The following is a 57,671-nucleotide window of genomic DNA, read 5'->3' on the forward strand; positions in this document are numbered from 1 at the left end:
CTCAGCTCTGTAGTATTGTATTGTTTTTCGTAACCTTTTTCGGGTCTTACCACATATTGATAGATCTCGCCCAGTCCTGTAGAAATGGGTCCTAACTGTGGTGTTCCTATACCTTGAGGAATGACGGATTGAACCTGCTGAAGCCTTTCCGCAACCTGTTGCCTCGCCCAGTACACATCTACATTATCCTCGAAAACTATCGTTACCAACGACAGACCGAACCTGGAAAAGCTCCGGATTTCCTTTAATCCCGAAATATTATTATTAGCCTGCTCTATCGGGAAAGTTACGAGCCGCTCTATATCTGTAGCCCCAAAAGAGGGCGCAATGGTAATAACCTGTACCTGATTGTTGGTAATGTCGGGTACTGCATCTATCGGCAGCTTGGTTACCTGATAAGATCCTACGCCTATCAGTCCCAAAACCAACAGTGCAATAATGAGTTTATTCTTTACAGAAAACTCAATGATTTTTGTAAGCATAAAAATTTATTAATCTTGATGAATATATTATGTCCCGATCGAAGCATCATCTGTAAACAGACATATTACTTATCGGAATAACTTCCGTCATTTTGAATGAGGAAGAAGAAAATCAAAAAAATTAACAAAACTTTGGCGGTTGCCAGATAGAATTCAGGATTTCCAGATTATAAAAATTACTTTTATAAAAAGATTTTTTGGACGGTATTACCTGCAGAATATTTTTAGGAAAGTGAAGCGTAAATGGTGATGCTAAGGTAAAAACTACAACAAGATGACATCCATGTGAGATAAAAGGTAGTTGCTGATCGGTCTTATAATCCGCATCTTTCACCGGATTGTCATAATGCATTTTAATAAAAGAAACCAAGGTGATTTTTGGGTTTTCTCCTTTGTGCTCTAAATAATGTTCTATCAACACCGGCATTTTCAAAAACTGATACAGCTCGGTTGTAGAAACCAAGTATAACGACAATAACAATATTGCAATCAGTTTTTTCACTGATCAAAATAAACAAAAGTTCTGTTAAGAATGATTTTAAATTGATATAATTAATCTAACCGGCTTATTATAAACATCTTGCTTGAAATAAAAAAAGTGAAACACATGGTTTCACTTCTCATTATTATGCGGATCAATTTGATTAATATCCAAAGATCTCTTCAAGACTTACCTCTTTGAACTCTCCCATTTTGTTGATAGAATCCATATTCAGGTTTTCTTTTTTTCCGATGATTGCGGTATTGTATTTCAATGGTTTGATTTCGGAATTATAAAAAGATGTCAGTTGAGGCAGTGTCAAAGATTGTATCTCAGCATAAACATCCTTTCTGACATCATAATCCAGCCCTAATTTTTGTAACGCCAATTGGTTATAGAAGATATTAGTCCTGTTGATTCTGTTGGATGCAATTTGCTTCAAAGCAGAGCCTTTTGCGTTCTCGAACTGAGCCGGAATCTGAGGAAAATCTGCCATCAGGTCACTCATTGCAGCTACGGCTAAAGGTAATTTGTTGGCTTGTGTTCCGATATAATTGGTGACATAATTAGGATGATTTTTTTCCGTGGCATTAGCATAGGAAACATAAGCAGAATAGGCCAAAGACTTACTTTCGCGGATCTCCTGGAAAACGATAGATGATAATCCACGTCCAAAATATTCATTAAACACATTGGCTTTTCCAAAATTAGCAATATCTACATTTCCAGCTTTTGCTACCTTAGACATTTCCATCTGTACCATATCATAGTTCGTAAAATATACCTTGCCTTCTGTTGAAGGTTCTGCATATTCCTTAGCTTTTGAAGGCTGCAGTTTTGTATTAATAATAAAAGGTTTTACGGCTTTTTCAAGTCCTTTTTGGTTCTCTCCGTAAAGGAAAACTTCATAAGGATATTGATTCAGGGTTTTGATTTTTGACATCAACTCGTTCACATCAATATTTTGCAGACGTTCTTTGGAAATTACATCCGTCATTCTGGAGTCTTTTCCAAACTTAGCATAGTTTGCTAAAGCTGCCATGATTTTATTCTTATCTTTTTTAGCCACTTCTCTGGATTCCAGAATTGTTTTCACTGTCTGGTCATAGATGCCTTTATCGGCTTTTACGTTATTGATCCAATGATTCATCAATTCTACTCCTTTTGGCATATTGCTTTCCAGCCCACTCAGGGTAATAATCATCTGATCATTCGCTGTTCTGAAAGTATTAGAAATTCCCAGTTTGTAAAATTCTTCTTTCAATTGTTCCGGCGTATATTTATCAGTTCCAAGATACTGCAACACAGTTACACCAAGAGCCAGTTCCTTGTCATTATCTGTTCCGAAAGGGAAAATATAATTAACCTGAGCCACTTCGTTATATTTATTTTTAACGAAGCTGATTTTCTTGTCTTTGATTGTAGAAGTAGCAATTGCTGTTTTGAAATCAATGAACTGAGGCTTTATATCAGAAGATTTTGTATTAATGATATCTTTCAGGAAAGGCGATTGCGCTTCTCTGTTTAATTTGATTGGTGTGATGCCCGGGTTTTCTACACGAACTAATTTGTCATTAACACCTTTTTCTTTGTAAACGACTACATAATTATCCTTGAAAAAATCATTAGCAAATTTCACAACATCCGCTTTTGTAATGGCTTCATATTGGTTGATCTCATCCAGTTCCTGCTCCCAGGTTCTGTTGCCGATATAAGTAGAATATAATGTAGTAGCTAATCCGTCAGCAGTTTCCCAACGTTTCATTCTCTGAACTTTCAGGTCATTCACGATAGCATTCAGCATCCAGTCCGGGAATTGCCCTTTTTTAACCAGATCGATTTGCTCTAATAATAATTTCTTAGCCTCATCAAAGCTCTGCCCATCTTTCGGAACAACACTTAATACGAATGCACCATAAGTTTTGAAAGGTGATTCATAAGCACCGGCACCAAGTGTTTTTTGTTTCTGATTGATGTTAAGATCAATCAAACCAGCGTCTCCACTGTTACTCAATATTTCGGCAACAACATCAGCTAATCTGGCTTCCTGTGTTCCATTAGAATCTGTTCTCCAGGCCATGGTCATTCTTGGTGCAGAAGGACTTTTTACCGTTCTGGAAACAATGCTGGTCATTGGCTCCTCAGACACCATTTTCTTCATTGGTAATTCTTTGTATTTGAATGTTCCAAAATACTGATCCACCAGTTTAATGGTTTTATCAAAATCCAAATCACCAACTAAAACGACTGCCATATTATTAGGCACATAGTAAGTATCGAAATATTTGTGAATCGCTACCATAGAAGGGCTTTTCAAGTGTTCCGAAGTTCCAATGGTTGTTTGCTGACCGTTTGGATGTTTAGGGAACAATGCTTCCATCATTGCATAGTTGACCAATCTTCCGTCGTTATCCTGCGCACGGTTATATTCTTCGTAAACAGCTTCCAATTCTGTGTGGAATAATCTCAAAACCAATTCGGAGAAACGCTCATGCTCCACTTTCAGCCATTTTTCCAGTTCGTTGGACGGGATGTTGTTTTTGTAAACCGTTTCGTCTAACCAAGTGTGCGCGTTGGTTCCGGTTGCTCCAAGAGAAGAGATCGCTTTATCATACTCATTAGCGATCGCATATTTAGAAGCTTCCTGAGAAACCTCGTCGATTTTCTTGTATAAAGCTTTTTTCTTTGCAGGGTCTTTCTCGGCTTTGTGCTGCTCATACAAATCAGAAATCTGCGCTAGCAAAGCTTTTTCCTTTGCCCAATCGCTGGTTCCCAATTTAGAAGTTCCCTTGAAAACCATATGTTCCAGGTAATGTGCTAATCCTGTATTATCGCTTGGGTCATTGTTGGAACCAGTTCTTACAGGGATATAAGTCTGGATTCTTGGTGCATCATCATTTTTAGCAAGATAGACTTTCAGTCCGTTTTTTAAGGTGTAAACCCTAACGCCTGACTGGTCGTTTTTTACCGTCTCGTAGGTATAACCCTGTTTATCTGTATTGGTTTGTGTTTCAAATTTCTGTGCCATTGCATTCATCATAAATAATAGTGAAATCGAAATAAATAGTTTTTTCATAGTAATACTTTTATTTTTTCGGAGCGTAATTTACGCAACATTTTATTAGTTGCCAATTGTTGGGGATTGTTACTTATGAGAAGGATAAAGTTCGTGTAAAATTTCCTTCGTTTCAACTCATTAGCATTTTTTAGTTTTTTTTTAAATTGACAAATAAAAGTTTATTTGATTCATCATAATCATTATAAAATTTTTCATTAATGTAATCCGCAAGTTGAATTATATCGTAAGTGTAATCGTCACAATGATTATACTTTCTGATTAATACATTTTGAAGTTCATTATCAATATAATCTTCTGAATTATAATATTCATTACTGCTCTCTTGATTTTCTATTTTCAATCTAAATTCAGGAATCAGTTTTTTATAATTATCCACAATAATTTCTGTTCCAATTTCAACACTTTTAATATCTGAAATTATTTTCTTTGAGCGTACTTGCATAATTCCATATGTTTTTTCTTTGGATGTGAATAAACTGATTAAGTACTCAATTAAGCGATAAATTTTAGGTCGATTGAAATTTTCGTGAATTATAATTGCATAAATAATTTGTTTTAATCGAACATTTCCATTAACAGCAGGATTAATTATTTTCGAGTATTTTTTTTCAATGAATTTGTACATCGATTTTATATATTCAAACTTTCTTTTTTCTGCACCCGAATTTGATGTTGGTAAATTATTAATTAATGTATATAAAAAAATTAAAATAATTATCCACAGTTCATTAGCTATATTGCTAAAATCAGGCAATAAATTTTCTTTTGTTATAATAATTTTTTGATAGATAAAATATGAAATACCAATTATGAAAATGCTATAAAGTACCTGTTTTTTCCAGTTAACAAGAAAACCTCTTCCAACCAATATATTAAAAAGAATTCTAAAGGCTACATAAAAAATATTTACGAAATATATATCTATAACGAATTTATCCAAATCAAAATAATATAATATTGCGCTTAAAATTATAATAAAAACAACTGGTGTTAAAACTCTGAAACTAAAATTGAAAGCAGGAGCTTCATCTGTTTCTAAAAAACTTGAAATCTGAAAGTATTTTAGATCTGTTGGAGTATATCGACCAATAATGTTTATTAAAAAAAATAAAAATATAGATATTGTAATTTGTATAATTATTATCATTATTTGATTTTTTGAGGGTTAAATTTTCTTTTGATTATGTAAAATATCCAAATATAAGTATTGAATCAATAACATATATTATATTAAACAAACAAAACCACCCTCACCCACTTCGCAAGTGGCTAAGGGTGGTTATCATAGTGTCAATCACAGGTTGGTCAAGTGTCTGCGAGTACTTCTTCAAGTAGCAATTGGCATTTGGTTAAATGGTTGCAGGCGGTCAGCTATAGCCTGTTAGCACTTAGGTAAATAGCTGCCAGCACTTATGCAAGTGTCTGTGGTTACTTATACAACCTATTGCCGACACTTGCCCAACCTGCTCTAGGCATTTCGGAAGGTGAGATACCCCCTCCCGAACCACCCCTATGAGGTTTTGTCAACATCTGTATTGGGTGGTGTAATGGGTGCTCCTGCGGTAAAGAACTGCTTCATATCTTCATAGACTACCGTAGTTCCAGGCATATCCTCCCTAGATAAAAATTTGAGGTTACGATAGAAAGTGATGGAGTTATGGTAGTTGTCAAAATCCAGCAAAATCTTAGTGTCGGAAAACTGCTCGGTCAAGGAGTTGAGTCTTTGCATACGGCTTTCCATCTGTTGCCTTGCCTCGTAATCTTTGTCATACTCTACCTTGTCCAAAAACGGTGGAACATATTGCGGATACTGCTCCATATAGCCTTTGGCTTTGTTCACAAAGAGTTTGTTCTGCTCGGCGATACTGCCGTACTGCTGGCGTTGTTCGGGCGTCAGGTTGATGGTTTTGCCTAGCAATACAGATTCGATCATGCTGATAGCGTCATCTAGTTTTGTAAGTTCTGCATTCGTGAACTCTACACTGATTAAATTTTCTAGTGCCATTTGTCTTTTTGTTTTTAAAAATTAATATTAAAGTGAATTATAAAGAATATACAGCAAGTGGCATTGCTTGCCGGTATATCAATTATCTAAAGTGTGATTGGGAAATCAATTACGTCATTAATCTCCGGAAATACTCCAAAGACTGTCTGAGATGTAATGTTGAGGTTGGATTGTTCTGCTGTTGCAGGTGTTGCCAAAAGTAAAGCCTGGCAAAGCGGGGATTTTGTAATCATTTTTAATATCATTTGTGTCTAGGACAAATATATTTAAAAAATTGATACAGTAATGCTTGATCCAAAATATTTGGATAATTATATAAAAAGCACTGATATATAATCAGTGCTTTTTGTTTCTGTTATAAGTGTTCTAATTCTAGACGATGGATTTCAACAGATGCCTTTTGGTTGGTTGCTAAGATTTCAAACCCTAAATAATATTTGTCCGGAAAATAATTTACATTTCTTGCCGTCACGAAATATTCTGAGAAATCTTTATCATTTAATCTACAAGTAAAGATATTTCCTTTTTTCTCTATTTGGATTTGTACAACTTCATTGAAATTTTTATCCAAATATTTCCTTGCATCAAAAGATAACTGCTCACCATAACTTCTGGACAACAGATAAATTCCTTTATTCTTGTCCCATATCTTATCTTTCTTTTCTAATGTTGTACCTTCTGCAGTAGTGCTTAAAACTCCAAACTCGTTTGTGATATCATATCCTATTGGTGTTACAAAAGTAATAGTGTTACTCGGATGTTTCCAAATCTCAAACTGAACTCCCTTTCCTATATGGATCAAAAATCGGTCATTTTTCAGAACATTTATATTCAGTTTGACATCTAATGTCATTTTAAAGTCTTTTGAGAAATCAAACTTTTCCAAGTTTTTATAAAATCTCGCTTTCTTATAGATTACTTCCTTGCTAATACCTAGATTAAACCAATCTCCGGAATTATAATTTTTGGTACTGATAGTAAGATAATTGTCTTTGATTTCTGTAAGATTGGTTGTAATAATATATGTAGAATAATTACTAAGAGGAGGGTTTGTAGTTATTGCCCAATTTCTACCGGATGAAAAATCATCAATAATTTTAAGCTTTGTGTAAGGTAAAGTAGAAGCATTTAGTTTTGTGAGTGTGGGTGTAATATTTTTAATCTTTTGATTAATTAGTTTCCATTGCTTATTGCCTTCGTGCAACATCGTAAAAAAATCGAAAATTTTAATACCCATTCCAATGGCATTACCGGTAATATTACCTTGTGTCACGTCGTAGATCCCATTATAAAACATCAATCCATCACTAATATTTTGAGATATTTGCTGGAATTTTTGATTGGGGATTGCATTCAGCAAAGAAGAATTGACAAGTTCAACATATTGTAATGTATTTAGATTTGTAGAATTTATGGAATTTAGATTTGTAGAAAAATCGGCATTCTGAAGATAATCATTGACATCTGTATTGTATCCATAAACGGTTGCCAAATATGCTTTGGCGTTATCATTATCCAGTTTTCCATCAACAAGCAAACTTTCCAATAATGTCCCGAACTCTTCGTTAACCAGTTTTTCAAAATTACTATTTTGTTGCGCATTGAAGAATATGAGGTTGCAGAAAAACCAAAGAAAAGTAATTTTTGTTCTCATAATTTCTTGTTTAATAATTAGGAACCGCATCCCACTCAGACTTTGAAATCACATCTTCACAAGGGCATCTGTTTTGATCCTCCAAAATAGCTTTTAGTCCTGCAATAATGGTTTTATTATATGCCTGACTTGCCTCAGTATTGTATGTGCACTTAGCAATTGCAGCAGCGCCGCAAAAGGTCCACGCTTGAACTTCAGCCGGATCTTCCTGGCTCAATTTCAAATATTTATCATACAGAGGGCAGTTATCCACAGATTCTATAGCTTCACTAGGATTGGTACTGGAAAGAGTAAACAGAAACTCATTACCATCATTTTTACCAGAATAGAATTTGTTGTTCCCAACAAGTCTTATATAGTATGTATTATACTTTGGCTCTGTATGGTAATAGTAACCTGAGGTTGTTTTCTTATAAATATTTGATTTGTTAGGTTCTGTGAGACTAATCTCATCCCCATTTTGTTCAATACTTACAGTATAATTTCCATCGCTTGATGTATAATTGCCTGTTTGCAACGTTTGTGCATTGAGCATACAACAGGTTAAAATTAATAAGATGAAATAAAATTTTGTCCGCATAATTTTACTTTTTAATTCAGATTTAAAATTAGGGCAGTTAATTCAGACCTGAAATACCCTGTTTAAGGTATTTTAATTCTTTACAAACAGGAAATAGCAATTATATTCTGGAAGATTTTATTTCAAAATGTCCAAAAAAAAGAACTTAAACTAATTGATGAGAAATTGAAGCAGAAATTCTTAATTACAAAATATAAAAAACGGAGTCTTGCGACTCCGTTTTTTATATAACACTTTAGGTAATAATTATACCACACTCAAAAAAGCCATCGTATCCACATTATCGGCATAAGTATCCAGTGAAGGATTTTGCGTTTCTCCAAAACCGATTGATTCTAATCCCAGCTCCGGTTTTGCAACAATGGTCTGTATCTCTTCTTTGTAGTTTTCTAAAAATACTTTCACTTCTTCCGGACTTTTATAACGGGAAAAATTAATCACAGATAACGGACTGAAGAGTTTCTCATCTTCCTTCAGCATCACAAAATTATTATCCCAGAACTGGTCTTGGTTCAAGAGATAAATGGCTCTGTTGTAATCATAATTATTCGCATATTTGTTATGATTGATAACATCTTTATAATGGATGAAATTCTCAAACAATCTGTCCAATTTCATATCACCTGGAATCATGATCCGGGTTACATTTCTGCAGCCCAATCCGAAATAACGGAAAATATCATCAGCTAACAATTGTAATTCTTCATTAGTTTCATCGCCTTTCAAGACTGCGACAGACGTTCTGTTTTTCCTGATGATGCTAAGGCTGTCTTTGAAATAATATTCCAGATATCTTGCTGTGTTATTACTACCTGTTGCAATCACAGCATCGAAGTTTTCTAATTTTTCAACAATATGATATTCAATTTCATTATTGGAGAACCCGTTCCAGAGCTGCAACATAAAAGGTAAAACCAGACGGTCTTTTGAAGATAATTTGATGACAGGAGTATGATTGCTCAAAACCACCGAGATCACATCGTGGAAACCAACTAAGGGGATATTACCCGCCAATATCAGTCCTACTCTTTTTGGTGTACCGGACAACTGATATTTGGAAAGCCATTCTTCTATAGCCTCTCTGGTAAAAAGACTCGCCCATTGTTGCAGGTTATAACGTTGATTTTCTTGGGTGAACCATGGATTTTCGATTTCAGAACGTGTCATCAGATAAGCTAATCGTTCTTCCTGTTCATTATAATCCTCATCATTTTTTTGAATGAAATCATTAATGAAAATTCCTAATTTTTCGAGCCCCAAAATTTTGTTTTTGTTCAGCATAGCTGGCTTTTTTTTTGTAATTTTGCACAAAAATATAAATAAATATAGCAATGGCTATCAAGATAACAGACGAATGTATAAATTGTGGCGCTTGTGAGCCGGAATGTCCGAACACTGCCATCTATGAAGGAGCTGTAGACTGGAAAGCATCAGAAGGAACCTCACTGAAGGGAATGGTGGTTTTGTCGTCAGGACTTTCTGTAAATGCTGATGCCGCTCAGGAACCTGTTGCGGACGATTATTATTTCATTGTAACAGACAAATGTACGGAGTGCAAAGGATTCCACGAAGAGCCGCAGTGTGCTGCCGTTTGCCCTGTTGATTGCTGTGTTCCGGATGAGGATCACGTAGAAACCGAAGAACAACTTTTAGCAAAAAAAGCATTCCTTCATAACGAATAACAATCAGCCAACAGCTTCACGCTCTTGACTTTAGAATTAATAAGCCTAATACCTAATTACTTATAACTAAATGAAAAAACATAATTTTAGCGCAGGTCCCAGCATTCTTCCTGAGGAGGTTTTTCAAAAAGCAGCAGATGCCGTTCTGGATTTCAACGGTATGGGATTATCTCTTTTGGAGATCTCTCACAGGAGTAAGGAATTTGTTGCTGTAATGGATGAAGCCCGTGCTATTGTAAAAAGACTGATGAATCTTGGAGATGATTACGAAGTATTGTATCTGCAAGGTGGCGCAAGTCTTCAGTTTTTGATGGTACCTTATAACCTTTTATCCGTAAATGGAAAAGCAGCTTACACGAATACCGGAACTTGGGCATCAGGTGCTATCAAGGAAGCTAAAATGGTTGGTAATGTAGATGTTGTGGCATCTTCAAAAGAATCGAATTATAATTATATTCCGAAAGATTTTACAGTAGGTTCGGAATACGATTATTTCCATTGTACTTCCAACAATACGATTTTTGGGACGCAAATGAAATCTTTCCCGAAAGTAGATACGCTTTTGGTTTGTGATATGTCTTCTGATATTTTCAGCAGAGAATTGGATTTTTCTCAGTTTGATTTAATTTATGCAGGTGCTCAGAAAAATATGGGTCCGGCTGGAGCAACTTTGGTTGTGGTTAAAAAATCGATTCTTGGAAAAACAGGAAGACAGATTCCAACTTATCTGGATTATGCTGTTCATATTGATAAAGAATCGATGTCTAATACACCTCCGGTTTTTGCTGTTTATGCGTCTTATCTGACATTGAAACATCTTGAGGAAAACGGAGGAATTGCAGCCGCCGAAGCCAAAAATAATGCAAAAGCTAAATTGCTTTATGACGAGATCGACAGCAATCCAAACTTCCAGGGTGTAGCAGCTGTAGAAGACCGTTCCTTTATGAATGTGACTTTTACTTTGACAGATGAGTCTAAGCAGGAAGCTTTTGACGCAGCCTGGAAAGCAGCAGGAATCAGCGGACTGAACGGACACAGAAGTGTTGGCGGTTACAGAGCAAGCATCTACAATGCAATGCCGATAGAAAGCGTACAAGTTTTAGTAGATGTGATGAAAAGTATCTAAGTACTTTTCTCATTATAAATTATTAAACGTCTTCAGCTAATTGAGGACGTTTTTTTGTTAAAATAATGTTAATCAGAAGAAAAAGTCGTATCTTAGCCCACCTTGATTTTTAACTCAAACATTTCAAGGAAACTCAGTAACTAAAGGATTTTTGAATTAAACAATGATTGTATTAGCCAATGATGGAATCTCCGAAAAAGGGGTTCAGCTTTTGAAAGAGGCAGATATTATGGTTTTGGAAGCCAGAGTATCTCCTGAACACCTGAGCAAATTCATCAATGACAATAATGTTGATGTTCTTTTGGTGAGAAGTGCTACTCAGGTTAGAAAAGACCTGATTGACGAATGTCCCAATCTTAAGATTATCGGCCGTGGCGGTATCGGGATGGACAATATTGATGTGGAATATGCTATTGACAAAGGCATTTATATCATCAATACACCAAAAGCTTCCTGCAAATCAGTTGCAGAGTTGGTTTTCGCACATTTCTTTTCATTAGCAAGATTCCTTCACGAGAGTAATAGACTGATGCCTTTGGAAGGCGAAACTAATTTCAATGCACTGAAAAAATCATTCAATAATGCGACTGAACTTTCCGGAAAAACCTTAGGCGTTATCGGAATGGGAAATATCGGCATTGAAGTGATTAAAATGGGAATTTCTCTCGGAATGAAAATCTTAGCTTACAACAGAACACCGAAAACTGAGAACATTCAGCTTAGCTTTTTCGATGGTCAATCTTTGGATTTTGAAATTAAATCAGTAAATTTAGATGAAGTTTTAAAAAACTCAGATTTCATCAGCCTTAATACAGGTAAAACAGATGAATATCTTATCGACTCCAAAGAACTAAAATTAATGAAGGAAGGTGTTTTCATAACGAACACTGCAAGAGGCGGCGTTATCAACGAAGTTGCTCTTTTGGATGCCATAGAAAGCGGAAAGGTTTACGGTGCTGCCTTAGACGTTTTTGAAAAAGAACCAACGCCGGAAGTTCTGATTCTAATGAATCCCGCTCTTTCGCTTTCTCCACATGTTGGTGGCAATACAATGGACGCCCAAAACAGAATAGGAGAAGAATTAGCACAACAAATTATAAAAATAAAAGCTCAACTATAATATATATGCCAGTATTTAAACCATTTAGAGGAATCAGACCAAATCCTGATTTTATTGAAGTTTTCCCTACTTATTCTTTGGATAATTTTACGCAGGAAGAAATCAATAAAAAAGCTCAGGTTGATGATTCTTATATCCAGATGATAAAGCCTGCGGTTGTAAGTAAATCAAAAGATGTTGACAGGAATCTGAGAAAAATAAGGTCTAATTTCGAAGAATTATTGGACGAGAAAAAGTTAACTCAAGACGATTCCGCTTACTATCTATATGAGCAGACGCTTCCTGACAAAACAAGCTTCAGAGGGTTAATGGGTCTTGTAAGTGTTGATGACTTCTGGGAAGGAAAAATCAAAAAACACGAATCCACCATCACTGAAAGAAGAATGAAAATGGCACATTATCTTGAAAAAGTAGGTGTGCAGGCTGAGCCAGTTCTTTTGACGTATCATTCTAATTCCAAAGTGGAACTTCTGATGACACACGAGCAGAAGAATGTTCCTATCATCAATTATACCGATGATAAAAAAGTAAGACACAAGATCTGGAGAATCGACAACCGCCTGAAACTTCAGCAATTCAAAGAGGTTCTTGATCCAATTGATTCTTTTTATATCGCTGACGGACACCACAGAATTGGTTCTGTTGCAGAATATGCTAAAAAGCAAAGAGATAAATACAAAAGATCTCACGGTACGGAACATTATAATTTTGTTTACAGCTTCATTGTTTCCAACCAATCCATCAAGATCAACGATTACAATCGTCTTCTCAAAGATCTTAACGGGCTGTCCGATGAAGACTTCTTAGAAAAACTAAAAGAAGATTTTCAAATCCACGAAAAAGGCGAAGCACCCTATTTCCCTTCTCAAAAATTTCACATCAGTATGTATCTTGGCGGTAAATTTTACAGTTTACACGTAAAACATAGTATTCGTGAAGAGCATAAAAATGGTAACGATCTGGATCATCATTTGGTGGATAAGTACATTTTTGAGAATATCTTAGGAATCGAAAATGCAAAACATACCGATAAGATCACTTATCAGAAAGGAACTTCCGATATCAATGGTATTTCTGAATTAAAAGAAAAAGTGGATAGCGGAGAATATAAAGTCGGGTTTGGTATCTACCCTATCAGCTTTTCGGATCTGTTGAAAATTTCTGATAAAGAAATCAAAATGCCCCCAAAATGTACCTTAATTGAACCTAAACTAATTACAGCTTTGATAATGTACGATATGAAATAGATAAATGACAAAAAGGAACAATTTTTTGTTCCTTTTTTATTACCCATACATGAACATTTTAACTTTTTATATTGAATTTCAATAATTTAAACAATAAAATATTAATGAAAACAGCAATAATCAAATAAAATTAACATTAGTTAATTTTAATGTTTATCTTTACTCAGCAAAACACAAAGGGTATATCAATTTAATCATCAAATATGTATCCGAAAGAATATATCAATTGTGACCAAGAACCAATTCATATTTGTGGAGAAGTTCAGAGCTATGGTTTTTTGCTTGGGACGCAAAACTCCAGAGTTATTTTTTACAGTGAAAATATTTTAGATTTATTTTCTCTTGATCCTTCCATTTTGGGAAAAGATATTCAGGTATTATTTAATAATATTGGAATTGATGTCAATTGGGAGAACTATTCCAACACAGAAGATCTTGCAATACAGCACATTAATTTTAGAAATATAGAATATACTTTAAGTATTCACACCAACGGTGGGTTCACCTTTTTTGAAATGGAAAAGGTAATCCCTAATCATAAGATCAATAAAGAATATGCGGCAATACAGCATATTCTTAGAAATTCTAATGATGAAAATATTTGGAAAGTCTTGTTAAAAGAGATCCAAGATGTTATTGATTATGACAGAGCAATGATCTATCAGTTTTTATATGATGGCAGCGGTCAGGTCATAGAAGAATTGGTTAAACCTAACCTAGAAAGCTATCTCGACCTTCATTATCCTGAATCTGATATTCCTGCACAAGCAAGAGCACTTTATCTCAAAAATCCCGTTAGAATCACTTCACACGTTTCCGGGCAGACTTACCCTATTGTTGGCTTAGTTCCTAAGGAAGAAATCGATTTAACTTATAGTATTACGAGAGCATCCTCACCTGTTCACAGAGAATATCTGAAGAATGCCAAGGTAGAATCCAGCTTCAGCACGTCCATTATTGTCAATGGAGAATTATGGGGAATGGTTGCCTGCCAGAATGCTGAACCCAAACATCTTGATCTCCAATCTAGATTATTGGCAGAGACATTGACAAGAACTTCTGCAAATACATTTGCTTCTTACAGATCTTTGCAGACTTTGGAAGAATACCAGAGAATAAATCTAAGTAACATCTCCCTTCGTCAAAATCTTTTGAGTGAAGAAGATTTTGGAAAAGCTTTGGAAACTAATATCAGGGATATTATGGATAGCTGTGCCGCGGATGGGATGATTATTAAAATTAATAATGAAATCTTAACTGCGGGGAGTGTTCCCAATCACCCTGATATTGAGAAAATCATCAATTGGAGCAAAGAGAATAACCTGAACTTTGAAGAGAATATTTATATCTCCAATACGCTTTGTCAAGATATTAATGTAGAATTGGACAATCCGGAAAAAAGCTGTGGCATTATCATCAGCGTTCTGGGAAATAATACATCAGATATGCTGATATGGTTGAGAAAAGAACAGGGACAAAAAATAAAATGGGCCGGAAAGCCTGAAAAAGGTATCATTTCTGAAATAAAAGACGGTGTAGAAATCATCAAATTTTCTCCCAGAAAATCTTTCGAAGTCTGGAAAGAATATGTCAAAGGCACTTCTCTGCCCTGGAAAATCAAGGAAATTGAATCCGCAAGATGGATCACATCTGTTATCCTGAAAGCTTCTCATACCAAATCTTCACAGATTGTTGATCTTAATAATCAATTAAAGGAGCTGAATCAGGAACTGGACTCATTCTCGCACACTATTTCTCACGATCTTAATACGCCACTGACTGTTATAAAACTAAATGCACAACTGGCGCAAAAAATTCCTGATCCGGAAAATGTTCAAAAAACATTGAGTAATATTATTACCCAGGTGGATACAATGAGCGAAATGATCCGAAATGTTTTAGAATTAAGTAAAATTAAAAAATCAGAAATAGAGCTAAGGAGAGTTGAAGTAGACTCGCTAATTAGTAAACTTGCAGAAGATTCCAAGATCAGCTTTAATTCGCCGCATACCGAGATTGTCATTGAAAACACGCCGGAAGTTTTAGGCGATAAAACAATGGTTTATCAGGTCTTTGTTAATGTGATCGGCAATGCTGTCAAGTATTCTTCAAAATCCAGCAAACCAATGGTGAAAATCGAAGGTGAGGTTTATGAAGACGCTGTAACTTATAAAATTACTGATAACGGAATTGGGATTGATAAAAAAGAATCGAACAAAATGTTCAAGATTTTCAGCAGGATGAATAATGCGAAAGAATTTCACGGAAATGGCGTTGGTTTGAGCATCGTCCATCATCTGATGGAGAAAATGGGTGGAAAAATCAGCTATGAAAGTGAAAGCGGAAAAGGAACAACCTTTACATTAAAATTTCAAAAACCAAATTATGATTTCAGTATTTCTTAAAGAACAAACAAAACAGCAACACGACGAAACAGAAGCCAACTTACAATCGCAGAAAATATTCGATAAATCTTACACACTTGATGATTACAAAAATCTCTTGATCCATAATTATAAATTGATCAGCAGATACGAACCGCAAATCCATGAAAAATTAAAAAATTACCCGGAACTTAAGCTGGGATTAAGGTCCAAAATTGATGCTCTTAAAACTGACTTAAACAAACTTAATATCCTGACCGAATCAGAAACTCCGGCTCATAATCTGGAAAACGAAGCCGAAGCATTCGGAGCTTTATATGTTATGGAAGGTTCTACTCTTGGTGGGAATGTCATTGCAAAACAGCTTAAAAAAAATCCGGAATTTGAGAATGTAGATTTCAACTATTTTGGAGTTTATGGAGAAAACACAGGATCTTATTGGCAGGAATTCAAATCAATAATCGATGAGAAGATATCAGAAGAACAATATCAGGATTGTGTGAAAGGCGCTAAAAAAGCTTATCAATTATTATCATAAAAAAACGGAGCGAATAATGTCGCTCCGTTTTTTATATAAGTTCAGATTACTTTTCAATCTTTACCAGCTCAACGTCAAAAACCAACCATGCATTTGGCGGAATAACACCTCCTGCTCCTCTTTCGCCGTAACCTAAAGCTGGCGGAATCAGCAACGTTGCGGTTTCACCTTCTTTTAACAAAAGAATTCCTTCGTCCCAACCTTTGATTACCTGCCCAACTCCGATCGGAATATCAATTGGCTGTCCTCTTTTAAAAGAGTTGTCAAACTCTTCCCCATTAACCAATTTTCCTGCATAATGAACAGCAACCGTTTGTCCTGGCGTTGGATTAGCTCCGGTTGAAGTTTTAGTAATTTTGTAATAAAGACCGGAAGGCGTAGATTGCATTCCTGCCTTAAGACCATCAACCAGCTTTTGTTGATTGGCTTTGAATTCTTCTTCTTTTTTCTTCTTATCAGCCTCAGCTTTTGCTAAATAAGCTTTGTTGTTTTCCTGGATTTTTGCCTTTCCTTCATTGAAGATTTTTTCAGCATCGTAATGTTTGTATTTGTCACCTTTGCTGAAGATGGCAACTTTGTTAAGCACTACGTCTGTTTTTGGTTTGTCCTGAGCCCCTTTTTCTACATTTGCAATAGAATCGATCACAGCTTCACCTTTTACAACCTTACCAAAAATTGTATGCCTTCCGTCTAGCCAAGGTGTTGCAACTTCTGTGATGAAAAACTGGGAACCATTGGTATTAGGGCCGGAATTAGCCATTGATAGGACTCCTTTCCCTGTATGTTGAAGGTCATTTTTCTCATCATCGAATTTGTAGCCCGGATCTCCCATTCCGGTTCCTTGCGGATCTCCACCCTGGATCATAAAATCTTTGATTACTCTGTGAAAAATAGTCCCGTCATAGAATGGCTCGCCTTTTTTCTTAGATTTATTTTCGATTTTACCTTCAGCAAGACCAACAAAATTAGCAACAGTAACCGGAGATTTTTCATCTTCGAATTTGACCAAAATGTCACCTTTACTTGTTGTCAGATTTCCATAAAGTCCGTCTGGCAGACTCTTGTAAGTTTCTTTGTCTATTTCCAATGTTTTACAGTTTAATAATGTTAATAATGTTATAGATAATGCTATAAATTTCTTCATTTTATTTATGCGTTAATTTTTATAATACTTTTACTTTGATGATTAATGGCATATCATTCGGAACTTTTTTATTATCACCGTAAGTTCCGTAAGCCAAAACCGAAGGCACCAGTAATTCTGCCTCCTCTCCTTTTTTCAGATATCTTATTACATCTTCTACCGCATCCATTTCTTTAAAATGACCAAATTCCACATTGATGTTTTCTATTGGTGTGTCGTATAGTTTTACCCTGTCAAAATCGTAAATATAATATTGATAAGAGACTTTTTCACCATTATTCTTACGGTAGTTTTTCTCTAGATTTTCTATATTCACCCAATAGTTCATCCCCATAGGATAATATTTTACATTCTGAGATTTTATCCAATCCTCGATTTGATTTCTTTCAAGAGTATTGAGTTCTTTTGTACGGTTTTTAGAAACTTCCAGTTCGCTTTCTGACATAAACTGTTCTTCAGGATGCTGCGCAGGTGTTTGCTTGGCACAAGAAGCGGTAAGAATTAAAATCGATATGTAAAATAATTTGTTCATTCTGTAATGATATTTCTAAAATGCTCGAAAATCTTTTGCGAAAATAAGGATTTTGCCAGACTTAATTGTTATCAAAAAACAAAAACCGGAAGCAATTTTCCGGTTTTCATTCTTTCAATTTATCTTTAATTATTTAATTCTAAAGACTGTAAACATGTTCTTCTACCAAAACTCTCCATCCAAAAGGATCTTCGGCTTTATTAGTCTGGATATTAACAAGATCATTTTTAAGTAATGAAGCATAACTTTCTTCTTCAGAAAGCTGTGGTAAAACCAAATGCTCGCCTTGATATCCCAAGGCCTGAAAAACACTTGTAACCACTGCAGTCCCTACTCCCCAGACTTCTTTCAAAGTTCCATTTTTCTGAGCTTCTATGACATCGGAAACTTTTACATTACCGATAACAACTTCAATTCCTCTATTTTTTGCAAGCTGGATAAAGCTGTCTCTTGTAACGCCATCCAGGATTTTATCTGAAGTTTTAGGTGTATAAATTGTATCGTTGATTCTTACAAAAACGTTCATTGTTCCACTTTCCTCAAAATATTCGTGTGAACAATCGTCTGTCCAGATGATCTGCTCATATCCTTCTTCTATCGCCAACTGGGTTGGATAGAAAGAAGCAGCATAATTTCCTGCCGCTTTTGCAGCACCTACACCTCCACTTGCTGCTCTTGAGTAGTGATCGGCAATCTTAACAGAAACCGGAGCGGTATAATAATTTTTTGCTGGCGTTGCCACAATGGCAAACATATACTTCTCGGAGATTCTCGCTTTCAGGGCTTCTTCTGTTGCAAACAGCAAAGGTCTTAGATATAAAGACATTCCTTCTCCGTGAGGAATCCAGTCTCTGTCAATATCCACAAGAGCTTTTAATCCGTCCATAAACATTTCTTCGGAAATCTCAGGAATTGCTAATCTTTTTGCGGATTTGTTAATACGCTCAAAGTTCTTTTCCGGACGAAAAAGAAATACCTGACCATCTTTATCCTTATAAGCCTTCATTCCTTCAAAACAAGCCTGTCCGTAATTGACCCCCATCATAGCAGGGGTAAAACCGATAGGACCATAAGGAACCAATTGAAGATCCCCCCATTTCCCATTTTCGTATTCACAAATAATCATATGATCTATAAAAGTGTTTCCAAAAGAAAAATTATTAGGATCAAATGATGAAATTCTTGGATTTGAAGTTTTTTGAATTATCATTTTTTAATTTTTTGTTGAGGTATTACAAATATATAATAATTTTTTAATAATCAAAATTTAGTTTAATTTTGTAAAAAAATACTTTGAAAAGAGAATTAATCAGCACCAGCGACGGTAGTAAAACTTTATTAATCAGTGAATTAAAAGAAACATACCATTCTAAACACGGTGCACTTCAGGAAGCCAATCACGTATTTATCAAAAATGGACTTAATTTGATAAATAGTTGTGAAATTAATATTTTAGAGTTGGGTTTTGGAACAGGTCTTAACGTTTTGGTAACATTTGATGAATATTTGAGAAATGACAAAAATCATGTAATCAATTATTTTGGTGTGGAAAAATATCCGATTTTTTTGCAAGAAGCGACCGAATTGTCTTATTCTGAATTATTTCCGAACCCAATTGTCCAAAATATGTCTCTTAAAATCCATGAAACAGAATGGGAAAAATTAGTTGAACTAGATGTTAATTTTTATCTTAAAAAAATAAAAGACGACTTCTTTAATATAAAAAACATGGACTTACCTCCTGTTGATCTGGTTTATTTTGACTGTTTCGGAGCCAGAGTACAGCCTGATCTTTGGGAGAAAGAATTATTTGAGATTGTTGCTTCCAAAATGAAAACAGGAAGCTTGCTGACAACCTATTCTTCCAAAGGAAGTGTGAGACGAGCCTTGCAGGAATTAGGATTTGAAGTAGAGAAAAAACAAGGTCCTCCCGGAAAAAGAGAAATGATCAATGCCTGGAAAAAATAATTTCCCTAAATTAGGCACTGCAAATCACAATATATGATAGACAAAATCAACATTCGGGTGTATGCACTTTGTATAAAAGACAACAAAGTTCTTGCACTTCACGAGGAATATGCCGGAGATCATCTTCTTAAATTGCCCGGCGGCGGATTGGAATATGGAGAAAGCACTTTAGAATGCCTGAAGAGAGAGTTCCAGGAAGAACTGAATCTTGAGATTGAAATTAAAGACCACTTTTATACACAAGACGATTTTCTGGTTTCCAGATTCCGGGATAATGAGCAATTGATTACAATTTATTACTTGGTTGAAATCTTAAATGAAGAAGATTTACTAATCTTAGATCCTTGCATAGAAAAGACAGAATGGATTCCGTTAGAAGCTGAAAATCCTTTTCCATTACCAATTGATAAACGCGTTTTCGACATAGCAAAACAAAAATTCCTGAATTAAAATTCAGGAATTTTTTATTTAATTTCTTTATAATTATTTTACTTCAACGAAATTAACATCGCCTTCGTATTTTTTATCAATAATCAAAATCATTGCAGTTTGAGTTGTGTAAGATTGATTTTCTCCAACCAATTTTCTGTATTTAACCTCAAGAATATTTGCGTTCTTTCGGATTGAAACCGGCTTTAGTTCTACACTTTGGTTTGAAGGATCTTCGATTTGTGCGATGACAAATTCTTTAGAAAAATCAACTGGCGTTGGTTTTCCGTTCTCTCCCATTGTTGTTGCCATTCCAAAAACCTGGTCGAATTCTCCCTGCGTTTCAAATTTCGGATTGTCAATCGCAGCATCAATGTTATTTTTAACGAAATAATTTTTCGCTTCTCTGTAAGGGATTTCTTCATTAAGAGTTGAGTCTCCTGATTTAACTGATGAATTGCAATTAATTAAAATCAATAATACTCCAATGAATGGGATCAATTTTTTTATAATCATGACACTTGTTTTTTCATTCTTCTTTCTAATTCTTCACGCTGATAGTCTCTAACGGTTTTACCCGTTCCGTCGTGTCGCCAGCCTGGAGAATAGAAAAGATATTTTAGTTTATCTGTAAATTTTAAGTCAGGCTGTTTCAGGTCTTTTGCAATTTTTTTCCATTCGTAGAAAACTAAATTCACAGGACCTTTGTCCTCCATTTTGGGATAGATTCCGTATTTGATCGGAACTTCGGGAACTTCTTTTTCAAATGTTCCAAAAATTCTGTCCCATATAATCAGCGCCATTCCCATATTCCTGTCCAGATAACGAATGTTGCAGGCGTGATGAACTCTATGATGTGAAGGTGTAACCATGAACCATTCCAGGAAACCAAGATTCTTAACAGTCTGCGTATGCACCCAAGTCCCATAAACCTGTAAAACCGAATAGGCAACCATAATATGCCAAGGATTGAATCCTAAAAATGCCAATGGCGAAAAGTACAAATACCTGTATAACGGTTGTAAAACAGGACTTCTGAAGCCTGTTGTTATATTGAAATGATCCGAACTATGATGTGTAATATGAACTGCCCAAAATGCCCTGGAATGATGATCTACATAATGCAAAACATAATAAGCAAAATCCTGCAAAACAAAAACAGCTACAAAATACCAAACATTGAATTCCCAAGTAAAAAGGCGATGATGGTAAAAGAAAAACATCACAGCCATAGATACTCCTTTCATCAGAAGATCTAATCCATAATTGAGAATAGCCAGATAAACATTGGATAAAACGTCTTTGGTCTCGTATAATTTTTCCCGGTTGAAATGACTGTAGATCATCTCGCCTAAAATGACAATAGCATGGATTGGGATAGACCACATATAAATAATCCCCTGACCATTTTCACTGAATATTTCGTCTAACATGTTTAATTAGTTCTTATAAATTCCCAAGAAGATCTTCGTATTTTTTCAGGATAATCTCTTTGGAAAATCTGGATTTAATAGATTCTTTAATATTTTCTCTGTTATTATTTTTATAAACAGCGTGTTTTATTCTATCTGCAAAGTTATCATAATCCTCGATATCAGCTATTTCGCCGTTGATTTGATCAATAATAATTTCGTCAATCCCGCCGGGACAATTATTGGTTAAGGAATAAATTCCACAAACTCCTGCTTCTAAAAGGACATTAGGAAAACCCTCGTAACGTGATGACAAAATGAAAAGATCCGCAAACTTGAGATATTGATAAGGATTACTTTTTTTACCATGAAAAATAACATGATCCAAACCGAACATCTCTTTCATCTGAATCAACATTTCCTTGTCACGTCCATCTCCCAGAATATGAAGCAAAATATTCTGATTTTTAAGTCTTGAAAAAACTTTCAGAAGATTATCAAAACCTTTTCTTGCTGATAGATTTCCAATGGCAACCACATTTTTGTGCTGATGAGAAAATTCTGCCGGACGTTCAGATTCATTAAGTTTTTCTTCAATAAAATTAACATCCACAGGATTATTGATCTTAACCAATTTCTTTTTTTTGATGCCGAAATTTTTGATCAGATCATTTTGCATATCATTACTTTGAGCAATGATTTTATCATAACTATTATAGAATTTATAAAAAAATCTGATCTCTTTCCTCGTCACGTGTTGCGAGACAACATTAGTCTCCCGGGCAATGAATCTTGTATTCGGAAATAATCTTGTAAACAAAGACAAATATGCATTTATTTCTCCAAAACCCGAAAAGACAATATCCGGTTTTCTTCTTTTTATTTCTAACAGAATCGGTTTGAGAGAATGTCTGATTCTCGGAGTCTGGATATCGATAATTTCAACATCGGGTTTCAGAAAATCAAGATAAGCGCCTTCTTTTCTCAACAAAAGAATAGAAGGAGAAAACCTGTCCCTGGGAAGATGATTGGCAATTGTTGTCACAATTCTTTCCGCTCCTCCAGTTTCCAAATCGGGTAATATGAAAATGATTGACTTTTTCATACGTAGATGCTCATTTTTTTCAATGTTGATCTAAATCACTATTTGTTTAGCGATTTCATCAATCAAAATTACAAAACCAAAATGGGAATTCCTATAAATAAAAATGCCGGAAAGTTTTCCGACAATTATTATATTTAGTTAGCAACATCACTGATAAATTTGATCCGGAGAACTCTCACTTCATCATCTGTGAGATCATCGCCATATTCAGCCAGTAGTGTTTTCATACTGTCACTCTCTGAGTTTTTCATAAAATCCATAAAATCATCTACAACATCTTCGTCAAAATTTTCTTCAATGTAATAATCGATATTAAGCTTTGTTCCTTGGTAAACAATACTTTCCATTTCAGAAAGAAGATCGCTCATTGATAGATGCTTTGCTTTTGCGATATCCTCCAGATCTATCTTTTTATCAGTATTTTGAATAATAAAAACCTTGTGGCTGGATTTATTGGCCACCTGTTTCATTACAAGATCCTGAGTTCTTTCTATGCCGTTATCCTCAACATATTTCTTTATAAAATCAGCGAATTCTTTTCCGTATTTTCTGGCTTTACCTTCACCTACACCGTAGATTTTCGCAACTTCCTCCACTGTTATAGGATATTGTACTGTCATATCTTCCAGGCTTGGATCCATAAAAACCGTATAAGGCGGAATGCCGTGTTTTTTAGCCACAGTTTTTCTAAGATCCTTTAACTGCCCGAATAACAACTGATCCAGTCCGCCACCAGCCTGAATCTGAACTTGCTCACTGTCAGTTTTTTGCTTGATCTGAGTCAGATCATATTCTCTGTCTTCAGCAATCAAAAACGGTTCTTTGTATTTTCCTGAGATCACATCATTTCCTTTTTCAGAAATTTTCAGAACACCATAAGTTTCGATATCCTTTCTAAGAAAATCCTGAACAGTCGCTTGCCTGATAATCGACTTCCAATAGTTGTCCGTTTCTTCCTTTCCGAATCCAAAGAATTCTGTCTGCTCCAGTTTATAAGATTTGGTAACAGCCGTTTCTTTACCGGCAATGATAGTGATGAGGTCTTTTGTACGGAATTTTTCTCCCAAAGATTTGATCATTTCCAACACTTTTTTCAAATCCCTAGCTGCATCCTTTAACTTGGGCGGATTCTGGGAATTATCGCACATCATTGCACCTTCGCCTTTCACCGGATCGAATTTTTCTCCAAAATAATACAGCAGATATTGTCTTCTACTCATGGATGTTTCTGCATAACCAACCACTTCATTCAGAAGCTGTAGTCCGATTTCTCTTTCGGAAACAGGTTTTTGAGCCAGGAATTTTTCTAATTTTTCAATATCTTTCGGATCATAGAATGCCAGGCAATAACCTTCTCCTCCGTCTCTTCCGGCGCGTCCGGTTTCCTGATAATAGCTTTCCAAAGATTTTGGAATATCATAATGAATTACAAAACGAACATCAGGCTTGTCAATCCCCATTCCGAATGCAATAGTTGCAACAATCACATCCACTTCTTCCATCAGGAATTTGTCCTGATTAGCAACTCTTGTTTTTTGATCCAACCCGGCATGATAAGGTAACGCATTGATCCCATTAACCTGTAAAAGCTGAGCAAATTCCTCCACCTTTCTTCTGCTGAGGCAATAGACAATTCCGGATTTCCCTTTATGCTGATTGATGAATTTGACAATCTCTTTATCAACATTCACTTTTGGACGAATCTCGTAATATAAATTAGCTCTGTTGAAACTTTCTTTGAAAACTAGAGCATTGTTCATTCCTAAAGTTTTCTGAATATCATCCTGAACCTTTGGCGTTGCAGTAGCCGTTAAAGCAATCACGGGAACATCCGCGATCTTATCAATAATGCCTTTCAGGTTTCTGTATTCCGGGCGGAAATCATGTCCCCATTCCGAGATACAGTGGGCTTCGTCAATGGCAACGAAAGATATTTTCACATCTCTCAAAAATTCGAGATATTCTTCTTTGATTAAGGATTCCGGAGCAACATACAACAGCTTTGTTTTGCCAGCCGTAATATCATCCATCACCTGTTTTGTCTGGGATTTGTTAAGAGAAGAATTGAGAACGTGAGCCACACCTTCATCCGAAGATAAACCGTTTACAGCATCTACCTGATTTTTCATCAATGCAATTAATGGAGAAACAACGATGGCTGTTCCTTCAGAAATCAATGCCGGTAACTGGTAACAAAGTGATTTTCCACCACCAGTCGGCATTAAAACAAACACATCTTTTCCACCTAGAAGTTCCTGAATAATCTGCTCCTGTTGTCCTTTGAACTTTGAAAATCCGAAATATTTTTTGAGTTCCGCAGATAAGTTGATGTCTTTTGTGCTCATCCTTTAATATAGTTTGCTAAATTTGCATTTTATTGAAAGGTTATACATTAATGGTAAATCCTGAATTTTAGGGATAAAAAAATGAAGCTAAAAAACTTCATTTTGCTCTGTTAAATTATTAGCGTGAAGATACAAAATAAATATTATTAAAAAAAATAATTAAAAATTTAAAATTTTGGATCCAAAAGGAATAATCGCAAACGCCCACCAAGCGCTGGATATAGAAATAAACGAGTTGACCAATCTCAGAAACCGATTGAATGACAGCTTCATAAAAAGTGTTTTAACCATCAATGAATCGAAAGGGAAATTAATTATTGTGGGGATTGGAAAATCGGCTCACGTTGCCAATAAAATTGTTGCAACGCTTAATTCTACCGGAACGCCGTCTCAATTTTTACATGCTGCAGAAGCGATCCACGGCGATCTTGGTGTGATCCAGAAACAAGACGTAATATTGTGTATCTCCTATTCCGGAAATTCTCCGGAGATTGTCAATCTTCTTCCATTTCTGAAAGATTACTCATCCGCTTTAATCGGGATGACAGGAAATCCTGAAAGTAAATTAGGAAAAGCTGCAGATATTGTTCTCAATACACACGTTGACAAAGAAGCATGTCCTAATAAATTAGCTCCGACAAGTTCAACCACTGTTCAGATGGCTTTGGGTGATGCTTTAGCCGTTTGTTTGATGGAACTTAATGGATTTAAAGATATTGATTTTGCTAAATTTCATCCAGGTGGAAGTCTCGGTAAAAATCTGACTGCAAAAGTTGAACAATTTGTTTCTCAAAATAAGCCGCAAGTTTCTCCGGAATCAGGAATCAGGGATGTCATCATCTCTGTCAGCGGTTCAAAACACGGAATTACCGTAGTGATAGAAAACGAAACAATTGTTGGCGTAATTACAGACGGAGATATCCGAAGAATGCTTCTAAATCAGGATGACATCTCAAAGGTTAAAGCGTCTGACATCACAAGTAAAAACCCAAAAACGATTAACAAAAATAATCTTGCAAAAGAAGCGATGCAAATTTTGAAAGAATTCAATATCGGTCAGCTTGTAGTGACAGATCAAGGCAAATATTACGGGATTATCGATATCCATACTTTATTGGACGAAGGTATTAATTAAGTGTAAATTTTTGAATCAATTATCAATATATCATTAATATAGAATAATGAGCGAAGAAAAGGAAATGTCCTTCCTTGGACATATTGGAGAGTTGAGGTCACATCTTGTGAGATCTATTTTAGCAATTGTTATTTTAGCAATTGTAGTTGGTTTTAACATCAACTGGGTAATGGATCATATCTTTTTTGGTCCTACAAGAAATGACTTTTTAACTTTCCGAATTGTGAATCATTTTTCCAGAGAATTGACCGGCAATGATAGTTTTATTTTACCGGCTCACTTCAGTGTCCAGCAGAAGCAGTTGTTCCAGCAATTCAATGTGATGATGGCGGTTTCAATTTTCTCGGGTCTTGTTCTAGCTTTTCCTTATATCATTTGGGAACTGTGGAAATTTATCAGCCCGGCTTTGATGCCCAATGAGAAAAAGAATTCGATCTTCTATATCAATTCGATCTGGATGCTTTTTATGGCTGGAGTCTTAACAGGTTATTTTTTGATTTTGCCTTTTGCAATTAACTTCGGATTGTTGTTCAAAGTTTCCGATAATATCGTTCAGCTGTTTGACTTGTCAGATTACACTACTCTATTTTTACAGGTCACAATGGGGATGGGTGTGGTTTTTCTTTTTCCAATTGCAGTTTACATTTTAACATCAATTGGAATTCTGACTCCAAAATTCCTGAAAACTTACAGAAGGCATGCCATTGTTTTAATAATGGTTGTTGCAGCGATTATCACACCGGCAGATGTCCTGAGTATGATGGCAGCAGCATTGCCTTTGGTAATTCTTTATGAATTCAGTATACTGATGTCGAATATTGTTTATAAGAAAATCCAGAAGCGGGAACTCAAAAAAGAAATTTAATTAAAAACTAAATCAGTAATTAATATTGCTGATTTTTTTATTAAAGATAAATTAACCCTTCACGATTTCCTTTCTGATTCTGCTGAGTGATGTATCCGTGATCCCCAGATAGGACGCTACATTTTTAAGTGGCGCAAATTTCAGAACGTCAGGTTTTTCTTGAATTAAGTCTAAATAACGTTCTGTTGCCGATTTGGTAATCATTTCCACAGAACGGTTTTTGAGATAAAACAACTGATAAGACATCCACGCTCTGCCCCATTCTGTCAACGCCGGAATACTATGAAACAGTTCCTGGAAATCATCATAGCTGATTTTCCAAACCGAGCAATCCGTCTCTGCCTGAATATTTTCTATCGAAGGGATCCTTTGAAATAATGATGATGCTTCTATCACAATATCAGATTCTGTAAAGAAATTAATGGTGATGTCGTTAGAATCAATATCATAAACGAAAGATCGCACAACACCGCTTTCTAAAACAAAATATGAATTGAGGATGTCATTTTCCCTTAAGAAAAAATCACCTTTTTTATAATTGATTTTTTGATGTTTGCTGAAGATAAGATTAAGATCTCCTTCGGAAAATGCAGGATGCTGATAGATACTTTTTAATATGTCCATAAATGAAAAAACGGAAAATCTAAAATAGTAGATTTCCCGTTATAAAGAATAATTTTATTCGAAATTTTATTTCAAGGCATTTACAGCCGCTTCGTAATTTGGTTCCTGACCTATTTCCGGAACTTGCTCCGTGTAAATTACAGTTCCTTTTTCATCCAAAGCAACCACAGCTCTGCTCAATAATCCTCTCAAAGGAGAATCATCCAAAGTCACACCATAATCTTCTCCGAAATTACCTCTGAAATCTGACAACACTTCTACATTATCAAGGCCTTCAGCAGCACAAAATCTGTTAAGAGCAAAAGGTAAATCTCTGGAAACGTTTATAACAACGGTATTTTCCAAAGAACTCGCTTCCTTGTTGAATTGTCTTGCAGAAGCGGCGCAAACGCCAGTATCAATGCTTGGGAAGATATTCAGCAACACTTTTTTTCCTGTATAATCCGCCAGATGCTTTTCCGACAGATCTGCTCCAACTAATGTGAATTCCTGAGCAACAGTTCCAACTTCCGGCAAACTGCCTACAGTATGAATAGGATTTCCTTTGAATGTAATTTGTGACATTGTTCTATTTTTATTAAGATTCAAAATTAGATATTTTTAATTTAAATAACATTAATAAATTTCATATTTTCGCAGCCAAAATTATATACACGATGAAAAAAATCAATCTTAGTGTATTACTGGTTTTTCCCTTGTTGGCAAGCGCTCAGTCGGTCATTGGTAATATCAATTCCGGTGCAGTTTCTGAGAATTCCTTTAACCATTCTGTTGGAGAAATCTATGTAATAGCGTCTAATCCGGACGATGCCAGTTCTGGGACACTGGGAATCTTGTACCAAACCACTTTAAAGGTTTTGGGAATCAATGAAATTTTAAAAGACGATGTCAAAATCTATCCGAATCCAACAGCAGATTTTATCAATCTGAAATTGAGTTCGAAAAATAAGATAGATGAAGCGGTTATCTACGATAATTCCGGCAGAATGGTTTTTAAAACAAAAATAAAATCGGATAAGATAGATTTACGTTCCCTAAATACAGGAATTTATCTGCTTTATTTCACAAATACAGACATTAAACCTATAAAAATTATAAAAAAATAAAAACCAAATGAAAAAACTCTACATCGCTTTTAGCTTATTTTTAGCTTCATTAGCTTATTCGCAAGTTCCCCAGGCTTTCAGTTACCAGACCATTGCTTTCAATTCTGCTGGTGCACCAATTGCTAATGGAAACGTCAACTTTAGAATCAGCATCCTGGACAATTCTGCAACAGGAAATGTTTTATATACTGAAACTCATACTAAAACAACCAATTCCAAAGGTTTGGTTAACCTTAATATCGGACAAGGAACTGCAACTACAGGAAACTTCGGCGGAATCAATTGGGGAACGAATCCGAAATTTGTAAAAGTAGAAATGGATCCAGCTGGCGGAAGTAATTATACAAATGTTGGCGTAAATCAGTTGATGAGTGTGCCTTATTCCCAAGTTAGTAAAACGGTTGTGACTGGACCTGGACAAGGAATTACTTTGGTCTCTCCGAACGGAACTCCTTATGAAGTGAAAGTAAATGATGCTGGACAACTATCTTTACCAACTTCAAATTCATCAAGCACAAGTCCATCAAACTTATATTTATATGGTTCTTTTAATAATTGGTCTGCGACATCTTCGATTGAATTTGGCAAAAATATTCAACCGTTTGGTTCTGGTTTTAATGGTTTCATTTATCTAAAATCAGGAGACCAAATTAAATTCTTAGCAGATCAAACAGGAAATGTAATTTTAGGTAGTAGTGATGGATTATCCGGAAATTTAACTCAAAACGGTAATGCCATCAAGATTCCTTCTAATGGATATTACAGTATTTCGGTAAGTCAAAGTAATTACTATCAGATTTCTCCTATAAATATTTCGTATGGAGGTGTAACTATGAATTATGATTATACCAATTATACTTCCACTAATTTTAATTATAAAAATACTTACCCTACGACCATCAACAATTCTATAAAATTAGGAACATATACTTTTGGAGACAATTTGAATGATGGAAGTTTAGATTATAATGGATCAGATATATATACTCCGACAAGTAATGTTTTGAAAACAAAAATTAATTTTAATGGCTCCGGAACTTATCAGACTGTTAAGACCTTCACACCTCCTGCAACTCTTTATACAAAAGTTTACTACACTGATGGAACAGTAGGAAATCAATCAATAACTATGTCTTCATCTTCGAATATATTTACAGGATATTTCACCACTACTAATCCTGCGGTGATATATTTTACAGATTCATATACTGGAAACGGCACAATTCAATATGGAGGAGAAAATAATATATTAACACTTGCTAGTCAAGGTTTCATTAATGTTCCAGAACCTGGCAATTATTCTGTAAAATTAGATTTCAATACATCAAGTTATATAGTTCAAAAACAATAATTATACACGAGGCTGTCTTAAAAGACAGTCTTTTTTTATTCTAATCAGTTGAAAAACACTCAAAAATCATATTTCTGATGTTAGAAAATTATTATAAAAACACTAAATTTGTCTGTTTTGAAAAAACAGTAAATAAAATCAACTACTATAATGTCAGAAAAATCAAAAATTATCTACACGCTTACGGATGAAGCGCCAATGCTTGCAACCCATTCTTTTTTGCCTATCGTTAAGGCCTTTACTTCGGTTGCAGACGTTAACATCGTTCCAAAAGACATTTCACTTTCAGGGAGAATCCTGGCTAATTTTCCAGAATTCTTGACTGATGACCAAAAAATCGGAGATGCTTTGTCGGAATTGGGTGAATTGGCAACTACTCCGGAAGCGAACATTATTAAATTACCAAATATTTCTGCTTCTGTTCCTCAATTAGATGAGGCTATTGCAGAATTGCAATCAAAGGGTTTCGCAGTTCCAAATTATCCTGCTGAACCAAAAAATAACGAAGAAAAAGCAATCAAAGCTAAATATGCTAAAGTCTTAGGTTCTGCTGTAAACCCTGTTCTAAGAGAAGGGAACTCAGACAGACGTGCGCCTAAAGCAGTTAAAAACTATGCAAAAGCAAACCCGCACAAAATGGGTGACTGGAGTGCTGACAGCAAAACAGATGTGGCGCATATGACCAGGGGCGATTTCTACGGAACAGAAACTTCTACTACGGTTGAAAAGGATTCTAATTACAGAATTGTATTCTTCGGAAATGACGGTTCTGAAAAAGTTCTGAAAGATTTTGCAAATCTTAAAGCTGGTGAAGTAATCGATTCTTCTGTAATGAACCTTAACTCATTGAAGGCTTTTGTTCAGACAGCAATCGATGAAGCAAAACAAAGAGGTGTCATTCTTTCTGCGCACTTGAAAGCAACAATGATGAAAATCTCTGACCCGATTATCTTCGGAGCTATTGTTGAGACGTTCTTCAAAGATGTTTTCTCTAAATATGCTGAGACTTTCAAATCTCTGGATATCAATCCAAACAACGGGTTACAAAATCTTTACGATAAAATTGCCGGAATTCCTCAGGAAGCGGAAATCAAAGCGGACATTGATAAAGCGTTAGCCGAAGGACCAAAAGTAGCGATGGTCAACTCGGACAAAGGCATCACTAATTTCCACGTTCCTTCCGATATCATCGTTGATGCTTCTATGGCGGCATTGATCAGAAATGGCGGAAAAATGTGGGACAAAACCGGTGCGGAAGATGATACGGTTGCTATTATCCCGGACCGTTCTTACGCAGGATTCTATCAGGCTGCCATTGATGATATGAAGGCTAACGGAAAACTGGACCCAACAACAATGGGTTCTGTTCCTAATGTTGGTTTGATGGCTCAAAAAGCGGAAGAATATGGTTCGCACGATAAAACTTTCCAGGCTGAAGCTGACGGAACTGTAAAAGTTCTTGACGAAAACGGAAACGTTCTTTTGGAGCAAAAAGTTGAGAAATCTGATATTTTCAGAATGTGTCAGACCAAAGATGCTCCAATCCAGGATTGGGTGAAATTAGCTGTCAACAGAGCGAGATTATCGGACACACCTGCTATTTTTTGGTTAGATAAGGCAAGAGCGCACGATAGAGAAATCATTAAAAAAGTTGAGAAATATCTTAAAGATTACGACACAACCGGGCTTGACATCAGAATCCTTGATGTGAAAGACGCAATGACAGAAACGCTTAAAAGAGCAAGAGAAGGCAAAGACACGATTTCGGTTTCCGGAAATGTTTTGAGAGATTATTTGACCGACCTATTTCCTATTTTGGAATTGGGGACTTCTGCAAAAATGTTATCTATTGTTCCATTGATGAATGGCGGTGGTTTGTTCGAAACCGGAGCCGGTGGTTCTGCACCTAAACACATCGAGCAGTTTATCGAGGAAGGTTATTTGCGTTGGGATTCTTTGGGTGAATTCTTAGCATTGCAGGCTTCTTTGGAACATTTGGCTCAGACTCAGAACAATCCGAAAGCACAGATTTTAGCAGATGCTTTGGATGAAGCAAATGCTAAATTCTTAGCAGAAGACAAATCTCCGGGAAGAAAATTAGGAACAATTGATAATAGAGGTTCACATTTCTATCTGGCAACTTATTGGGCAGAAGCTTTGGCAAACCAGAGCAAAGATGCTGATATTGCTGCGAAATTTACTCCAGTTGCAAAAGCATTGACAGAAAACGAAAGTAAGATCAATGAAGAATTGATTGGTGCTCAAGGTAAGCCTCAGGAAATTGACGGCTATTACAGACCGGATTTTGATAAAACTGATTCTGCAATGAGACCGTCTGCAACACTTAATGAAATTGTAAACGGAATCTAATCTTATTCCTGTTAAAATTAATATAAAACCCTTAACAAATGTTGAGGGTTTTCTTTTGTTTAATTAATTTGCAGAAAGAAATTAAAATTAATATTTATGACGCTTTTTGATATGAAAAAAATCTTTATTTTTTTTATCTATGTTGTTGGGATTTTGCAGTTTAAAGCTCAGGGAAGAATAGATAAAGCTATTCAGAATCTGGAACAAAATTATTCGCAGGAGAAAGTCTATGTTCTATTGGACAAAGACAATTATGTTGTCGGCGATAATATCTATTTCAAATCTTTTGTTTTCGATGGCTACAGACGCTCAACCATTTCCAATACTTTGTTTGTCGAGTTATACGACCACAACAAAAATCTAGTTGATAAAAGAACTATTGCGCTTAAAAACGGCGAAGGCGACGGCTCGTTTGTTCTAACAGAAGCTTTAAAAGAAGACATATATTTCTTTAGAGCTTATACAGCTTGGATGGCTAATTTTCCAGAGGAATTTAATTTTATGAAACAGGTTCCGATTTACAATCCTAAATCCGAACAAAGATTAATTCTTGATAAAAACACCAAATGGACAGCTAATGCTTTTCCGGAAAGTGGAACTTTTATTGAGAATATTAATACGAAAATTGCTGTAAGATTATTCTCTCAAGGTATTCCTCCTGCGAGCTGGAGCGGTTATGTCATCGATGCAGAAAAACCCACTGAAAAATTAATTAGTTTCAAAGGATTGGATCAAAACGTCAGTATTTTTAATCTAACACCAAAAGCCGGGAAAAATTACAAAGTGATTATTGAGGATAATAAAGGAACTAAACAAACTGTTGCTTTGCCAGCTGTAGCTAATTCCGGGATTAATCTGCAGATATCAAGCGGTAACGACGGAATCAATTATACATTAAAGAGCAGCAATCTTCCGGAAGGTTTAAAAGGTCACAGTATTGTTGGAATCATTAATAATCAAATGGTTTACAGAGCTAACATCAAAAATGCTTCAGTAGAAATTTCCAGTAAAATTCCTACAAAAATCAGTGATGATAAAAATGCGGTGTTGCAATTGGTGATATTCAATGATAAAGAAGAAGTTGTTGCTAAAAGATTGTGTTTCGTTAAACCAAAAAATCTGATGATTGAGCAGCCTACTTTTGCATCAACATCTCTTAATAATGAGCCTCGTGCCTTCAACAGCTTTGAATTAGAACCTGATACAGATTATCCAAGTTATACAGTTTTAGTAAAAGAAAACACCAAAACTGAAAGTACAAATGATAATAATATCCTAAGTGCGCTTTGGCTGACAGGTGATATCTCATCTCCTATTTTTTCACCGGCTCAGTATTTTTCCAAGAATGCCAATGCAGATGCGTTAGATGCTTTATTAATTTCAGAAAGTTGGAAAAGATTTGATTGGGATTCTCTTTTAACCGGAAAAACGCCTGAAATCAAATATAAACCCGAATCCAATTTATCGTTCAAAGGAAAAGTCACTAATAATGGTCGCATCATTCCAAATAAAAGCGTCAATCTATTATTTAATGCAGGAGGAATAGATAAAGGAATTTCTCAGGCTGTAACGGATGACAATGGTTTTATCTATCTCAACAATATTTATTTTGATGAACCTTTGATTATTTCTTATTACTTGAATCAGGATAAAAGTAAAGCTTCCGAATCTGACAATGTCAATATTTATTTTCAACCGTTGACAAACAATATTATCTACAAAGGTAATTTACCGGCAACCAATTATCGTTTGGCAGAATCTTCACAAAATGCTCAAATGAGTTCCGATGTTGCCAAAGCACTTCAAAACAAAAAAAATCAACAGATATTAAAAGCTGCTAACGAAGAAACTCAGATTGAAGAAGTCCAAGTTACTGCAAAGAAAGTTGATTTGAAAGAAAAATTGGATAAAGAATTATCAAGCGGAAGATTCAGTGGAATGAACGCGACTATTTTTGATTTGGTTAATGAAAATCAGGATGCGCAAACTTCTCTCAATATTATGCAATGGTTGCAAGGCAGGGCTGCAGGATTGACCTTCACAATGGATAGTTCCGGTAATTATATTCCAAGTATCCGTGGCTCACAAGCTAAATTATATTTAGATGAAATGCCTGTTGATGCAAGTATGATCAATTCTCTCCCTGTCAGCAATATTGCAATGGTGAAGATTTTGAAAAATGACGGACTGGTTGGTAATGCTGTTGCAATCTATACAAAACGAGGCAATATGTTAGCTGCCGAAAATGACAAAAAAGAACTGAACAACAAAACAATTTTGAGAGGTTATGATAAAGCGGTTGATTTCGAACAACCCGATATTACCAGCGATGCTTATAAAAAAGTCGTAAAAGATACACGTGAACTTCTCTATTGGAATCCTAATCTAACTCCAGAATCCGGACTTCCTGCAAGAGCCATATTCTTTAATAATGATGAAGCTAAAAATCGGGAAATTACGATCATTAGTTTTGATAAAGATGACAAGCTTCTTTATTACGATGAAGTGAAATAAGATTATTTTTTTAAAAAAGAATATTTATATAATTTGAAAATAAAAAAAGACTGAAAAATTTCAGTCTTTTAATTTATAACATTTTCAAGTTGTTAACTTCTTGTTCCGTAAGGATTCTCCAATGCCCTCGTTTGATATTTTTCTTAGTTAATCCGGCAAACATCACTCTGTCGAGCGCTTCCACTTCGTATCCGAGCTTTTGGAAAATTCTTCTGATGACTCTATTCCAGCCGATGTGGATTTCGATTCCAACCTCATTTTTCGGTTTTCCTTCGATGTAGGAGATGCTGTCCACTTCTGCAACACCTTCTTCCAAACGGATGCCTTCTGCAATTGATTTCAAATCTTCAATGGATAATTTTCTATCCAGTGTCACGTGGTAGATCTTTCTCATATTAAAAGACGGATGCGTCAGCTTTTTCGTCATATGTCCGTCGTTCGTCAAAAGAATAACGCCAGTTGTCTGTCTGTCGAGTCTTCCTACAGGGAAAATTCTGTATGGCGACGCATTCGCCGTCAGATCCATTACCGTTTTTCTCGCTTTCTCGTCTTTGGTGGTCGAGATATAACCTTTTGGTTTGTTCAATAGAACATAAACCGGTTTTTCCGGCGTGATATTTTGTCCATCGAAAACTACTCTGTCTGTTTTCTGAACCTGGTAACCCATTTCGGTCACCACTTTCCCGTTCACTTCCACAAGACCTTGTGTAATCAGTTCGTCCGCTTCTCTCCTGCTGCAAATCCCGGAATTGGCAATATATTTATTAAGCCTTATGGATTCTTTCGGAACCGATTTGCTTATTTTATCGAATCTTCTTTTCTGGATAAAAGATTTCGTTTTATTTTCGTCTTTTTCAGTTCTGCTAAAAGGTTTTTTCGGACCAAATTTTCTATCGCCGTTTTCATATTTGTCTCGGCTGTCAAAACGGTTTCCACCTCTTGTAGTTTTTGGACCTTTTGAATTTCCGAAAGATTTTCCACTTCCAGAATTTCCTCTGCTATCACTGGAGCTACGGGAGTTTCCGGAAGGTCTGCTGCCTCCAGATGGTCTTGGTTTTCTGTTTCTACCTGATTGATTTCCGTCTCCGCTCATTTTCTAAAATTTTTGCAAAGATAGTGAATTAGTTAAGAAATCGCCATTATTTGGAAATGCAAACGTCAATGAAGATATAGCAATTGCATATGAGAAATAAAAAACAATAAATATCTACATATGAATTCCGAATTATGGATTGATTTTAACGAAAATTGAAAATAATGTAATCTTAATTTTTTCTTTTAAAAAATATATAATCAGTAGCAATAGGTTCCAAACCTGCTTCCTTCATCAGCATTGCAATCTGACCACGATGATAAGTGGAATGATTGATAAAATGAAATAAAATCCCCTGAATCGAATTGCTGAATTCCTGTCCCTTAGATGTTTTATAAGTAATGATTTCATCAAGGTTTCGTTCATTAAGAATTTTACAGCTATGATTGTAATTATCTGAATTAATATTCAATAATGAATTATCAGCATTAATCTGCCAAACTCCGAATGTAATTTGATTAAGGATTCTTGCATTCCAAATCTGATGCGCATTCAGAATATGATTGAGGAGATTTTTGCCTTTTTCCGGCCACACAGAATTATTCTCCAAAAAATCCTGAATCAGTAATTGATTAAAATGCAGGTTATATTCTAAAAGATCTTGGAAATGTTCTTTCATTACTCAAACATTTCTGCCAAACGAACTTTCTTAATTTCATCAGCATTATAAAGCTCATCAACTGTTTTCTTAACTTCTAATTTGGGGTAAAGGTTGACACCAATCAATTTGATTTTGCCTTCTTCAACCCAGCTTTGTTCTTTTGTTGCGTGCTCAAAAATCATTTTCTGGATCTCCCCGGATTTCAACAATACCAGATAACCGCCTTTTTCTTCAATTTCAAGGAATAATCTCCAGGACTTTTCAGCGAATTGCTGCGTGATATTTTCTACGAAATAACTTCCGGAAGACGCGTCTTCGAAAACGTTAATGATACTTTCATAAGCTAAAACTATCTGTTGTTTAAAAGATATTTCTTTGGAAAGTTCTGTTTGATTCTCGATTTTATAATCATTGGAAAAAACCGCATCCGCACCGCCAATCATCGCTGAAGCCAATTCCAAAGTGGACCGAATCAGATTATTTTCTTCATCGTTTTTAGCTTTATTTCTGAACGACGTTTCCGCAAAAATGTAAGGAATCAAATCTTTATCAAATTCTTTGGAAAGCTGATTAAACAGGTATTTAAAAGCCCGGATTTTCGCCATTTCGAAAAAATAATTGGAACCAATAGCCAATCGGAAAACGAGCTTTTCAAGAATCTCCGTACCGAATTTTTCTACTAATTCTTTAGATTTCGCCAAAGCAAAAGCCAATTGCTGAATAATGGATGCACCGGCATTTTGATGCAGACTTACGTCAATTCCAATTTGTCTTTCAAAGGCTTTCGATAATAATTCGCCTGCCATGTGTTCATTGATTTCTGCAGTTTTATCATCAGAAAAAACATCAACTAAAGAAAAATAACGATTGGTTTCTTCGGTCAAAATATGTTCTGCCAAATCCGGATTGTTGATGAAAATTGTCTTTTCCTGCAAACCTTCATTATTTTCATTCAATAGAACAGCGAAAGCCTGTTGTTTCAAACCATCTTGATATTCTGCCACAAGATGTGTACTTTCTTCTACTTTTGGAAGAATTTTGGTTTCGGAATTGTTTTGATAATAAGGTTTTACCTCAATATTTTCCAGATTATCTTTAGAAAGAATTTCATAAATATTTTCTGTCTTGAGTTGCTTCTTTACAAGCTTTTCCCAATCTTCCAATGTACTTTCTATGAAACTCATTTTTATATTATTTTTTTGCAATTTTAGAACTATCTACTACTAATATGAAAATCTCCTCATTCGGCTTTTTCATAAAGTAATTTTCACGGGCGTATTTTTCCTTTTCCTGCTTGTTGTTCATCAGCTTACGGTAGAATTTGTCATTCTTTTCATATTCTGTTTTGTAGAATTCGCGTTGGCTTTCGTAACGGCTGATTTCACCATTCAGTTCATTGATAACCAGAAAAGAAGTGCTGTCAAAAAATATCATCCAAACCAAAAATCCAACCAATGTCAACACATACTTGTTGAACACATAAGTCTGGAAAAACTTAAGTGTCGGCGATTTTTTCTTGATATCTTTGATTAATTCTTTCATAATAAATATTTTATTAATGAACTTTTTTTAGAGAATTGTTTATCACTGTTGTTAAGAAATCAATGGCTACAGAATTCTGTTTCATATTCGGAACAATCAAATCGGCTTCGTTTTTGGAAGGCTCAATAAATTCCTGATGCATCGGTTTCAATGTCGTCTGGTAACGGTGAAGAACTTCTTGCAGATCTCTTCCCCTTTCCTGCGTATCTCTGCGGATTCTCCTGATTAATCTCTCGTCAGAATCTGCATGAACAAATACTTTCAGGTCAAACTCTTTCAACAATTCTTTGTTGGTTAAAACCAAAATTCCCTCCACTATCAAAACACTTCTTGGCTCTACTGTAACGTAGTCGCCGGTTCTGGAGTGTGTTACGAAAGAATAAATCGGCTGTTCTATGTTCTGATGATTTTTAAGTGCCTTGACATGTTCCAGCAAGAGTTCAAAATCAATTGATTTTGGGTGGTCGTAATTGAGAACTTCTCTTTCTGATAAGGTCAAATTAGGATTATCGTGGTAATAATTATCTTGAGAAAGCACATTAACACCTTCTAAATTAAGCTGTTGAAGAATCTTATTAACAACTGTTGTCTTCCCGGAGCCTGTTCCTCCGGCTATACCAATCACGAGCATCTCTACATTTTTTACAAAAATACTATAATTTTTTTTTCAGAATAAAAATAAATCCGAATTAATTGCACAAAAAAAAGCTGCAATCTGCAGCTCTTTCTATTTTCGTCTTCCGCTATTTTCGGTGGAACGATTTTCAGTTTGAGGTTGAACCTGTTTTTGTGGAGATGTTCTTATATTATTCTGATTCCTTCTTGTTGGTTCAACACGAGTATTATTTCGGTTTCCGGTGGCAGGTTGAGATCTCACATTATTTTGATTAATCATTCCAGTATTTCTCTGGCTTCTTGCAGGTTGAATTCTGATATTCTCATTATGCATCGAGTTTCGTCTAGGCGAGATAACAATATTATTTCTCACTCTGCTATTGGAATTATATATCGCTCCGTTTCTGTAATAATTGTTATTATTATCCAGATAAATAACATTTGGGGCATACCAATAACCGTCAGGAGACCTGTAATAGCCATCAATATAACCGTCCGAATATCCTTGAGAATATGGGTCATTGTAACTGTATGAATCCGGTGCCGCTACACAAGAAATTAAACTCATTGCAAAAGCAGCTAATATCATTTTGATTGAATTTTTCATTTTCTTCGATTTTATAAATTATACATTTTCAGTATAACAGATAAATTACAAAGAATCTGCCAAGATAGAAATCAAAAAACACCTATCTGATAATTATAACAAAATTGAGTATTATTCTTCAGGAGAAATTCCCAAAACATAATAGAAAACAGCCAAAACTCTGGCAAAAAATTCCCGGGTGTGATTTCTGTAGAAGCTTTCGTTTCTGCTAACATCTTGAGCATCATAACCAAGTGCATTCATTCCATTATTTCTGGCAAAAAACAATGCTCTGAGGTTATGAAAGCCCTGTGAAACGATAATTACATTTTTTTGACCGTAAACATTTTTGCAACGAAGAATACTTTTATGCGTATTGAAGCCTTTCGGATCTTCAATAATGATATTTTCGGGAACGCCTTCTGTGTAAACAAGAAAACGTTTCATGGCGGCAGGTTCGTCATAGTTTTCACTTTTCTCACCGCTGACAATGATTTTTTTGATTTTCCCGTGATGATATAATGTTCCGACGGCATCCATTCTTGCTGTGAAATAAGGATTGGCAACTCCGGAACGCATTTTGGGAGAAGTTCCTAAAACCAGAGCGCAATCTCTTGGTGGAACTTTGCTGATTTTCGTATAAGTTCTTCCGCTGGTTAAGGCCACGACCCAGAAATTCGCTAAAATCAATAGCAAAATTCCCAGCTCTGCAAGCCTTAAAATAATCTTCAGAAAATCAGCAACCTTCTTAAACATTAGTTATATAAATCAAAATCTAAATATACATCTTTGCTCATTGCTATGGAAACACAAGGTAGAATTTTTCCCTGGCGTTTTTCATTTTCCGTCAGATATTCGTCTTCTGTCATATCCACTTCCCCGTTTTTCAAATAGCAGAGACAGCTTCCACAGATTCCGGATTTGCAGGAATAAGGCAGTTTATAACCCAAATCCAATAATTGCTGAAGGATTTTGCGTTCGTTATTTTTTAGAATAATCCCATCTTTTTCAATATGATTGAATTTTATTTTAACATTCACATTCTCAATCAAAGGAAACTCTTTTTCCGTTGGATAGATGTCTTCGTTGAAAGCTTCGAATAATTCGAAATGAATATTCTTTTTCGGAATGCCGTGGTTATAGCAGGCATTTGCTACGGATTTGATCATTGCACCAGGTCCACAAATCAAAACTTTGTCTGTACTGTCCCAAATTGTCGATTCTTCATCCTCTTCATCCAAATGAAGAATCTGATTGATGATCAAAGAAATTTTTCTCTCATCCAATCGTCCCTGGAAAAGCTTATCCTTAACAAGTTCTTGCGACAGGAAATAATAAACCTGGAATCTCCCGACATTTTGTTTCTGCAGATCTTCCAGCTCCTGTTTCAGAACAATATCCTCATAACTTTTGTTGCCATAGAAAAGAAAGATCCGGGCAAACTGTTCATTGTGAAGAATATTCTTAATGTGACTTATAATTGGTGTAATTCCTATTCCGGAAGCAAAGGCAAGAATGGTCCGTTTTTCATTGGGTCTTGAAGGAAGAAAAAATCTGCCCAAAGGTTCACTTACAGAGATTTCGTCACCGATATGATAATTCCTGAACAGGAAATCGGTTGAGCTTTCGTCGCCATTGATTTTTATCGCCAGATCAATTTTGTTTTCAAAAGGTGCCGATGTGAAAGAATAATCATTCTGAATTTCTTTTTCATTGAAATGATATTTCAGCGTTACATATTGCCCGGCCTGATATTGATAGTGCTGTTTCAGTTCCTCAGGAATTGCCAATTCCAGCTCAAATGCATTTTTGGTCAATTGTCGTTTTTTAGCTATTTTTAGCCTGTGAAACTGAGGTTGATTCGCGATTGTTAATTGATTCTCCATTGTCAAGAATCAAATTTAATGAAAATTGACAAAAGAAAAAACATAAATAGCAAGGGAGATTTTCAGTTTTAAAGAAAATAAAATTATGAAAAAACTAGTTATATATTCAGTCATATCACTCAGCTTTTTAGCTTGTAAAAAGAACGATGAAAAAGTTGCTGAAAAAGAAGCAAAAGAAGATTCTATAAAAGTCGAACCGACTAAAAGTGAAGCTGATGTTGCACAGCTGAAAGAATATTCTCCGGAAAAAATTTCAACTTTTTTGAAATCAAATCATTCTGATACTCTTTATGTGACCAATTTCTTTGCAACCTGGTGTGGACCATGCATGCACGAGATTCCGTTTTTCAAGAAAAAAATGGAAGAATTGACCAATCAGCCTGTGAAATTTACATTCGTAAGTCTTGACAATAAAACAGATTGGACAACAGATGTCAGCGATTTTGCGGATGAATACGATATTAGAAAAAATGTTGTCCTTTTGGACGGAACACTTTTGAATCAGGAGTTTTTCAAGCAAAATTTCCAGTCTTGGAATGGTGAAGCGATTCCTTTTACCTTGATTAGAAAAGGTGATAAATCTGATGAAACAGTTGGTTCTATGAGCGAAGAAATGCTAAATCAGAAGATCGAAAAACTATTAGCTCAAAATTCCACTGCAAAAGTTGTTGAGAATAAAGAAAAAGCAGGAATTTCTGGCCCGAAAAAATCTTTGAAATAACAATTTATTCTTGATGAAACGTTTTCCTATTCTGGTAACATTGATAATCGTATCGGCGATTATTGCGTTTTTCATCAATCTCAATGTTGGTTTTGCAAAATTGAATTTTTCTGATTTTATCAATTCAGAATCTGAGAATTTTCAAATTGCCGGATTTAGAATTAATCGTGCTTTGGCAATGCTTTTGATAGGAATAGCGATTCCGACCAGCGGATTTCTTTTACAGGAATATTTCAAGAATCCTTTGGCAGGTCCTGATGTTTTGGGAATCACTTCGGTTTCCAGTCTATTTGTTGCGTTTTATATTTTCTTTTCACAGAATATTGTCATTCCGGATTTTTTACAGAATAGTTTTATCAGTTTGTCATCCATTGTTGGAAGTATTGTTCTGATGATGATTTTACTCTTATTTTCGAATCGATTTCGGGATAAAAGCTTCATTATTATTTTTGGATTTTTGATTTCGGCTTTGGCTGGCGCTGTTGTTTCGTTTCTCCAGTTTTATGTGGAAAGTCAAAGTCTGAAAAATTATATGCTGTGGACTTTTGGAGCGAATAACCAAGCGAGTTTAGTTCAAATTTCGATTCTTACGGTTTTAATTTTAATCGGACTGATTTTCACTTTCAGATCTATAAAACCATTGATTGGAAATGCTCTCGGGAGTGCTTATGCCCAAAGTTTCGGCATCAGTCAATCCAAACTAAAAATCAGCATTATTGTTGCTTCTTCTCTACTTTCTGCTTCAGTTACGGCATTTTTAGGACCTATTTTATTTATCGGCGTTGTCGTTCCGCATTTTTGCAGAATGATCTGGAATCCTGCACAACTCTGGCATCAATGGATTCTGAATATTATTTTAGGTATTTTTATAATGCAGGTTTTTTCGATTATTTCGGAACTGAGTCAGTTTCCGATTAATATTATTACAACCTTCTTTGGAATTCCTGTGATATTGTTGATGTTGATGAAGAAAGTATAATATAAAATTAAACACAATATTTGTCATTCCGAAGGAATCTAAACGATACTGAGATTCCTTCGGAATGACAAAAAAAGAGAATTAATGCGATGAGCAATTTCCTAGAATTAAAAAACACAACAATCGGCTATTCAAATCCTTTGGTTTCGGATATTGATTCTTCCTTGGAATTAGGCGAAGTTTGCTTGTTGATGGGAAATAACGGTATCGGAAAAACCACTTTAATCAAATCTATTCTTGGACAAAACAAGCTTTTAAAAGGCGAAATTTTCATGAATGGGAAATCAATTCAGAGATTAGACTCAAACGAAATAGCTTCTCAAGTTGCCATTGTTTTTTCAAAATCCGAAATCCCTGATAATTATACGGTTACGGATTTGATTTCTCTCGGAAAATATATTCATTATTCATTCTACTTTAAATTAAATGAAACTGATAAACTGGAAATTACTGAAATCATAAACAAACTCAATTTATCAGAATATCAAAACAAAAAACTAACTGAATTATCAGACGGTAATCTTCAAAAAGCCTTCATTGGAAGAGCTTTGGCCCAAAATTCACCTTTCATTATTCTGGATGAACCAACCACGCATTTAGACGAAGAAAATAAATTAACAATCCTTTCACTTCTCAGAAATCTTGCTAAATCAGAAAACAAACTGATTCTTTTCTCTTCTCACGATTGGCGATTGGCAAAAGAATTTTCTGACAAAATCTGGTGGATCAAAGATAAAAAACTCATTAGCGGAATCTCCGAAGAAGTCATTCTTAGCAATCCTGAATTGATAACACCAAAAATTTTAAAATTCAATCAGGCATTTCATTCGCCGGATATTGATGCGCCAAAATTGGAAAAAGAAATGATGTTTTCTTATCTCCAAAAAAACTTCTCTCAGGATTTAAGAAAATTTAAATTGACGTTTAAAAATGATTTTTGGGAACTGAATTCGGATGATTTTTATGACAATTGTCATAATTTCCAGGAAATTAAACAATCTCTGCAAACCTTGATCAAAAAAGGTATTCCTAACTAAATAGATTTTTCACAATTTTAATTAATAAGATTTGCATAATAATTAAACCATTGCAAATCAATCAATTAATTAACTTAACACAAAAATACTATGCATGCATAGTATTTTTTTTATATTTGTAAAGAACGCTTTAAGATTCAAATTATGGAAAAGAAAAGCACTGAAAAAGTTGAAAGTGTAGACTTGATGTTAAAATCGGCTTGGCTGGCTGTTTCGAAAATGTATTCGGATCAGGCTTCTTTATACAATTCTACCGCTGTACAAGCTCTTACATTACTGAAAATTGACCCGAAAGAAGGTACGAGAAGTACGAATCTTGGTCCTAAAATGGCAATAGAACCTACTTCTCTGACAAGAATCATCAAGCTCCTTGAAGACAATGGTTATATCTATAAAGAGAAAACCACAACTGATAAAAGAGAAGTGATTATAAAACTAACTGATAAAGGTCTTAATTCAAGAAATTTATCCAAAGAAGTTGTTCTTAACTTTAATAAAAAAGTTCTGGAAAGAATCGCACCCGAGAAATTTGAAGTTTTCAAGGAAGTAATGACAGACATCCTGAAAATCGCAAACGAACTAAATCATAAGAAATAATTATAAAAAAGATAAATTCTCGCTGATTAAAGTAAATCAAGCAGATTAATCTGCAAAATCATTGAAATCTGCGAGAGAAATCTACAGCTTATAATTTAAAAAAATATAAATCATAAAATATTATCTGATAATGAACAGAAAAATAAAACACGTTACGGTGCTTGGTTCCGGTGTTATGGGTTCCGGCATCGCCTGTCATCTGGCAGGTAACGGCATTCAGGTTTTGATGTTGGATATGCCTCCGAAAGATTCGGAAAATGCCGACAAAAAAACGAGGAACAGCGTGGCACAAGGACATCTGGACAGCGCTCTGAAAAGTAATCCATCGCCCATCTATGACAAATCTTTCGCTTCCAGAATTACGGTTGGAAACTTCGAAGATGATTTGGAAAAAATCAAAAATTCGGATTGGGTCATTGAAGTGATTGTCGAAAGATTGGACATCAAACAATCGATGTTTGAAAAAGTGGACAAACTTCGTAAAGAAGGAACTTTGGTAACTTCTAACACATCAGGAATCCCGATTCATTTGATGTCGGAAGGAAGGTCAGAAGATTTCCAGAAACATTTCTGTGGGACACACTTCTTCAATCCACCGAGATATTTGAAATTATTTGAAGTAATTCCTGGTCCGAAAACGGATAAATCTGTGATTGATTTCTTTATGTCTTACGGCGAAAAGTTCCTTGGAAAAACAACGGTTCTTTGTAAAGATACACCAGGTTTTATAGGCAACAGAGTCGGTGTCTACTCGATGGCGAAAATTATGGAATTGACGGAAGAAATCGGTTTAACGATTGAAGAAGCAGATTCACTGACCGGAGATTTGCTAAATCGTCCAAAAACCGGAACTTTCAAACTCGGCGATTTAGTTGGATTAGACACGGCTTTCAACGTAACCAAAGGACTTCAGGCGAATCTTAAAGACGACGAAATGGTTCAGGCTTTGAAAGATTCAAAAACTCTGAATTTCCTGATTGAAAATAAATTCTTGGGTGATAAAACTAAAAAAGGATTTTATTATAAAGAAAAAGATGCCGGCGGAAATGTGAATCGTTTCGTTCTTAATTATGAAACGTTAGGTTATGAGCCGACAAAACAGCCAAAACTTCCTATCGTTGCAACAGCAAAAGAAGCTGGAAGTTTAAAAAACCGTTTGCCGATTTTGTTGAAAGACCAATCCAAAGCCGGAGAATTGATTAGAAAACATTTCGCTTCATTATTCGCTTACGTTTCTCAACGCGTTCCGGAAATTACGGATGTTTTCTACTCTATCGATGATGCGATGAAAACCGGTTATGCCTGGAAATACGGACCGTTCGAAAACTGGGATTTTGTTGGTGTTCAGAAAGGAATTGATTTGGTAGAAAGTGAAGGCTATAAAGTCGCTGATTGGGTAAAAGAAATGCTGGCTTCCGGAAACGAATCTTTTTACAAGCTGGAAAACGGAAAACAGCTATTCTATAATCAGAATACAAAATCGTACGAACCAATTCCAGGTCAGGATGCTTTCATTATTCTAAATAATATCAGAAAAGAAAAAACAGTTTGGTCTAATTCCGAATCGGCTTTGATTGACCTTGGTGACGGTATTTTAAACTTCGAGTTCCGTTCAAAAATGAACTCTCTTGGAGGTGGCGTTTTGGAAGGTCTTAATAAATCCATAGACATTGCCGAGAAAGATTACAGAGGTTTGGTTGTTGGAAATCAGGCTGACAATTTCTCAGTCGGTGCTAATCTCGCAATGGTAATGATGATGGCTGTTGAACAGGATTGGTACGAACTGAATATGGCGATTGCGATGTTTCAGCAGACTTCTATGAAGCTAAGATATTCATCAATTCCTGTTATCGCTGCACCTTTCGGAATGACGCTTGGCGGTGGATGTGAATTCTCTATGCACGCGGACAAAATCGTTGCAGCAGCGGAAACTTACATCGGTTTGGTGGAAGTTGGCGTTGGTCTGATTCCAGGAGGTGGCGGAACAAAAGAATTTGCATTGAGAGCATTGAAAGGAACGCTTCCAGACGATGTTAAGACCAATCATCTTCGAAATTATTTTATGAATATCGCAACGGCAAAAGTAGCGACTTCTGCATGGGAAGCTAAGCAAATGGGAATTTTGACTGATAAAGATATTATTGTTGTCAACAAAGACAGGCAAATTGCAGAAGCCAAACGTCAGGCAATTGTTTTGGACGAATTAGGTTATACACCTCCAGTTCCAGAGAAAGTCAGAGTCCTTGGAAACGAGGCAATGGGAATGTTCTATGTTGGAACAGACCAGATGGTTGCGGGTGGTTATGCATCAGAACACGACAGAAAAATCGCTAACAAAATTGGTTACGTAATGACCGGCGGTAATCTTTCTGAGCAGACAGAAGTTTCTGAACAATATCTTTTGGATTTGGAAAGAGAAGCATTCCTTTCACTTTGTGGAGAGAGAAAAACGCTTGAGAGAATAGGTGGAATGTTGAAAACAGGAAAACCGGTGAGAAACTAATCTGTCATTATTAAAATTAAACAAATATGGAAGCATATATAGTAACAGGATACAGAACAGCAGTTGGTAAAGCACCGAAAGGTTCTTTGCGTTTTACCCGACCAGACGATATGGCGGCAACTGTGATAGAACGTCTGATGAAAGATGTTCCCAATCTTGACCCGGCTCGCATCGACGATTTGATTGTCGGTTGTGCAATGCCGGAAGCAGAACAAGGACTGAATGTCGCAAGACTGATTTCACTAATGGGATTGGATACGGACAAAGTCCCGGGTGTGACAGTGAACAGATATTGCGCATCGGGCTCAGAATCGATAGCGATTGCAGCGGCAAAAATCAAAGCCGGAATGGCAGAATGCATCATCGCCGGTGGAGCAGAAAGTATGTCTTATATCCCAATGGGCGGTTACAAACCAATTCCGGACACAGATTTGGCAAAATCAAATCCCGATTATTATTGGGGAATGGGATTAACGGCTGAAGCGGTTGCCAACGAATTCAAAGTGAGTCGTGAAGAGCAAGATCAGTTTGCTTACAACTCGCATCAGAAAGCAATTAAAGCGATACAGGAAGGAAAATTTGAAAATCAGATTGTTCCGATTGATGTAAAATATAATTTCCTTGATGAAAAGGAAAAAATTCAGACCAAAGAATATGCATTCAAACAAGACGAAGGTCCAAGAGCTGATACTTCAATCGAGGCCTTAGCGAAACTTCGTCCTGTTTTTGCTGCCAATGGTTCTGTAACAGCAGGTAACTCTTCTCAGACTTCTGACGGCGCTGCTTTCACAATGGTAATGTCCGAAAGAATGGTCAAAGAATTAAATTTGACACCAGTTGCAAGACTTCTCTCCTATTCTACAGTCGGAGTTCCACCAAGAATTATGGGAATCGGACCAATGTATGCCATTCCAAAAGCTTTGGAACAAGCAGGACTTAAACAATCGGATATCGATTTATTTGAATTGAATGAAGCGTTTGCTTCTCAATCCGTTGCCATTTTAAGAGAATTGAACATCAATCCTGAAATCGTTAACGTAAACGGAGGCGCAATCGCACTTGGTCATCCACTTGGTTGTACAGGAACTAAATTGACTGTTCAACTCCTTGACGAAATGAAACGCAGAAACAGCAAATATGGTGTAGTGACAATGTGTGTGGGAACTGGTCAAGGTGCGGCGAGTGTATTTGAGTTGCTTTAAGACAGAGAGATAATAGACGAATAGATAATAGACTAACAGAAATAAAAACACAACAAATGAATGAATTTAAAAGACACAATTTTAAAAAGCTTAAGATTTGGCAAATGGCTATGGAATTATCAAAATTGACATTAGACCTAACTGATACTTTTCCCATTTATGAAAAATATGGGTTGAAAAGTCAAATGGACAGATGTTCAATCTCAATTCCATCAAACATTGCAGAAGGTTCAAGCAGAACAAACAAATCTTTCAGTCATTTTTTAGATGTTTCTTTAGGTTCTTCATTTGAATTGCAGACACAAATTTTATTAGCAAATCATCGAAAATATTTATCCGACGAACAAAGTGAAATCTTCGAAATTAAAATTGAAGAATTTCAAAGAGCAACAATGGTATTTCAAAATACTTTAAAAGATTAGATAATGATAGACGGATAGAAAATAGACAGTTGAGATTTTGAAGGTCTATCATCTATCAGTCTATTATCTATCATCTCAAATAAAAAATTTAAAATCACAAAAATATTATGTCAACAGATACAAAAACATTAGACGGTGGCGAATTCCTTGTAAGGGACATCACTGCTCAGGAAATTTTCAGCATCGAGGAATTGTCCGAAGAACAAAAGATGCTTCGCGATTCTGCAAAAGAATTCATAGATAAAGAGGTCGTTCCGAATAAGGAAAGATTCGAGAAAAAAGATTACGCTTACACGGAAGAAGTGATGCGTAAAATTGGGGAAATGGGATTCCTGGGAATCGCTGTTCCGGAAGCTTACGGCGGTTTGGGAATGGGATTCGTAACTACAATGTTGGCCTGCGATTATCTTTCCGGTTCTACGGGTTCATTGGCAACGGCTTATGGCGCACACACCGGAATCGGGACATTGCCGATTTTACTTTACGGAACCGAAGCACAAAAGCAGAAATATCTTCCTGATTTGGCTGCCGGAACTAAATTCGGAGCGTATTGCTTGACTGAGCCTGATGCTGGTTCGGATGCCAACAGCGGTAAAACAAGAGCTAAACTTTCCGAGGACGGAAAACATTATATTATTAATGGACAAAAAATGTGGATTTCAAATGCAGGATTTGCAGATACTTTCACTTTGTTTGCTAAGATTGATGATGACAAAAACATTACTGGGTTTGTAATCAACCGTTCTGAATTGGAAAATCCTGAAAGTCTGACTTTCGGAGAGGAGGAACACAAATTGGGAATCCGTGCGTCTTCTACACGTCAGGTTTTCTTCAATGATATGAAAATCCCTGTTGAGAATCTTTTGGGCGAAAGAAACAACGGTTTCAAAATCGCTTTAAATGCATTGAACGTTGGTCGTATCAAATTGGCAGCAGCTTGTCTGGATGCCCAAAGAAGAATCCTGAATTACTCTTTGAATTATTCATCCGAGAGAAAGCAATTCGGTGTTTCTATCAATACATTTGGAGCCATTCGTAAGAAATTGGCAGAAATGGCAACAGGCGCTTTCGTGAGCGAAGCGGGTTCTTACAGAGCGGCGAAAAATGTAGAAGACAAAATTGAAGAACTGGTTGCCGATGGAATGAACCACGAGCAGGCAGAACTGAAAGGTGTGGAAGAATTTGCGGTTGAATGTTCTATCCTGAAGGTTTTCGTATCAGATTTAGCACAACATACAGCAGATGAAGGTATCCAAATCTACGGTGGAATGGGCTTCTCAGAAGATACACCAATGGAAGCAGCTTGGAGAGATTCAAGAATTTCCAGAATCTACGAAGGAACCAATGAAATCAACAGACTTTTGGCAGTTGGGATGTTAATCAAACGGGCGATGCAAGGCAAAATCGATTTGTTAACGCCTGCGAAAAATGTCGCTAAAGAATTGATGAGCATTCCGTCTTTTGATATTCCTGATTATTCAGAATATATGTCTGAGGAAAAAGAAGTGATTAAGAACTTGAAGAAAGTATTCCTGATGGTTTCCGGTTCTGCACTTCAAAAATATATGATGGACATCGAGAAACAACAGCATTTGTTATTAAACGCTTCCGAAATCCTGAACCAAATCTATATGGCAGAATCCGCCATACTGAGAGCTGAGAAACATTTCTCAACAGATTCTGTAGAAGCTGCAATGGCAAGACTGAATCTTTACAAAGCAGTTGAAATCATCACAACCAATGCCAAAGAAGGTATCGTTTCTTTTTCAGAAGGCGACGAGCAAAGAATGATGTTAGCCGGATTAAGACGTTTTACAAAATATGTGAACACGCCAAATCCAATTGCGTTGACAGAAAAAATTGCCGCTCATTTTATTGAGAAAGGTTCTTATTAAGTAATCAATTTAATTATAACCAAACCCGCCTCAGAATCTGAGGCGGGTTTTATTTATGTGACCGTCACCTTCGAGCGATATAGTTTGTCGCACTCGCCCGAGTGTGGGTGTCAACTTCGGGCGTATGTGACAGGCACACTCGGGCGAGTGTGTCGTTCCATTATTTTTATTGGCTTATAAATGATTATGCTAAGTGATTGCTATTATATTTATAAAATCAAACAATCGAACTCAGGCTAATAAACTAAACCTTATCATTTTAAATAATAAGGTTTAATTATTGATATGGAAAAATCGAAATTAATTTAATTGGGTTTCCTGTTTTGTATCCGTAATTATAAATGGCGATTTTGTCTTTTGAAATTATCATCTTTAGCCAGCTGTAAGAAGCAAATTATTCAATATGAAAGATTATTGTTGTATGTAGAAATGTGATGTTATTTGCGGTTTTTATTAAGGTAATGGTTGCAATTTGGCTTCACCACAATTTTCCCTTAAATATTTGTCAATTGTGTTTTTTAATTCAATTATTTTATAGCTATTTGTAATTGATTCAATTTTATTATCCAATTTTTTAATTTGTGAATTTAGATTTTTCCCTAATAATTTAATTTCTCTCCATTGTTCATTTGTGTCTTGAAAATTTTTGGACATTTCATATATTTCTTTTCCAATAGAGTAAACTGGATTAACTTCACCTAAAACTCCTTCAATGGTATTATCTGCCTGTTTTTTCAGTGTAGATTCTAAAGCTTTTTCATAAGAATCGGTAAATATAATTTCAGCTGAAAAAGTCAAACCATCATATATTTTTCCAATTGACTTTCCTATTGGTGGAGCTAAGGCTTCACATAATTTCACTGTAACATTAGAGAGAGACTGTATGAAATAAAGAGAATACCCTAGACCTGGGCCTATGTCGGTTCTGCTTTGTAAATCATTTAAAGTATTCTTCAAATCATCACGTACTGATTTATATTTTTCAACGTTATCAAAATTTTTCATATAATCATTTTCCAACTCATAATCTCTATAATGAACTAATGCTTTACAAAACTCATCTTGACTTTTATTATCTTTGGGATTATCTTCAAACTCATCCAATATATTTTTAGAATTGAGATTTGCAATGTCCTTATTGGAAAGTTCGTTAATAATTTTATCCTTTTCATTTTTAGAAGATGAGACTAAATTTTTATCATCATTTCTTTCACTGCTGATTTTATTAGCATACGAAATAGTTTCTATTTTCTTTTGCGGATGAGATTCTGTAACAACATTGATATTATTTCCACCTGTTGGAGTTTTTGTATCTTCTGATTCTGTTTCTTTGCCACAAAGTCTGTTAGCTAATTCGCCAAATCTATTTACCGCATTTTGTAATTCTTGACTTCCTCCATTCATCATATAGCTTGCACAGTCATTTCCTATTTCCTTGGTATAATTCGCAGTACTTTTGTTAAGAGCCATTATTTGTTCACAAGTTGTACAAGCATTCATTTGCCTAATCCATTCTTTACATTTTTGCCCATATCCAAAAAAAGATAACACTAAAAATAGTGTAACAATTGTTTTAAAACTTAGATTTATACTTTTCATCTACGGTTTTATTTTTAGATTCTAAAGTAATTGTGAGCAGTTCTATCTTATAAAGTTGTTTGTATAGCTCTTTTACTTTTACGCTCCTATCTTCTTTTTTTGCTGTGTAAAAATTATTAACCGAATTTTTCAATTGTGGCTTGTCTTCCGAAAACTCTATGAGTGATTCTTTTATGGTATCAGGCGAAGTAAATAGAAAGTTTAATATTTCTGATGAAACATAGTTGTTTTCCTTTCCTAAGTTTACGCCTTCTACCTTAAAGCTATCCGTATTTACAATTTCTTTTACCTCGCCTAATTGCTTAAAATAATTAGTTGTTTCTTGTAAAGATTGACTACCTTGAGATTCTAGTGGACTTAATTGTGTGGTAAGCTGGCTGACATCAATTCCCAAATCTCCGAAAGCGGAAGAATTACTTGCCAAACTATTTGCAAAAACACCCATTGCCTTTGCGAACATTGCGCCTTTTGCACGTTCAATATTCAGCTCTACCTCGGAACAAACTTGTTCTATTTCTCCTATAGATTCATAATATTTTTCAAATTCTTTTTGCGCATCATCAGAATTAGAATATGCGTTGCAAACTTCATAACCCAGATAGAAAATTTTAGAAAGATCTTTTCTGTTTTCCATATTATTATAGATATCTGCAATATATTTGTATGCAATGGCTTTTATTGTAGCTTTTTCTTTAAGTGTGCATACAATTCCTTCTGTTGTGTTCAAAACGGTATAGAAGCAATTGAGAGCCGCGTTATAGTCTTTTTTTTCCATCAACACCCCACCAAAACCGAGTAGCTTTAAGCTGTAAGTCAAGGTGTTTGAAATTGGAAAAAACAAAGGCTTAATATTTTGCTTAAAGTTATAAGGGACACTTGAATTTTTGAAGGCTTGAATTTCATTAAGGTCTACATTAACAAAATTGCCATATAAATCTTTAATTTCCTGATAAGGATTATTTGTTTTATATCTAATGATATTTCCTTTAACAGATTTTAGATTTATTAATCGGGAATCAGGAACTTTTATCGTTAGTTTTCCGGGTAGATTTTCAGTAATAAAACCGCTATAAAATCGTTGTGGTTTTCCTTCTTTTATTTCAGAAAAATTTCCTTTTAAACTATAACCATCTGTTTCCAATTCTTTCCCAATTTCTTCTAATATTACGGCCCAATCGTTGGCGCATTTTATGGTAGTGTATTTATCTTCTCCATTTTTATGAAAATTCAGTTTTACCGAATTTTCGTATACCACACCTTCTATTCCATAGTCTGAGCTATAAACAAAATCTTTTATTTCTGGAATTAATATTTCTCCTTTTTTTTGGAACTTGTTTTTTGAAAGCAACTCATAAAATGCAAAACTTTTTGAAAGTTTTGTTTTTTGGTCAGATATAAGACCTAACGCAATCGTTTGTGCTGATATTAGATTACCGCAAAACAGTATTAAAATATGTAATATTTTCATACTAATATTTTAAAATGAATATCCAATACTGAAAGAAGGATGTCTTGAGTATGATTTTAATTCTTCATCGGTTTTACTCAGAGGCGACCAAACATTAGCAACATCAAAACCATATCGTAAGTTGATGAATAAACGGTTATTAAATTCGTAGCCAATTCCTCCCATAATAGGAACATCCAAAGTTGGACTTACGTTCGTTGCTTCTTCTACTGTTAAATCAACAATGTAATCGTCAAGGTTGACATTTTCTTTTTTTGTTGCTTTTCCTGCAATATAATATCCAATAGAAGGACCAAGTTCAACATAAAAATTATCAGTAATATAATAGCTAAACATCATATTCAATCCAATTTTGGAAAAATTATAAGTTCTAAGTTGCGACTCGAAATTGATGTTTGAATAAACCAGCTCGAACGGCATAAAGAATTTTTTGTTTTTAAAGAAATGGGTGTTGTAAAAAACACCAATATCGAAACCTGTCTTAGGTTCAAACTTTTCATTCTCAGTTTCCGTGTAGTTTACATAGTTTACACCTGCTCTAATACCAAATCTTGCTTTGTCTTTGTAATTAGATGATACTTGCCCTAAAACTAGTGAGCTGTAAATTAGCGGTAATAATAAAATTGTTTTTTTCATAGCAATGCATTTTTATTACCACAAAGCTATATTCTCACTGCATTAACATATTTATACCTTTCCCTAATTTTTCGCTAGGATTTTTCCTAGTCATTCACGAAAAATTTATTTGTAAATTTGAGTGATGATGAAAAATATACTTATTGCAATATTCTTGTTTATTGAAATTTGGATTACTTCCCAAATGAAAGCCGATACAATGTTTGTAAATGGAGGTAACTGGATTCCTCTTTTTTCTAAGTCCTCATACTATATTGACAGCAGCAACTCAAAAAATGTTTTTCAGATTAGTCAAATCAATAATAATTTTAGAAAAGTAGACCATCCTTCTAATCTTATTCTGAAAAAGCAGACCAAAACGGTTTGGGTACATACTTACATAAAAAATACTGGTAACAGAAAAGATTATTGGCTGGGAATATATTCTCAACTGGATATTCTTAATGTATATAGAAAAACACAACAAGGTATTGTACTTTTAAAAAAATGTCATCTTCTTAATATTAAAAATCAAGATGTTCCAGATATTCGGTTTCATTATGTTCCTTTTGTACTTAATAAGAACGAAATTGCAGAAATCTATATGGAGATACGAAATCCACGTTACTATCAAAATATCTACTCGGACTTCACCACGCCTGTTGATAACCTTATTTGGGAAACAAGTTTCTATTGGGAAATAGGATTTGTGATTGGTATTACTTTCATCATAGCGGTTCTAAGTCTTGTGATGGGAATCATTCTCAGACAGAAATATTACTTCTTGTACTCTATATATTTAGTTTTGATAGCCATAATCGTTATAAGAGAAGAGCTTTTCATCAATATTATAAAAGTTCCTTCGCTCTATCAATCTATTCTGAAAACAAATTCTCTTTTTTTGCTTGTCATCGCAATGGGTCTGAGTATGAAGATTATGACAGGCTTTCTGGATTTTAGAAAAAACAATGGCGGGCAGTTCAGAGTACTCAATACAATTTTTGATTTTTATGTTACATTTGGGATTCTTGCCAGTCTTTGGTTTTATATAGATTACGCCAATACAACCTTTGACAATCCTATCTATAATGGCATCTGGGATATTTCAATTGGGCTCTCTGCTCTGGCGGTTCTGATACAGATAACAATATTAATCCGGCTGGGATTACAAAATAAAAGACCATCTCTAGGTATTCTGGCAGCATTATTATTCGGCTTTATCAATCCTGTAACTTATTTTTTCAATTATTCCCGAATTTTGACAATATATGAAATCAGCCATCCCAATTACTTTTATTATGTTTTGTTGCTGGAGATTTTCATAATGGGAATTGCCATAGCATACAGCTATCGCAAAATCAAATCACAATATATATCAACCCTGGAAGATAAGCTGAAACTGGAAGAAGAAAACAGCAAAATAAAACAAATGGAGGAAGAGAAAATCAAGCAAAGCATCTTGGAATCTCACGAACATCTTCTGAAAAACCTTTCCAAAGACCTGCACGACGATATAGGACAAAAATTGAGCATCATCAATTTCTCTGTGGAAAATCTAAGATTTGCAGTGTCCTCCAAAGAATCAATTAACGAGATAAGAAGTTCTATTTTGGAAATATCGGATTCTGTAAGAGACCTTAGTCATTGGCTAAATGACTTCAGTATTGGTAAAAATACCATTGATGAAATAATACTGAATGAGGTGGAACGCATCAAAAAAACAAACATTATAAAAATTAATTTTGAAAAAATAAATAATTCCTCAGAAAACTATGAAACCAGTACAGAAGAAAACATTATACTTTACAGATGTTTCCAGGAGAGTATTAATAATATCCTAAAACATTCTGATGCTTCTCAAATAAATATAATAATAGATTACACAAATATAATATTCATCAGCATTGAAGACAATGGAAATGGTTTTGATGTCAACAACCAATTCGGAAACGGTATCAACAATATAAAAGAAAGAGCAAGTCTCATTGGATTCTCTTGTACAATACATTCTAATCCGGAAAAAGGAACGAAAATATCAATTTACAAAAATGATAAATCTAGTAATTACTGATGACCATAAGATTCTGAGACAAGGCATTATAAAACTTCTAAAAAACCTCGGCGATTACAATATTCTCGCTGAACTTAATGATGGTGAAGAACTGCTTCGGAATTTTGGGACTCTCAAAGAAAAAACAGACCTCTTTATATTAGACCATTCGCTTCCTAGAAAAAGCGGAATAGAAGTCCTCACAGAGCTACAATCTATACTGAACGAAGAAAAATTTCTTATCCTGACACAGAATGATTCTGTAAATATCAAATCTCAATTTTATAAATTGGGAGCCAGAGGTTTCTTATCCAAAACCTGTACAGGAGAAGAACTAAAAGAAGCTATTGAACAAATCATCAACTCCGGATATTTCAATCTTCAGGAGAATATCAAAATGTTGAGAAAAAATGACCCTGAATTCAGTCCTATTTCTTTCCTGAGCAAAAAAGAACTGGAACTGATAAAATGGATTTGCTGTGAGGAAGAATATACATATGAACAAATCGCATCCAAAATGAATATCAGCATAAAAACCGTAGATTATCATCGGAATAACCTGTTCGAAAAATTCAATATCAGCTCTAAAACAGGATTGGTTTTATTATCTCATAAACATAAACTTACACCTCCTTTTTTGTAGAAAACGGTAAATGATTTAATACCAAAAATAAACCTATTTTCTGTTCATTATCCAATTACTTTGACTGAAAAAATTGCCGCTCATTTTATTGAGAAGGGTTCTTACTAAATCAGCAATTTGATTAAAAAAACCGTTTTCAGAAATTCCTGAAACGGTTTTTTATTTATTTCTCATACATTTATTTCCATTATCCCCACCAATATTTATTTAAAATATAGAAATGATTTTCGTATTCAATTATAAAGCAATCATCATAAAAAGTTTTAATTCTTTGTACACTCTTTATTTCTCTTAAAAAAACATTATCTATCAATCTAAAGAGAGCATTAATCAAACCTT

54 protein-coding genes (2 of these 54 cut by a window edge) are annotated in these 57,671 nt (G+C 35.1%); 24 read left to right on the plus strand and 30 right to left on the minus strand.

What is annotated here, in order from left to right; all coding sequences use genetic code 11:
- From AC5P2S_RS09005 to AC5P2S_RS09045, 9 genes are all read right to left on the minus strand, one after another.
- Positions 1–482 carry the start of a CusA/CzcA family heavy metal efflux RND transporter gene (locus AC5P2S_RS09005; protein WP_494554688.1) on the minus strand. Its footprint begins 3,862 nt before the window's first position, so only the first 482 of its 4,344 coding nucleotides appear in the window; the start codon lies at positions 480–482; the stop codon falls past the left edge of the window.
- Positions 483–603: 121 nt separating this feature from the next.
- Positions 604–984, minus strand: a complete 381-nt coding sequence (locus AC5P2S_RS09010; RefSeq protein ID WP_283415430.1) for a hypothetical protein — start codon at positions 982–984, stop codon at positions 604–606.
- A gap of 142 nt (positions 985–1,126) precedes the next feature.
- Entirely contained in the window at positions 1,127–4,039 is a 2,913-nt protein-coding gene (locus tag AC5P2S_RS09015) for a M16 family metallopeptidase (RefSeq protein WP_494554689.1), read from the minus strand.
- Positions 4,040–4,169: 130 nt separating this feature from the next.
- The gene (locus AC5P2S_RS09020; RefSeq protein ID WP_494554690.1) at positions 4,170–5,189 is read right to left on the minus strand and encodes a hypothetical protein; all 1,020 of its coding nucleotides are present in this window, start codon (positions 5,187–5,189) and stop codon (positions 4,170–4,172) included.
- A gap of 363 nt (positions 5,190–5,552) precedes the next feature.
- Positions 5,553–6,047 carry a hypothetical protein gene (locus AC5P2S_RS09025; RefSeq protein WP_494554691.1) on the minus strand — a complete coding sequence of 165 codons (495 nt, stop codon included), beginning with the start codon at positions 6,045–6,047 and terminating at the stop codon, positions 5,553–5,555.
- Between the two features lie 86 nt (positions 6,048–6,133).
- A complete protein-coding gene (locus tag AC5P2S_RS09030; RefSeq protein WP_283415435.1) occupies positions 6,134–6,280 on the minus strand; it encodes a hypothetical protein in 147 nt (48 codons plus the stop codon).
- Between the two features lie 122 nt (positions 6,281–6,402).
- The gene (locus AC5P2S_RS09035) at positions 6,403–7,701 is read right to left on the minus strand and encodes a hypothetical protein (RefSeq protein ID WP_494554692.1); all 1,299 of its coding nucleotides are present in this window, start codon (positions 7,699–7,701) and stop codon (positions 6,403–6,405) included.
- A gap of 10 nt (positions 7,702–7,711) precedes the next feature.
- Positions 7,712–8,281, minus strand: coding sequence for a hypothetical protein (locus tag AC5P2S_RS09040; RefSeq protein WP_494554693.1), 570 nt, complete (start codon positions 8,279–8,281; stop codon positions 7,712–7,714).
- A 246-nt stretch (positions 8,282–8,527) separates the two neighbouring features.
- Complete coding sequence (locus AC5P2S_RS09045; RefSeq protein WP_494554694.1) at positions 8,528–9,562, minus strand: aldehyde dehydrogenase family protein; 1,035 nt, start codon at positions 9,560–9,562, stop codon at positions 8,528–8,530.
- A 50-nt stretch (positions 9,563–9,612) separates the two neighbouring features.
- On the opposite strand from AC5P2S_RS09045, the gene AC5P2S_RS09050 reads away from it, so the two are divergent.
- The 6 genes from AC5P2S_RS09050 (at position 9,613) to AC5P2S_RS09075 (ending at position 16,378) form a co-directional block, all read left to right on the plus strand.
- Positions 9,613–9,963 (plus strand): 4Fe-4S dicluster domain-containing protein, encoded by a 351-nt coding sequence (locus AC5P2S_RS09050; protein WP_283415439.1) that lies wholly within the window; start codon positions 9,613–9,615, stop codon positions 9,961–9,963.
- A 70-nt stretch (positions 9,964–10,033) separates the two neighbouring features.
- Positions 10,034–11,089 carry a 3-phosphoserine/phosphohydroxythreonine transaminase gene (serC, locus tag AC5P2S_RS09055; RefSeq protein ID WP_283415440.1) on the plus strand — a complete coding sequence of 352 codons (1,056 nt, stop codon included), beginning with the start codon at positions 10,034–10,036 and terminating at the stop codon, positions 11,087–11,089.
- Positions 11,090–11,252: 163 nt separating this feature from the next.
- The gene (locus AC5P2S_RS09060) at positions 11,253–12,209 is read left to right on the plus strand and encodes a D-2-hydroxyacid dehydrogenase (RefSeq protein ID WP_494554695.1); all 957 of its coding nucleotides are present in this window, start codon (positions 11,253–11,255) and stop codon (positions 12,207–12,209) included.
- A 5-nt stretch (positions 12,210–12,214) separates the two neighbouring features.
- Positions 12,215–13,456 carry a DUF1015 domain-containing protein gene (locus tag AC5P2S_RS09065; protein WP_283415442.1) on the plus strand — a complete coding sequence of 414 codons (1,242 nt, stop codon included), beginning with the start codon at positions 12,215–12,217 and terminating at the stop codon, positions 13,454–13,456.
- A 203-nt stretch (positions 13,457–13,659) separates the two neighbouring features.
- Entirely contained in the window at positions 13,660–15,861 is a 2,202-nt protein-coding gene (locus AC5P2S_RS09070) for an ATP-binding protein (RefSeq protein ID WP_494554696.1), read from the plus strand.
- Entirely contained in the window at positions 15,842–16,378 is a 537-nt protein-coding gene (locus tag AC5P2S_RS09075; RefSeq protein WP_283415444.1) for a biliverdin-producing heme oxygenase, read from the plus strand. Before AC5P2S_RS09070 ends, AC5P2S_RS09075 begins: the two co-directional genes overlap by 20 nt.
- Positions 16,379–16,424: 46 nt before the next feature.
- On the opposite strand, the gene AC5P2S_RS09080 is transcribed toward AC5P2S_RS09075, so the two are convergent.
- From AC5P2S_RS09080 to AC5P2S_RS09090, 3 genes are all read right to left on the minus strand, one after another.
- Positions 16,425–17,522 (minus strand): peptidylprolyl isomerase, encoded by a 1,098-nt coding sequence (locus AC5P2S_RS09080; RefSeq protein ID WP_494554697.1) that lies wholly within the window; start codon positions 17,520–17,522, stop codon positions 16,425–16,427.
- Between the two features lie 19 nt (positions 17,523–17,541).
- Entirely contained in the window at positions 17,542–18,054 is a 513-nt protein-coding gene (locus tag AC5P2S_RS09085) for an FKBP-type peptidyl-prolyl cis-trans isomerase (protein WP_494554698.1), read from the minus strand.
- Positions 18,055–18,193: 139 nt separating this feature from the next.
- On the minus strand, positions 18,194–19,264 hold the full coding sequence (locus AC5P2S_RS09090; RefSeq protein ID WP_283415447.1) for a branched-chain amino acid aminotransferase: 1,071 nt from the start codon (positions 19,262–19,264) through the stop codon (positions 18,194–18,196).
- 83 nt (positions 19,265–19,347) lie between these two features.
- Here AC5P2S_RS09090 and mnmC2 point away from each other — a divergent pair, with 83 nt between their 5' ends.
- Together mnmC2 and AC5P2S_RS09100 are read left to right on the plus strand one after the other, a co-directional pair.
- Entirely contained in the window at positions 19,348–20,022 is a 675-nt protein-coding gene (gene mnmC2 / locus AC5P2S_RS09095) for a tRNA (5-methylaminomethyl-2-thiouridine)(34)-methyltransferase MnmC2 (RefSeq protein ID WP_494554699.1), read from the plus strand.
- Between the two features lie 33 nt (positions 20,023–20,055).
- Positions 20,056–20,472, plus strand: coding sequence for an NUDIX domain-containing protein (locus AC5P2S_RS09100; protein ID WP_494554700.1), 417 nt, complete (start codon positions 20,056–20,058; stop codon positions 20,470–20,472).
- Positions 20,473–20,505: 33 nt separating this feature from the next.
- Here AC5P2S_RS09100 and AC5P2S_RS09105 read toward each other — a convergent pair whose 3' ends face one another.
- The 4 genes from AC5P2S_RS09105 to recQ form a co-directional block, all read right to left on the minus strand.
- Positions 20,506–20,967: a hypothetical protein gene (locus AC5P2S_RS09105; RefSeq protein ID WP_494554701.1), complete on the minus strand. Its 462-nt coding sequence runs from the start codon at positions 20,965–20,967 to the stop codon at positions 20,506–20,508.
- Complete coding sequence (locus AC5P2S_RS09110) at positions 20,964–21,884, minus strand: sterol desaturase family protein (protein WP_494554702.1); 921 nt, start codon at positions 21,882–21,884, stop codon at positions 20,964–20,966. The genes AC5P2S_RS09105 and AC5P2S_RS09110 overlap by 4 nt, the downstream gene beginning before the upstream one ends.
- Positions 21,885–21,897: 13 nt before the next feature.
- Positions 21,898–22,968 carry a glycosyltransferase gene (locus AC5P2S_RS09115; protein ID WP_494554703.1) on the minus strand — a complete coding sequence of 357 codons (1,071 nt, stop codon included), beginning with the start codon at positions 22,966–22,968 and terminating at the stop codon, positions 21,898–21,900.
- 134 nt (positions 22,969–23,102) lie between these two features.
- Complete coding sequence (gene recQ / locus AC5P2S_RS09120) at positions 23,103–25,313, minus strand: DNA helicase RecQ (RefSeq protein WP_494554704.1); 2,211 nt, start codon at positions 25,311–25,313, stop codon at positions 23,103–23,105.
- 175 nt (positions 25,314–25,488) lie between these two features.
- Here recQ and AC5P2S_RS09125 point away from each other — a divergent pair, with 175 nt between their 5' ends.
- Together AC5P2S_RS09125 and tatC are read left to right on the plus strand one after the other, a co-directional pair.
- Complete coding sequence (locus tag AC5P2S_RS09125) at positions 25,489–26,448, plus strand: KpsF/GutQ family sugar-phosphate isomerase (RefSeq protein ID WP_494554705.1); 960 nt, start codon at positions 25,489–25,491, stop codon at positions 26,446–26,448.
- Positions 26,449–26,494: 46 nt separating this feature from the next.
- Positions 26,495–27,313 (plus strand): twin-arginine translocase subunit TatC, encoded by an 819-nt coding sequence (tatC, locus tag AC5P2S_RS09130; RefSeq protein ID WP_283415455.1) that lies wholly within the window; start codon positions 26,495–26,497, stop codon positions 27,311–27,313.
- Between the two features lie 51 nt (positions 27,314–27,364).
- On the opposite strand, the gene AC5P2S_RS09135 is transcribed toward tatC, so the two are convergent.
- The gene (locus AC5P2S_RS09135) at positions 27,365–27,937 is read right to left on the minus strand and encodes a Crp/Fnr family transcriptional regulator (protein ID WP_494554706.1); all 573 of its coding nucleotides are present in this window, start codon (positions 27,935–27,937) and stop codon (positions 27,365–27,367) included.
- A 66-nt stretch (positions 27,938–28,003) separates the two neighbouring features.
- Positions 28,004–28,501, minus strand: coding sequence for a thiol peroxidase (tpx, locus tag AC5P2S_RS09140; protein ID WP_283415457.1), 498 nt, complete (start codon positions 28,499–28,501; stop codon positions 28,004–28,006).
- Positions 28,502–28,593: 92 nt separating this feature from the next.
- Between tpx and AC5P2S_RS09145 the strand changes: the two genes are divergently transcribed.
- The 4 genes from AC5P2S_RS09145 (at position 28,594) to AC5P2S_RS09160 (ending at position 35,278) form a co-directional block, all read left to right on the plus strand.
- A complete protein-coding gene (locus tag AC5P2S_RS09145; protein WP_283415458.1) occupies positions 28,594–29,043 on the plus strand; it encodes a T9SS type A sorting domain-containing protein in 450 nt (149 codons plus the stop codon).
- Between the two features lie 7 nt (positions 29,044–29,050).
- On the plus strand, positions 29,051–30,394 hold the full coding sequence (locus AC5P2S_RS09150) for a DUF8740 domain-containing protein (RefSeq protein WP_494554707.1): 1,344 nt from the start codon (positions 29,051–29,053) through the stop codon (positions 30,392–30,394).
- A gap of 150 nt (positions 30,395–30,544) precedes the next feature.
- A complete protein-coding gene (locus AC5P2S_RS09155; RefSeq protein WP_494554708.1) occupies positions 30,545–32,764 on the plus strand; it encodes an NADP-dependent isocitrate dehydrogenase in 2,220 nt (739 codons plus the stop codon).
- Positions 32,765–32,875: 111 nt separating this feature from the next.
- Complete coding sequence (locus AC5P2S_RS09160; protein WP_494554709.1) at positions 32,876–35,278, plus strand: hypothetical protein; 2,403 nt, start codon at positions 32,876–32,878, stop codon at positions 35,276–35,278.
- A gap of 73 nt (positions 35,279–35,351) precedes the next feature.
- Here AC5P2S_RS09160 and AC5P2S_RS09165 read toward each other — a convergent pair whose 3' ends face one another.
- From AC5P2S_RS09165 to AC5P2S_RS09200, 8 genes are all read right to left on the minus strand, one after another.
- Entirely contained in the window at positions 35,352–36,371 is a 1,020-nt protein-coding gene (locus AC5P2S_RS09165; RefSeq protein ID WP_494554710.1) for a pseudouridine synthase, read from the minus strand.
- Between the two features lie 172 nt (positions 36,372–36,543).
- Positions 36,544–36,990, minus strand: a complete 447-nt coding sequence (locus AC5P2S_RS09170; RefSeq protein WP_494554711.1) for a DinB family protein — start codon at positions 36,988–36,990, stop codon at positions 36,544–36,546.
- A complete protein-coding gene (locus AC5P2S_RS09175) occupies positions 36,990–38,156 on the minus strand; it encodes a methylmalonyl-CoA mutase family protein (protein ID WP_494554712.1) in 1,167 nt (388 codons plus the stop codon). Before AC5P2S_RS09175 ends, AC5P2S_RS09170 begins: the two co-directional genes overlap by 1 nt.
- 7 nt (positions 38,157–38,163) lie before the next feature.
- Positions 38,164–38,514, minus strand: coding sequence for an FtsB family cell division protein (locus AC5P2S_RS09180; protein WP_494554713.1), 351 nt, complete (start codon positions 38,512–38,514; stop codon positions 38,164–38,166).
- 13 nt (positions 38,515–38,527) lie between these two features.
- On the minus strand, positions 38,528–39,145 hold the full coding sequence (udk, locus tag AC5P2S_RS09185; RefSeq protein ID WP_283415467.1) for a uridine kinase: 618 nt from the start codon (positions 39,143–39,145) through the stop codon (positions 38,528–38,530).
- Positions 39,146–39,241: 96 nt separating this feature from the next.
- Positions 39,242–39,736 (minus strand): hypothetical protein, encoded by a 495-nt coding sequence (locus tag AC5P2S_RS09190; protein WP_494554714.1) that lies wholly within the window; start codon positions 39,734–39,736, stop codon positions 39,242–39,244.
- 111 nt (positions 39,737–39,847) lie between these two features.
- Positions 39,848–40,471: a SanA/YdcF family protein gene (locus AC5P2S_RS09195; protein ID WP_283415469.1), complete on the minus strand. Its 624-nt coding sequence runs from the start codon at positions 40,469–40,471 to the stop codon at positions 39,848–39,850.
- Positions 40,471–41,601 carry a 2Fe-2S iron-sulfur cluster-binding protein gene (locus tag AC5P2S_RS09200; RefSeq protein WP_494554715.1) on the minus strand — a complete coding sequence of 377 codons (1,131 nt, stop codon included), beginning with the start codon at positions 41,599–41,601 and terminating at the stop codon, positions 40,471–40,473. Before AC5P2S_RS09200 ends, AC5P2S_RS09195 begins: the two co-directional genes overlap by 1 nt.
- 85 nt (positions 41,602–41,686) lie before the next feature.
- On the opposite strand from AC5P2S_RS09200, the gene AC5P2S_RS09205 reads away from it, so the two are divergent.
- From AC5P2S_RS09205 to AC5P2S_RS09240, 8 genes are all read left to right on the plus strand, one after another.
- Positions 41,687–42,322 (plus strand): TlpA family protein disulfide reductase, encoded by a 636-nt coding sequence (locus AC5P2S_RS09205; protein ID WP_494554716.1) that lies wholly within the window; start codon positions 41,687–41,689, stop codon positions 42,320–42,322.
- A gap of 13 nt (positions 42,323–42,335) precedes the next feature.
- Positions 42,336–43,301: an iron chelate uptake ABC transporter family permease subunit gene (locus AC5P2S_RS09210; protein ID WP_494554717.1), complete on the plus strand. Its 966-nt coding sequence runs from the start codon at positions 42,336–42,338 to the stop codon at positions 43,299–43,301.
- Between the two features lie 89 nt (positions 43,302–43,390).
- Positions 43,391–44,338 carry an ABC transporter ATP-binding protein gene (locus tag AC5P2S_RS09215; protein ID WP_494554718.1) on the plus strand — a complete coding sequence of 316 codons (948 nt, stop codon included), beginning with the start codon at positions 43,391–43,393 and terminating at the stop codon, positions 44,336–44,338.
- 144 nt (positions 44,339–44,482) lie between these two features.
- Positions 44,483–44,935: a MarR family winged helix-turn-helix transcriptional regulator gene (locus tag AC5P2S_RS09220; RefSeq protein WP_283415474.1), complete on the plus strand. Its 453-nt coding sequence runs from the start codon at positions 44,483–44,485 to the stop codon at positions 44,933–44,935.
- A gap of 130 nt (positions 44,936–45,065) precedes the next feature.
- Entirely contained in the window at positions 45,066–47,438 is a 2,373-nt protein-coding gene (locus tag AC5P2S_RS09225) for a 3-hydroxyacyl-CoA dehydrogenase/enoyl-CoA hydratase family protein (protein ID WP_494554719.1), read from the plus strand.
- A 26-nt stretch (positions 47,439–47,464) separates the two neighbouring features.
- Positions 47,465–48,640 carry an acetyl-CoA C-acyltransferase gene (locus AC5P2S_RS09230; protein WP_494554720.1) on the plus strand — a complete coding sequence of 392 codons (1,176 nt, stop codon included), beginning with the start codon at positions 47,465–47,467 and terminating at the stop codon, positions 48,638–48,640.
- Between the two features lie 56 nt (positions 48,641–48,696).
- Entirely contained in the window at positions 48,697–49,062 is a 366-nt protein-coding gene (locus tag AC5P2S_RS09235; RefSeq protein ID WP_283415477.1) for a four helix bundle protein, read from the plus strand.
- 107 nt (positions 49,063–49,169) lie between these two features.
- The gene (locus tag AC5P2S_RS09240) at positions 49,170–50,957 is read left to right on the plus strand and encodes an acyl-CoA dehydrogenase FadE (RefSeq protein WP_494554721.1); all 1,788 of its coding nucleotides are present in this window, start codon (positions 49,170–49,172) and stop codon (positions 50,955–50,957) included.
- 453 nt (positions 50,958–51,410) lie between these two features.
- On the opposite strand, the gene AC5P2S_RS09245 is transcribed toward AC5P2S_RS09240, so the two are convergent.
- Genes AC5P2S_RS09245 through AC5P2S_RS09255 form a run of 3 tightly spaced genes read right to left on the minus strand, consistent with a single transcriptional unit; the run spans position 51,411 to position 54,660 of the window.
- Entirely contained in the window at positions 51,411–52,556 is a 1,146-nt protein-coding gene (locus AC5P2S_RS09245) for a hypothetical protein (RefSeq protein ID WP_494554722.1), read from the minus strand.
- The gene (locus AC5P2S_RS09250) at positions 52,531–54,024 is read right to left on the minus strand and encodes a hypothetical protein (protein WP_494554723.1); all 1,494 of its coding nucleotides are present in this window, start codon (positions 54,022–54,024) and stop codon (positions 52,531–52,533) included. The genes AC5P2S_RS09245 and AC5P2S_RS09250 overlap by 26 nt, the downstream gene beginning before the upstream one ends.
- Before the next feature lie 9 nt (positions 54,025–54,033).
- Positions 54,034–54,660, minus strand: coding sequence for a porin family protein (locus AC5P2S_RS09255; protein WP_494554724.1), 627 nt, complete (start codon positions 54,658–54,660; stop codon positions 54,034–54,036).
- 184 nt (positions 54,661–54,844) lie between these two features.
- On the opposite strand from AC5P2S_RS09255, the gene AC5P2S_RS09260 reads away from it, so the two are divergent.
- Together AC5P2S_RS09260 and AC5P2S_RS09265 are read left to right on the plus strand one after the other, a co-directional pair.
- Positions 54,845–56,710, plus strand: coding sequence for a sensor histidine kinase (locus AC5P2S_RS09260; protein WP_494554725.1), 1,866 nt, complete (start codon positions 54,845–54,847; stop codon positions 56,708–56,710).
- Positions 56,688–57,332 (plus strand): response regulator transcription factor, encoded by a 645-nt coding sequence (locus tag AC5P2S_RS09265; RefSeq protein ID WP_494554726.1) that lies wholly within the window; start codon positions 56,688–56,690, stop codon positions 57,330–57,332. The genes AC5P2S_RS09260 and AC5P2S_RS09265 overlap by 23 nt, the downstream gene beginning before the upstream one ends.
- 187 nt (positions 57,333–57,519) lie before the next feature.
- Here AC5P2S_RS09265 and AC5P2S_RS09270 read toward each other — a convergent pair whose 3' ends face one another.
- A protein-coding gene (locus tag AC5P2S_RS09270) for a hypothetical protein (protein ID WP_494554727.1) crosses the window boundary here: on the minus strand, positions 57,520–57,671 show its 3' portion. Its footprint extends 79 nt past the window's final position; the window shows 152 of its 231 coding nt (coding positions 80–231); its start codon lies off the right edge, out of view — the gene reads right to left on this strand; it ends in the stop codon at positions 57,520–57,522.

The organism is Epilithonimonas sp. 33E (assembly GCF_059372615.1).

Bases quoted from the DNA above. Each gene is read 5' to 3' on its own strand.
- AC5P2S_RS09060 (WP_494554695.1), top strand. From the start codon at position 11,253: ATGATTGTATTAGCCAATGATGGAATCTCCGAAAAAGGGGTTCAGCTT.
- AC5P2S_RS09020 (WP_494554690.1), bottom strand. From the start codon at position 5,189: ATGATAATAATTATACAAATTACAATATCTATATTTTTATTTTTTTTA.
- AC5P2S_RS09035 (WP_494554692.1), bottom strand. From the start codon at position 7,701: ATGAGAACAAAAATTACTTTTCTTTGGTTTTTCTGCAACCTCATATTC.
- AC5P2S_RS09265 (WP_494554726.1), top strand. From the start codon at position 56,688: ATGATAAATCTAGTAATTACTGATGACCATAAGATTCTGAGACAAGGC.
- AC5P2S_RS09200 (WP_494554715.1), bottom strand. From the start codon at position 41,601: ATGGAGAATCAATTAACAATCGCGAATCAACCTCAGTTTCACAGGCTA.
- AC5P2S_RS09245 (WP_494554722.1), bottom strand. From the start codon at position 52,556: ATGAAAAGTATAAATCTAAGTTTTAAAACAATTGTTACACTATTTTTA.
- udk (WP_283415467.1), bottom strand. From the start codon at position 39,145: ATGCTCGTGATTGGTATAGCCGGAGGAACAGGCTCCGGGAAGACAACA.
- tatC (WP_283415455.1), top strand. From the start codon at position 26,495: ATGAGCGAAGAAAAGGAAATGTCCTTCCTTGGACATATTGGAGAGTTG.
- AC5P2S_RS09195 (WP_283415469.1), bottom strand. From the start codon at position 40,471: ATGTTTAAGAAGGTTGCTGATTTTCTGAAGATTATTTTAAGGCTTGCA.
- AC5P2S_RS09165 (WP_494554710.1), bottom strand. From the start codon at position 36,371: ATGAGCGGAGACGGAAATCAATCAGGTAGAAACAGAAAACCAAGACCA.
- recQ (WP_494554704.1), bottom strand. From the start codon at position 25,313: ATGAGCACAAAAGACATCAACTTATCTGCGGAACTCAAAAAATATTTC.
- AC5P2S_RS09220 (WP_283415474.1), top strand. From the start codon at position 44,483: ATGGAAAAGAAAAGCACTGAAAAAGTTGAAAGTGTAGACTTGATGTTA.
- AC5P2S_RS09100 (WP_494554700.1), top strand. From the start codon at position 20,056: ATGATAGACAAAATCAACATTCGGGTGTATGCACTTTGTATAAAAGAC.
- AC5P2S_RS09230 (WP_494554720.1), top strand. From the start codon at position 47,465: ATGGAAGCATATATAGTAACAGGATACAGAACAGCAGTTGGTAAAGCA.
- AC5P2S_RS09070 (WP_494554696.1), top strand. From the start codon at position 13,660: ATGTATCCGAAAGAATATATCAATTGTGACCAAGAACCAATTCATATT.
- AC5P2S_RS09040 (WP_494554693.1), bottom strand. From the start codon at position 8,281: ATGCGGACAAAATTTTATTTCATCTTATTAATTTTAACCTGTTGTATG.
- AC5P2S_RS09255 (WP_494554724.1), bottom strand. From the start codon at position 54,660: ATGAAAAAAACAATTTTATTATTACCGCTAATTTACAGCTCACTAGTT.
- AC5P2S_RS09025 (WP_494554691.1), bottom strand. From the start codon at position 6,047: ATGGCACTAGAAAATTTAATCAGTGTAGAGTTCACGAATGCAGAACTT.
- AC5P2S_RS09145 (WP_283415458.1), top strand. From the start codon at position 28,594: ATGAAAAAAATCAATCTTAGTGTATTACTGGTTTTTCCCTTGTTGGCA.
- AC5P2S_RS09175 (WP_494554712.1), bottom strand. From the start codon at position 38,156: ATGAGTTTCATAGAAAGTACATTGGAAGATTGGGAAAAGCTTGTAAAG.
- AC5P2S_RS09180 (WP_494554713.1), bottom strand. From the start codon at position 38,514: ATGAAAGAATTAATCAAAGATATCAAGAAAAAATCGCCGACACTTAAG.
- AC5P2S_RS09090 (WP_283415447.1), bottom strand. From the start codon at position 19,264: ATGATAATTCAAAAAACTTCAAATCCAAGAATTTCATCATTTGATCCT.
- AC5P2S_RS09155 (WP_494554708.1), top strand. From the start codon at position 30,545: ATGTCAGAAAAATCAAAAATTATCTACACGCTTACGGATGAAGCGCCA.
- AC5P2S_RS09235 (WP_283415477.1), top strand. From the start codon at position 48,697: ATGAATGAATTTAAAAGACACAATTTTAAAAAGCTTAAGATTTGGCAA.
- AC5P2S_RS09045 (WP_494554694.1), bottom strand. From the start codon at position 9,562: ATGCTGAACAAAAACAAAATTTTGGGGCTCGAAAAATTAGGAATTTTC.
- AC5P2S_RS09190 (WP_494554714.1), bottom strand. From the start codon at position 39,736: ATGAAAAATTCAATCAAAATGATATTAGCTGCTTTTGCAATGAGTTTA.
- AC5P2S_RS09135 (WP_494554706.1), bottom strand. From the start codon at position 27,937: ATGGACATATTAAAAAGTATCTATCAGCATCCTGCATTTTCCGAAGGA.
- AC5P2S_RS09085 (WP_494554698.1), bottom strand. From the start codon at position 18,054: ATGAACAAATTATTTTACATATCGATTTTAATTCTTACCGCTTCTTGT.
- AC5P2S_RS09150 (WP_494554707.1), top strand. From the start codon at position 29,051: ATGAAAAAACTCTACATCGCTTTTAGCTTATTTTTAGCTTCATTAGCT.
- AC5P2S_RS09160 (WP_494554709.1), top strand. From the start codon at position 32,876: ATGAAAAAAATCTTTATTTTTTTTATCTATGTTGTTGGGATTTTGCAG.
- AC5P2S_RS09030 (WP_283415435.1), bottom strand. From the start codon at position 6,280: ATGATTACAAAATCCCCGCTTTGCCAGGCTTTACTTTTGGCAACACCT.
- AC5P2S_RS09205 (WP_494554716.1), top strand. From the start codon at position 41,687: ATGAAAAAACTAGTTATATATTCAGTCATATCACTCAGCTTTTTAGCT.
- AC5P2S_RS09215 (WP_494554718.1), top strand. From the start codon at position 43,391: ATGAGCAATTTCCTAGAATTAAAAAACACAACAATCGGCTATTCAAAT.
- AC5P2S_RS09080 (WP_494554697.1), bottom strand. From the start codon at position 17,522: ATGAAGAAATTTATAGCATTATCTATAACATTATTAACATTATTAAAC.
- AC5P2S_RS09050 (WP_283415439.1), top strand. From the start codon at position 9,613: ATGGCTATCAAGATAACAGACGAATGTATAAATTGTGGCGCTTGTGAG.
- AC5P2S_RS09075 (WP_283415444.1), top strand. From the start codon at position 15,842: ATGATTTCAGTATTTCTTAAAGAACAAACAAAACAGCAACACGACGAA.
- serC (WP_283415440.1), top strand. From the start codon at position 10,034: ATGAAAAAACATAATTTTAGCGCAGGTCCCAGCATTCTTCCTGAGGAG.
- AC5P2S_RS09115 (WP_494554703.1), bottom strand. From the start codon at position 22,968: ATGAAAAAGTCAATCATTTTCATATTACCCGATTTGGAAACTGGAGGA.
- AC5P2S_RS09260 (WP_494554725.1), top strand. From the start codon at position 54,845: ATGAAAGCCGATACAATGTTTGTAAATGGAGGTAACTGGATTCCTCTT.
- AC5P2S_RS09250 (WP_494554723.1), bottom strand. From the start codon at position 54,024: ATGAAAATATTACATATTTTAATACTGTTTTGCGGTAATCTAATATCA.
- AC5P2S_RS09170 (WP_494554711.1), bottom strand. From the start codon at position 36,990: ATGAAAGAACATTTCCAAGATCTTTTAGAATATAACCTGCATTTTAAT.
- AC5P2S_RS09015 (WP_494554689.1), bottom strand. From the start codon at position 4,039: ATGAAAAAACTATTTATTTCGATTTCACTATTATTTATGATGAATGCA.
- AC5P2S_RS09210 (WP_494554717.1), top strand. From the start codon at position 42,336: ATGAAACGTTTTCCTATTCTGGTAACATTGATAATCGTATCGGCGATT.
- AC5P2S_RS09105 (WP_494554701.1), bottom strand. From the start codon at position 20,967: ATGATTATAAAAAAATTGATCCCATTCATTGGAGTATTATTGATTTTA.
- AC5P2S_RS09065 (WP_283415442.1), top strand. From the start codon at position 12,215: ATGCCAGTATTTAAACCATTTAGAGGAATCAGACCAAATCCTGATTTT.
- tpx (WP_283415457.1), bottom strand. From the start codon at position 28,501: ATGTCACAAATTACATTCAAAGGAAATCCTATTCATACTGTAGGCAGT.
- AC5P2S_RS09225 (WP_494554719.1), top strand. From the start codon at position 45,066: ATGAACAGAAAAATAAAACACGTTACGGTGCTTGGTTCCGGTGTTATG.
- AC5P2S_RS09240 (WP_494554721.1), top strand. From the start codon at position 49,170: ATGTCAACAGATACAAAAACATTAGACGGTGGCGAATTCCTTGTAAGG.
- AC5P2S_RS09110 (WP_494554702.1), bottom strand. From the start codon at position 21,884: ATGTTAGACGAAATATTCAGTGAAAATGGTCAGGGGATTATTTATATG.